This is a genomic window from Enterobacter sp. SLBN-59, from assembly GCF_024807915.1.
Taxonomy (GTDB): Bacteria; Pseudomonadota; Gammaproteobacteria; order Enterobacterales; family Enterobacteriaceae; genus Enterobacter; species Enterobacter asburiae_B.
In genome coordinates this window covers 1,094,016-1,150,387 of the sequence record NZ_JANUFI010000001.1, presented here as the reverse complement: position 1 = coordinate 1,150,387, position 56,372 = coordinate 1,094,016, and the positions used below count along the sequence as shown (strand labels likewise).

53 protein-coding genes, 2 tRNA genes and 1 other RNA gene (2 of these 56 cut by a window edge) are annotated in these 56,372 nt (G+C 57.5%); 24 read left to right on the top strand and 32 right to left on the bottom strand.

The features are described from left to right. The 4 genes in view from M2422_RS05385 to M2422_RS05370 are tightly spaced (at most 44 nt apart) and all read right to left on the bottom strand, a layout consistent with a single transcriptional unit that may run on beyond the window. Positions 1–1,040: the 5' portion of a GntP family permease gene (locus M2422_RS05385; RefSeq protein WP_023311304.1), read on the bottom strand. The gene continues 352 nt to the left of window position 1, outside the view; 1,040 of the gene's 1,392 nt are visible here — the first part of the coding sequence; it begins with the start codon at positions 1,038–1,040; its stop codon lies beyond the left edge, outside the window. Positions 1,041–1,084: 44 nt separating this feature from the next. Next, positions 1,085–2,266: an acetyl-CoA C-acetyltransferase gene (locus tag M2422_RS05380; RefSeq protein WP_064672328.1), complete on the bottom strand. Its 1,182-nt coding sequence runs from the start codon at positions 2,264–2,266 to the stop codon at positions 1,085–1,087. Between the two features lie 9 nt (positions 2,267–2,275). After that, positions 2,276–2,932 (bottom strand): CoA transferase subunit B, encoded by a 657-nt coding sequence (locus tag M2422_RS05375; protein WP_039262087.1) that lies wholly within the window; start codon positions 2,930–2,932, stop codon positions 2,276–2,278. Positions 2,933–2,934: 2 nt separating this feature from the next. Further along, positions 2,935–3,642: a CoA transferase subunit A gene (locus M2422_RS05370; protein ID WP_064672329.1), complete on the bottom strand. Its 708-nt coding sequence runs from the start codon at positions 3,640–3,642 to the stop codon at positions 2,935–2,937. A 140-nt stretch (positions 3,643–3,782) separates the two neighbouring features. Here M2422_RS05370 and M2422_RS05365 point away from each other — a divergent pair, with 140 nt between their 5' ends. Beyond that, a complete protein-coding gene (locus tag M2422_RS05365) occupies positions 3,783–4,706 on the top strand; it encodes a LysR family transcriptional regulator (RefSeq protein WP_033145286.1) in 924 nt (307 codons plus the stop codon). Here M2422_RS05365 and M2422_RS05360 read toward each other — a convergent pair. From M2422_RS05360 to M2422_RS05325, 8 genes are all read right to left on the bottom strand, one after another. Continuing rightward, positions 4,673–5,452, bottom strand: coding sequence for a heme ABC transporter ATP-binding protein (locus M2422_RS05360; protein WP_033145287.1), 780 nt, complete (start codon positions 5,450–5,452; stop codon positions 4,673–4,675). The two genes, M2422_RS05365 and M2422_RS05360, sit on opposite strands and share 34 nt — an antisense overlap. Next, positions 5,445–6,437: an iron ABC transporter permease gene (locus M2422_RS05355; RefSeq protein WP_064672330.1), complete on the bottom strand. Its 993-nt coding sequence runs from the start codon at positions 6,435–6,437 to the stop codon at positions 5,445–5,447. The genes M2422_RS05360 and M2422_RS05355 overlap by 8 nt, the downstream gene beginning before the upstream one ends. Further along, entirely contained in the window at positions 6,437–7,258 is an 822-nt protein-coding gene (locus M2422_RS05350; protein ID WP_033145289.1) for a hemin ABC transporter substrate-binding protein, read from the bottom strand. Before M2422_RS05350 ends, M2422_RS05355 begins: the two co-directional genes overlap by 1 nt. Continuing rightward, on the bottom strand, positions 7,255–8,283 hold the full coding sequence (gene chuS / locus M2422_RS05345) for a hematinate-forming heme oxygenase ChuS (RefSeq protein ID WP_064672331.1): 1,029 nt from the start codon (positions 8,281–8,283) through the stop codon (positions 7,255–7,257). Before chuS ends, M2422_RS05350 begins: the two co-directional genes overlap by 4 nt. A 35-nt stretch (positions 8,284–8,318) precedes the next feature. Beyond that, a complete protein-coding gene (locus M2422_RS05340; RefSeq protein WP_064672332.1) occupies positions 8,319–10,301 on the bottom strand; it encodes a TonB-dependent hemoglobin/transferrin/lactoferrin family receptor in 1,983 nt (660 codons plus the stop codon). 77 nt (positions 10,302–10,378) lie between these two features. Continuing rightward, complete coding sequence (gene hemP / locus M2422_RS05335) at positions 10,379–10,561, bottom strand: hemin uptake protein HemP (protein WP_032638304.1); 183 nt, start codon at positions 10,559–10,561, stop codon at positions 10,379–10,381. Between the two features lie 209 nt (positions 10,562–10,770). Continuing rightward, positions 10,771–11,817, bottom strand: coding sequence for a 3-deoxy-7-phosphoheptulonate synthase AroH (gene aroH / locus M2422_RS05330; RefSeq protein ID WP_033145292.1), 1,047 nt, complete (start codon positions 11,815–11,817; stop codon positions 10,771–10,773). A 152-nt stretch (positions 11,818–11,969) separates the two neighbouring features. Further along, positions 11,970–12,803 carry a pyruvate, water dikinase regulatory protein gene (locus M2422_RS05325; protein ID WP_023311315.1) on the bottom strand — a complete coding sequence of 278 codons (834 nt, stop codon included), beginning with the start codon at positions 12,801–12,803 and terminating at the stop codon, positions 11,970–11,972. A gap of 335 nt (positions 12,804–13,138) precedes the next feature. Between M2422_RS05325 and ppsA the strand changes: the two genes are divergently transcribed. From ppsA to M2422_RS05310, 3 genes are all read left to right on the top strand, one after another. After that, positions 13,139–15,517, top strand: a complete 2,379-nt coding sequence (gene ppsA, locus M2422_RS05320; RefSeq protein ID WP_023311316.1) for a phosphoenolpyruvate synthase — start codon at positions 13,139–13,141, stop codon at positions 15,515–15,517. A gap of 233 nt (positions 15,518–15,750) precedes the next feature. Further along, a complete protein-coding gene (locus tag M2422_RS05315; RefSeq protein ID WP_033145293.1) occupies positions 15,751–17,151 on the top strand; it encodes an MFS transporter in 1,401 nt (466 codons plus the stop codon). A gap of 3 nt (positions 17,152–17,154) precedes the next feature. Then, positions 17,155–19,530 (top strand): glycoside hydrolase family 3 N-terminal domain-containing protein, encoded by a 2,376-nt coding sequence (locus M2422_RS05310; RefSeq protein WP_064672333.1) that lies wholly within the window; start codon positions 17,155–17,157, stop codon positions 19,528–19,530. A gap of 5 nt (positions 19,531–19,535) precedes the next feature. Here the strand turns inward: M2422_RS05310 and rprA are convergent. Next, positions 19,536–19,643: antisense sRNA RprA (rprA, locus tag M2422_RS05305), an RNA gene on the bottom strand. Between the two features lie 209 nt (positions 19,644–19,852). Beyond that, entirely contained in the window at positions 19,853–20,968 is a 1,116-nt protein-coding gene (gene ydiK / locus M2422_RS05300; protein WP_064672334.1) for an AI-2E family transporter YdiK, read from the bottom strand. Between the two features lie 199 nt (positions 20,969–21,167). Here ydiK and M2422_RS05295 point away from each other — a divergent pair, with 199 nt between their 5' ends. From M2422_RS05295 to M2422_RS05285, 3 genes are all read left to right on the top strand, one after another. Then, complete coding sequence (locus M2422_RS05295; RefSeq protein ID WP_064672335.1) at positions 21,168–24,224, top strand: FAD-binding and (Fe-S)-binding domain-containing protein; 3,057 nt, start codon at positions 21,168–21,170, stop codon at positions 24,222–24,224. Then, positions 24,221–24,631, top strand: a complete 411-nt coding sequence (gene menI / locus M2422_RS05290; RefSeq protein ID WP_048979481.1) for a 1,4-dihydroxy-2-naphthoyl-CoA hydrolase — start codon at positions 24,221–24,223, stop codon at positions 24,629–24,631. Before M2422_RS05295 ends, menI begins: the two co-directional genes overlap by 4 nt. An 85-nt stretch (positions 24,632–24,716) precedes the next feature. Beyond that, positions 24,717–24,911 carry a YdiH family protein gene (locus tag M2422_RS05285; protein WP_003857766.1) on the top strand — a complete coding sequence of 65 codons (195 nt, stop codon included), beginning with the start codon at positions 24,717–24,719 and terminating at the stop codon, positions 24,909–24,911. A gap of 88 nt (positions 24,912–24,999) precedes the next feature. Here the strand turns inward: M2422_RS05285 and fdhF are convergent, their stop codons facing one another. The 4 genes from fdhF to ycgZ all read right to left on the bottom strand — a co-directional run bounded on the left by fdhF (position 25,000) and on the right by ycgZ (position 28,214). After that, positions 25,000–27,150 carry a formate dehydrogenase subunit alpha gene (gene fdhF / locus M2422_RS05280; protein ID WP_064672336.1) on the bottom strand — a complete coding sequence of 717 codons (2,151 nt, stop codon included), beginning with the start codon at positions 27,148–27,150 and terminating at the stop codon, positions 25,000–25,002. A 191-nt stretch (positions 27,151–27,341) separates the two neighbouring features. Then, a complete protein-coding gene (locus M2422_RS05275; RefSeq protein WP_048977426.1) occupies positions 27,342–27,620 on the bottom strand; it encodes a biofilm/acid-resistance regulator YmgB/AriR in 279 nt (92 codons plus the stop codon). A gap of 29 nt (positions 27,621–27,649) precedes the next feature. Then, positions 27,650–27,970 carry a hypothetical protein gene (locus M2422_RS05270; protein WP_029739770.1) on the bottom strand — a complete coding sequence of 107 codons (321 nt, stop codon included), beginning with the start codon at positions 27,968–27,970 and terminating at the stop codon, positions 27,650–27,652. A gap of 4 nt (positions 27,971–27,974) precedes the next feature. Beyond that, complete coding sequence (gene ycgZ / locus M2422_RS05265) at positions 27,975–28,214, bottom strand: regulatory protein YcgZ (protein ID WP_029739771.1); 240 nt, start codon at positions 28,212–28,214, stop codon at positions 27,975–27,977. A 336-nt stretch (positions 28,215–28,550) separates the two neighbouring features. On the opposite strand from ycgZ, the gene M2422_RS05260 reads away from it, so the two are divergent. From M2422_RS05260 to M2422_RS05220, 9 genes are all read left to right on the top strand, one after another. Then, the gene (locus M2422_RS05260; RefSeq protein ID WP_064672337.1) at positions 28,551–29,771 is read left to right on the top strand and encodes a diguanylate phosphodiesterase; all 1,221 of its coding nucleotides are present in this window, start codon (positions 28,551–28,553) and stop codon (positions 29,769–29,771) included. Between the two features lie 188 nt (positions 29,772–29,959). Then, positions 29,960–30,688 carry a MerR family transcriptional regulator gene (locus M2422_RS05255; protein ID WP_064672338.1) on the top strand — a complete coding sequence of 243 codons (729 nt, stop codon included), beginning with the start codon at positions 29,960–29,962 and terminating at the stop codon, positions 30,686–30,688. Between the two features lie 313 nt (positions 30,689–31,001). Further along, positions 31,002–31,370 carry a Fe-S cluster assembly scaffold SufA gene (sufA, locus tag M2422_RS05250; RefSeq protein WP_008500631.1) on the top strand — a complete coding sequence of 123 codons (369 nt, stop codon included), beginning with the start codon at positions 31,002–31,004 and terminating at the stop codon, positions 31,368–31,370. An 8-nt stretch (positions 31,371–31,378) separates the two neighbouring features. After that, complete coding sequence (sufB, locus tag M2422_RS05245; RefSeq protein ID WP_023335409.1) at positions 31,379–32,869, top strand: Fe-S cluster assembly protein SufB; 1,491 nt, start codon at positions 31,379–31,381, stop codon at positions 32,867–32,869. Between the two features lie 9 nt (positions 32,870–32,878). Further along, positions 32,879–33,625, top strand: coding sequence for a Fe-S cluster assembly ATPase SufC (sufC, locus tag M2422_RS05240; protein ID WP_033145303.1), 747 nt, complete (start codon positions 32,879–32,881; stop codon positions 33,623–33,625). Continuing rightward, entirely contained in the window at positions 33,600–34,871 is a 1,272-nt protein-coding gene (gene sufD / locus M2422_RS05235) for a Fe-S cluster assembly protein SufD (RefSeq protein ID WP_064672339.1), read from the top strand. Before sufC ends, sufD begins: the two co-directional genes overlap by 26 nt. Beyond that, entirely contained in the window at positions 34,868–36,088 is a 1,221-nt protein-coding gene (gene sufS, locus M2422_RS05230) for a cysteine desulfurase SufS (RefSeq protein ID WP_064672340.1), read from the top strand. The genes sufD and sufS overlap by 4 nt, the downstream gene beginning before the upstream one ends. A 14-nt stretch (positions 36,089–36,102) precedes the next feature. Continuing rightward, positions 36,103–36,519, top strand: coding sequence for a cysteine desulfuration protein SufE (gene sufE, locus M2422_RS05225; protein WP_028012869.1), 417 nt, complete (start codon positions 36,103–36,105; stop codon positions 36,517–36,519). Positions 36,520–36,616: 97 nt separating this feature from the next. Beyond that, complete coding sequence (locus tag M2422_RS05220) at positions 36,617–37,630, top strand: L,D-transpeptidase family protein (RefSeq protein ID WP_064672341.1); 1,014 nt, start codon at positions 36,617–36,619, stop codon at positions 37,628–37,630. Positions 37,631–37,690: 60 nt separating this feature from the next. Here the strand turns inward: M2422_RS05220 and lpp are convergent, their stop codons facing one another. The 4 genes from lpp to M2422_RS05200 form a co-directional block, all read right to left on the bottom strand. Then, a complete protein-coding gene (lpp, locus tag M2422_RS05215) occupies positions 37,691–37,927 on the bottom strand; it encodes a murein lipoprotein Lpp (protein WP_010430241.1) in 237 nt (78 codons plus the stop codon). 309 nt (positions 37,928–38,236) lie between these two features. After that, positions 38,237–39,658, bottom strand: a complete 1,422-nt coding sequence (gene pykF / locus M2422_RS05210) for a pyruvate kinase PykF (RefSeq protein WP_029739779.1) — start codon at positions 39,656–39,658, stop codon at positions 38,237–38,239. A gap of 377 nt (positions 39,659–40,035) precedes the next feature. Beyond that, positions 40,036–41,181 (bottom strand): PLP-dependent aspartate aminotransferase family protein, encoded by a 1,146-nt coding sequence (locus M2422_RS05205; protein WP_045887795.1) that lies wholly within the window; start codon positions 41,179–41,181, stop codon positions 40,036–40,038. Positions 41,182–41,192: 11 nt separating this feature from the next. Further along, positions 41,193–42,563, bottom strand: a complete 1,371-nt coding sequence (locus M2422_RS05200) for a cystathionine beta-synthase (RefSeq protein ID WP_032657782.1) — start codon at positions 42,561–42,563, stop codon at positions 41,193–41,195. A gap of 400 nt (positions 42,564–42,963) precedes the next feature. Between M2422_RS05200 and M2422_RS05195 the strand changes: the two genes are divergently transcribed. The 4 genes from M2422_RS05195 (at position 42,964) to fumD (ending at position 45,803) form a co-directional block, all read left to right on the top strand. After that, positions 42,964–43,986: a methionine ABC transporter ATP-binding protein gene (locus M2422_RS05195; protein WP_064672342.1), complete on the top strand. Its 1,023-nt coding sequence runs from the start codon at positions 42,964–42,966 to the stop codon at positions 43,984–43,986. Next, complete coding sequence (locus M2422_RS05190) at positions 43,979–44,647, top strand: methionine ABC transporter permease (RefSeq protein ID WP_008500617.1); 669 nt, start codon at positions 43,979–43,981, stop codon at positions 44,645–44,647. The genes M2422_RS05195 and M2422_RS05190 overlap by 8 nt, the downstream gene beginning before the upstream one ends. Before the next feature lie 23 nt (positions 44,648–44,670). Further along, the gene (locus M2422_RS05185; protein ID WP_008500616.1) at positions 44,671–45,483 is read left to right on the top strand and encodes a MetQ/NlpA family ABC transporter substrate-binding protein; all 813 of its coding nucleotides are present in this window, start codon (positions 44,671–44,673) and stop codon (positions 45,481–45,483) included. Between the two features lie 110 nt (positions 45,484–45,593). Continuing rightward, positions 45,594–45,803 carry a fumarate hydratase FumD gene (gene fumD, locus M2422_RS05180; protein WP_008500615.1) on the top strand — a complete coding sequence of 70 codons (210 nt, stop codon included), beginning with the start codon at positions 45,594–45,596 and terminating at the stop codon, positions 45,801–45,803. On the opposite strand, the gene M2422_RS05175 is transcribed toward fumD, so the two are convergent. The 4 genes from M2422_RS05175 to M2422_RS05160 are packed head-to-tail and all read right to left on the bottom strand — an operon-like array spanning position 45,784 to position 48,878. Next, complete coding sequence (locus M2422_RS05175) at positions 45,784–46,470, bottom strand: amino acid ABC transporter permease (RefSeq protein ID WP_032657777.1); 687 nt, start codon at positions 46,468–46,470, stop codon at positions 45,784–45,786. The two genes, fumD and M2422_RS05175, sit on opposite strands and share 20 nt — an antisense overlap. Continuing rightward, on the bottom strand, positions 46,454–47,230 hold the full coding sequence (locus M2422_RS05170) for an amino acid ABC transporter permease (RefSeq protein WP_033145311.1): 777 nt from the start codon (positions 47,228–47,230) through the stop codon (positions 46,454–46,456). The genes M2422_RS05175 and M2422_RS05170 overlap by 17 nt, the downstream gene beginning before the upstream one ends. Next, a complete protein-coding gene (locus M2422_RS05165) occupies positions 47,230–48,045 on the bottom strand; it encodes an amino acid ABC transporter ATP-binding protein (RefSeq protein ID WP_064672343.1) in 816 nt (271 codons plus the stop codon). The genes M2422_RS05170 and M2422_RS05165 overlap by 1 nt, the downstream gene beginning before the upstream one ends. Positions 48,046–48,047: 2 nt before the next feature. After that, the gene (locus tag M2422_RS05160; protein ID WP_120785284.1) at positions 48,048–48,878 is read right to left on the bottom strand and encodes an ABC transporter substrate-binding protein; all 831 of its coding nucleotides are present in this window, start codon (positions 48,876–48,878) and stop codon (positions 48,048–48,050) included. Positions 48,879–49,123: 245 nt separating this feature from the next. Between M2422_RS05160 and M2422_RS05155 the strand changes: the two genes are divergently transcribed. After that, complete coding sequence (locus M2422_RS05155; RefSeq protein ID WP_014831607.1) at positions 49,124–49,291, top strand: hypothetical protein; 168 nt, start codon at positions 49,124–49,126, stop codon at positions 49,289–49,291. Positions 49,292–49,383: 92 nt separating this feature from the next. Here the strand turns inward: M2422_RS05155 and M2422_RS05150 are convergent, their stop codons facing one another. Then, on the bottom strand, positions 49,384–49,524 hold the full coding sequence (locus tag M2422_RS05150) for a hypothetical protein (protein ID WP_003857665.1): 141 nt from the start codon (positions 49,522–49,524) through the stop codon (positions 49,384–49,386). Positions 49,525–49,649: 125 nt separating this feature from the next. Between M2422_RS05150 and M2422_RS05145 the strand changes: the two genes are divergently transcribed. Together M2422_RS05145 and M2422_RS05140 are read left to right on the top strand one after the other, a co-directional pair. Further along, positions 49,650–50,432 carry a hypothetical protein gene (locus tag M2422_RS05145; RefSeq protein ID WP_064672344.1) on the top strand — a complete coding sequence of 261 codons (783 nt, stop codon included), beginning with the start codon at positions 49,650–49,652 and terminating at the stop codon, positions 50,430–50,432. Positions 50,433–50,504: 72 nt separating this feature from the next. Continuing rightward, on the top strand, positions 50,505–51,140 hold the full coding sequence (locus tag M2422_RS05140) for a carbonic anhydrase (protein ID WP_023311344.1): 636 nt from the start codon (positions 50,505–50,507) through the stop codon (positions 51,138–51,140). A gap of 28 nt (positions 51,141–51,168) precedes the next feature. Here M2422_RS05140 and M2422_RS05135 read toward each other — a convergent pair whose 3' ends face one another. The 4 genes from M2422_RS05135 to mdtK form a co-directional block, all read right to left on the bottom strand. Beyond that, positions 51,169–52,764 carry an FAD-NAD(P)-binding protein gene (locus M2422_RS05135; RefSeq protein WP_064672345.1) on the bottom strand — a complete coding sequence of 532 codons (1,596 nt, stop codon included), beginning with the start codon at positions 52,762–52,764 and terminating at the stop codon, positions 51,169–51,171. A gap of 118 nt (positions 52,765–52,882) precedes the next feature. After that, positions 52,883–52,959 (bottom strand) — tRNA-Val (locus tag M2422_RS05130). Between the two features lie 4 nt (positions 52,960–52,963). Beyond that, a tRNA-Val gene (locus tag M2422_RS05125) sits at positions 52,964–53,040 on the bottom strand. Positions 53,041–53,193: 153 nt separating this feature from the next. After that, complete coding sequence (mdtK, locus tag M2422_RS05120; protein ID WP_033145315.1) at positions 53,194–54,567, bottom strand: MdtK family multidrug efflux MATE transporter; 1,374 nt, start codon at positions 54,565–54,567, stop codon at positions 53,194–53,196. A 225-nt stretch (positions 54,568–54,792) separates the two neighbouring features. On the opposite strand from mdtK, the gene M2422_RS05115 reads away from it, so the two are divergent. After that, positions 54,793–55,437 carry a riboflavin synthase subunit alpha gene (locus tag M2422_RS05115; RefSeq protein WP_259140159.1) on the top strand — a complete coding sequence of 215 codons (645 nt, stop codon included), beginning with the start codon at positions 54,793–54,795 and terminating at the stop codon, positions 55,435–55,437. A gap of 30 nt (positions 55,438–55,467) precedes the next feature. On the opposite strand, the gene cfa is transcribed toward M2422_RS05115, so the two are convergent. Then, a protein-coding gene (gene cfa / locus M2422_RS05110; protein WP_023335428.1) for a cyclopropane fatty acyl phospholipid synthase crosses the window boundary here: on the bottom strand, positions 55,468–56,372 show its 3' portion. The gene runs 244 nt beyond the window's last position; the window shows 905 of its 1,149 coding nt (coding positions 245–1,149); its start codon lies off the right edge, out of view — the gene reads right to left on this strand; it ends in the stop codon at positions 55,468–55,470.

Genomic DNA, 56,372 nt, shown 5'->3' with positions numbered 1-56,372 from the left:
GCTTTGGATAACACCAGGAACCCGGGCAGGGCGGCGATCACCGCGCCGAAACCGTATTCCGAGGCGGTATTCATCGCCGCCAGAATGGCACCGCTCACCGCGGTCCGGCTGCCTTCAGCCAGACGCCCCCGGATATTGCGAAAGCCAAAAATCAGCACCAGCACGATGCCGGAGATCAGCGCCGCCTCGACGGCCCAGATGGCGGTGATCTTGCCCACCTCGGTCACAATGGGTTTCGCCAGGCCTGGCAGAGTCAGCTCGTGGGTCGTGCCGTACCAGCCGGGGATCCAGCGGGTAAACAGCAGGTTCAGTATACCCACCACAAGCAGCGGGGAGATAGCAATCAGCGGGTGTGGAAGGTTAATGTTATCCGGCGTTTCGGGTTCATTTTTCAGATCCGTGCCGTAGCCTTCGTTGTTATTGAACGCCTTACGACGCTGGCGCTCCAGCCAGAGCAGGCCAAAGATGATAATAAACAGAGAGCCGATAAGCCCCAGCCACGGCGCGGCCCAGGCGTTTGTGCCAAAGAAGCTGGTGGGGATGATATTCTGGATCTGCGGCGTGCCGGGCAGGGCGTCCATGGTAAACGAAAACGCCCCCAGCGCCACGGTGGCCGGGATCAGCCGCTTAGGGATGCCGCTCTGGCGGAACAGCTCCGCGGCAAAAGGGTAAACCGCAAACGCCACCACGAACAGCGACACGCCGCCGTAGGTTAACAGCGCGCACACCAGGACGATCACCGGAATAGCGTGGCGACGACCGAGGATCTGAATCGCGGCGGCGACGATGGAGCGTGAGAAACCGGAAAGCTCAATCAGCTTGCCGAAAACGGCCCCCAGCAGGAACACCGGGAAGTAGAGCTTGACGAAGCCCACCATTTTTTCCATAAACAGGCCGGTAAACGTCGGGCCGACGGCACCCGGATCGGTCAGCAGCACGGCGCCGAGCGCCGCAATCGGCGCAAACAAAATAACGCTGTATCCGCGATAGGCCGCCAGCATCAGCAGCGCCAGCGCCGCCAGGGCAATTAACACACTCATTACGACTCCTCACTTTAATTATTATTCGGGTATCAACGAGATGCTTAACGCTCGACGGTCAGAGCAATGCCTTGCCCGCCGCCCACGCACAGGGTGACGAGCCCTTTTTTGACGTCACGGCGCTGCATTTCGTACAGCAGCGTCACGAGGATGCGGCAGCCGGAGGCGCCAATCGGATGACCCAGGGCGATAGCGCCGCCGTTAACGTTCACCCTGCGCTCATCCCAGCCGAGCTGCTTGCCCACCGCCAGCGCCTGGGCGGCAAAGGCTTCATTGGCTTCAATGAGGTCCACGTCATCGAGCGTCCAGCCCGCCCGCGCCAGCGCCGTCCGGCAGGCGCTGACCGGTCCGATGCCCATTACCGACGGGTCAACGCCCGTCACGGCGTAGCTCACGATGCGACCGAGGATCGGCAAACCGCTCTCCCGCGCCTTTTCGCCGCTCATCAGCAGCACCGCGGCGGCACCGTCGTTGAGTGTCGACGCATTTCCGGCCGTGACCGTGCCTTCCGCCTGCAGAAAGGCGGGGCGCAGCTGCGCCAGCTGCTCAGCGGTGGTGCCAGGCCGGGGCTGTTCGTCACGGCTGACGATAAGCGGCGGTTTTTTACCCTGTTTCACCGTCACCGGCGCTATCTCGGCGTCAAAGCGACCCGCTTCGATGGCGGAGGCCGCTTTGTGCTGCGACCGGGCGGCGAAGGCGTCCTGCTGCTCGCGGGAAATGGCATTCTCCCGGGCGACGTTTTCAGCGGTGATCCCCATGTGATAATCGTTGAACGCGTCCCACAGACCGTCGGTAATCATGCTGTCCTGCAGGCCCGTATGGCCAAAACGCAGCCCTGAACGCGCGCCGTCCAGCAGATAGGGGGCGTTGCTCATGCTCTCCTGACCGCCAGCGATGGCCACGTTCGCGTCGCCGCAGCGGATCGCCTGCGCGGCGAGCTGCACCGCTTTTAGGCCCGCGCCGCACACCAGGTTGACCGTTGTCGCCGGCGTGCTGACGGGTAATCCGGAGGCGATGGCCGTCTGACGCGCGGGGTTTTGCCCGCATCCCGCCGTCAGCACCTGTCCGAAAATCAGTTCATCTACCTGTTCTTCGCGAAGATCGCTGTTCTCCAGCAGGTGCCGCACCGCGACGGCCCCCAGCTCAACCGCTGAAAGGGACGATAGCGAGCCGCGAAAACTGCCAATGGGGGTTCGCGTTGCCCCGACAATTATGACTTCTTTCATCGTGAGTCCTCAGTTGAAGCGCATCTCGCGAACGTTGTCCGCCACAATCATTTTCCCGGCTGTCTTAGCCGCAATTTCGTCGATGCTGACGCCGGGGGCGTATTCCCGCAGGATGAACGCGCCGTCCTCGATCTCCAGCAACGCGAGGTCGGTGAGGACCCGACGGATACAGCCCGCGCCCGTGAGCGGCAGCGTGCAGCGCGGCAGCAGCTTAGACTCACCGCTTTTCGAGGCGTGGGTCATCACCACAATGATGTTCTGCGCCCCGGCGACGAGATCCATCGCGCCGCCCATGCCCTTCACCATCTTTCCGGGGATCATCCACGAGGCGATATTGCCCTCGACGTCCACTTCAAACGCGCCCAGTACGGTCAGATCCACATGACCGCCGCGGATCATGGCAAACGACTGGGCCGAGTCGAAAATGGCCGCGCCGGTGCGCGCGGTCACGGTCTGTTTACCGGCGTTGATCATGTCGGCGTCAAGGCTCTGCTCGTCAGGAAAAGCCCCCATCCCCAGCAGTCCGTTTTCTGACTGGAGCATCACATCCATCCCGTCCGGAATGTAGTTCGCCACCAGGGTAGGGATGCCGATCCCCAGGTTGACGTAATACCCGTCGCGCAGCTCGCGGGCGACGCGCATGGCCATCTGTTCACGGGTTAACATCGTCAGACTCCTTCCGCGCGCAGGGTGCGCTGTTCAATGCGTTTTTCAAACTGGCCGACAATCAGCCTGTCGACGTAAATTCCCGGGGTATGAATGGCCGACGGGGGCAGCTCGCCCGGGGGAACTATCTCTTCCACCTCGACGACCGTTATCCGGCCCGCCGTTGCCATCAGCGGATTAAAATTTTGCGCGGTATGCCGATAGACAACGTTGCCGTACCAGTCCGCTTTCCAGCCCTTAATGAGCGCGAAATCGCCGGTAATGGCCTCTTCAAGGATGTAGTGCTTCCCCGAAAACTGGCGCACGTCTTTGCCGGCAGCCACGGGCGTGCCGTAGCCGGTGGCCGTGTAAAATGCCGGAATGCCCGCGCCGCCCGCGCGCACCTTTTCCGCCAGCGTGCCCTGAGGCGTGAGTTCAATCTCCAGTTCGCCGCTCAGCACCTGCCGCTCGAACAGGGCGTTCTCGCCGACGTAAGAGGCCACCACTTTGCGAACCTGCCGCGTTTCGAGCAGTATCCCGAGACCGAAACCGTCCACGCCGCAGTTGTTTGATACCACCGTCAGATCTTTCACCTGACGGCGTCTGACCTCTGCAATCAGGTTCTCCGGAATCCCGCACAGGCCGAAGCCGCCCGCCAGCAAGGTCATTCCGTCCGTCAGCCCATCCAGCGCCTGCGCATAGCTGCCGACGCGCTTGTCCAGTCCCGCCATAGTTATCCCTCCCGTTATCCGTGCCGGTATCATTAGGGGCGGCGACTCATTTGTTAATTTTGAATTTGTGACCCACTCATTTGGTTTTTTTATTAATTTACTGTTAACTAAATTTTTTCAATTAGTTAACAGGATGAAAAATGAGAATGAGTGTCAAACAGTTACGCGCGTTTTTAGCGGTAGCTCACACTCTCAATTTCGCGCACGCCAGCGAACGGCTGAATCTTTCCCAGCCGGCCCTGAGCCTGACGATTAAAGCGCTGGAGGATGCGCTCGGCGGACCGCTGCTGCAGCGGAGCACGCGCAAGGTCGCGCTGACGCAGGAGGGAGAGACGTTTTTGCCGATGGCGCGCCAGCTGCTTGCCGACTGGGATAACGTCGAAGAGGCGATGCACCAGTGCTTTACCCTGCAGCGCGGTAAAATTTCGGTTGCGGCCATGCCGTCGTTTGCCGCGAATGTCCTGCCCGAGGTGCTAAAAGCGTTTCGCGATCGCCATGCCGGGATCAACGTCACCGTGCATGATGTCATTAACGAGCAGGTGATAGAGATGGTGCGGGAAGGGCGGGTCGAGATGGGCATCGCCTTTGAGCCCGCGCCAACGCACAACCTGCTGTTTACCCCGCTGGGCCTCGACAGGTTTGTGGCCATTGTGCCAAAAGATTCCTCGCTGGCAGGCAAGAAGCGCCTGTCATGGGAAGAGCTGCTGACGCTGGATTTCATCACCCTGCAGCGCCCTTCGGCGGTACGTCTGATGATGGAGGAGGAGCTGGCGCGAAGCGGCAGAAAGCTGGACGTGGCGCTGGAGAGTCATCAGCTGGTGACGGTCGGGCGAATGGTCGCGAGCGGGCTGGGCGGCAGCGCCGTTCCGGCGCTCTGCGAGGCGCAGATGACGGCGCTGGGCGCGGTCTGTATTCCGCTGGATAACCCGCCGATAGAAAAGTGCATTGGAGCGATCCATCCAGGGCACACGCAGCTCTCTAAAGCGGCGCATGCCCTGCTGGAAACGCTGAAAGATTTTTACCAGCCCAATCAGGGGGCGAGAAACACCTGCGGCGCGGCGTGAGCCGGATGCCTGCCGACGATAACCTGCGCGCCGTACCAGCGCGCCAGCGCGTCGGCCTGCAAAACGGTTTCCGGTGCTCCCTGGGACACGATTCTGCCGTCATGCAGCAGCAGGATGCGGTCCGCCCACAGCGCCGCCAGATTAAGGTCGTGCAGCACCGCGCAAACGTGCAGATGACCCCGACGGGTCAGGGATTTCAGCAGGCGCAGCAGATGCTGCTGGTGATAGAGATCCATCGCAGACGTGGGTTCATCAAGGAACAGCCAGCCGCGCGGCGCGCCGTCGCACCAAAGCTGAGCCAGCGCGCGGGCGAGCTGGATGCGCTGCTGCTCGCCGCCGGAGAGTGCGGCAAACTGCCTGCCCGCCAGCGGTAAACAGCCGGTGACGGCCATGACCTCCTCAATAACCGTCGCTTCAGGCGTGCGGGTCCAGGGCGCTCGCCCCATACCGACGACCGCCTCAACCGGCCAGTCAAATCCGAGCTGCGTGTTCTGGCGCATTACCGCCCGGTAGCGGGAAAGCCTGTTCGGCTGCCAGGCCGCAAGCGGTGTGCCCGCCAGGCTGCACCGTCCGCCCGCAGGTTTAAGGTAGCCGGTCAGCAGCCGCAACAGCGTTGATTTCCCGGCGCCGTTGGGGCCAATCAGCGCCACCAGCTCGCCCTGAGATAAGGTCAGCGACACGTCGTCAATCAGCGTGCGTTGTCCGGCGCGAAAAACAAGGTTTTCAGCACAATAGCGTTCAGCCATGCGCACCTCCGCGACGAAAGATAAGCCACAGAAACCACGGCGCGCCGAGAAGGCTGGTCAGTAAGCCGACCGGCATTTCCGCCGGTGCGACCAGGCTGCGCGCCAGCGTATCGGCAACCAGCAGAAGCAACGCGCCGGCCAGCACCGAGCCGGGGAGCACGGCCCGGTGGTCGGCTCCCAGCCACATGCGCACCAGGTGCGGCACCACCAGGCCGACAAAGCCGATCACGCCGCTGACCGCAACGGCGGCGGCCACCAGCAGGGCGCTGCACAACAGCAGGATCCGCTGCACGGCGGCAACCTCCACGCCGAGGTAATGTGCCTCTTCGTCGCCCAGCTGCAGCAGGTTGAGGGCGCCTGCCAGACGCCAGATCGCGAGCGCGGTGGGAACCATCAGCGACGCGACGGCCAGCAGCGTTGACCACTGCGCCTGGCCGAGGCTGCCCATTCCCCAGAGTGAAAGCTGGCGAAGCTGGGCATCATTGCTGAGCCATGACAGCACCCCGACGGCCGCGCCGCACAGGGCGTTGATGGCAATTCCCACCAGCAGCAGGCGCGACAGGGAAGCGTCACGCTGTCGGCTGAGCAGGAAAATCACGAAGGTGGCGGCCAGCGCGCCGAGAAACGCCGCCAGCATCGGGGCATACAGCATCACCAGTGCAGGCAGCGAGAGCGGAAGAACCACCCACAGCGCAACGGCGAGCGCCGCGCCGCTGCTGATGCCGAGCAGTCCCGGGTCCGCCAGCGGATTTCGAAACAGCCCCTGCATCACGCAGCCCGCCAGCGCCAGTGAACCGCCGATCGCCAGCGCCAGCAGCACGCGAGGCAGGCGGATCGTCAGCCAGATTTGACGCAGTGCCTCGTCGGTGCCGTTCCACAGCAGGCTGATCGGCAGATGTAATGCCCCAACCCCGGTCGCTGCGAGCGTCATGATGGTCAGGATCGCGGTCAGCATCCATAACGATAAGGCGATCCGCCGGGACATCAGGGCAGCAGCTCCGCTTTGGCACGCAGCTGCTGGATGGCTTCCGGCGTTCGCACGCTGAAGCCCAGCAGCGCCATATCGTCAATCGCCAGCACCTGCTTGTTCCGTCCCGCCGGGGTTTGCGCCAGGCCGGGCAGCGTCCACAGATTCGCTTCACCGCCCAGGGCGTTGAGACCGTCCTGAGAAATCACCACCAGATCGGGTTGGCTGGCTATCGTGCCTTCCTGAGACAGCGGCTGATAGCGGGTAAACCCCTGCATCGCGTTCTGCAGCCCCGCCGCACGAATGGCAGCATCCGCGCCGGTCTGTTGTCCGGCGGCCATGGCGGTCATCCCGCCGTGGTTGAGAATAAACAGTACCCGCTTATTGAGCGGCGACGCGGGAAGCGCCGACAGTGCCTGGCGCAGCGTGCTGCGCAGGACCTCCCCCTCGACCTCGCGGTGCGTCGCTTCAGCGACGATCCGCACCTTTTCGTCAATGACGTTCAGGTCGTTACTGGCAGGAACAGCGATCACCCTGACGTGGCTTTGCTCAACCTGCTTTAGCGCCAGAGACGGCTGCGCCTGAGCGCTGGCCAGCACCAGCGTGGGGCGCATGGATAAGATCCCTTCCGCATTGAGCTGGCGCAGATAGCCCACGTCAGGCAGCGAATTCGCCGCCTGCGGCCACTGGCTGGTGCTGTCGCGGGCCACCAGCGAGGGCGCCGCGCCGAGAGCGTAGACAATCTCGGTGACGTCGCCGCCGAGGGTAACGATTTTCTCCTGCGGCGCCGCAGACGCCAGCAGGGGCAGGGCGCTAAGCAGGGCAAGCCACCGTTTCATGCGGCCAGCCCTTTCGCCGTTAAGGAGTCAATCTGGCTGCGCCACTGGCTCTGCTCCGGTTCGCCTTCCGTACGCTGGCCGTACAGCTGGGCGATTTGCGTTCCGTCGGCGGCAAACAGCTCCAGGCTGGTGACATGCCCGTCAGCCGTCGGCTTGCGCGTGACCCACGTTTCCGCAATGGATCCTTCAAGCAGATGCAGGGTAAAGGTTGGGTTAAAGACGTTCAGCCAGCCTTTCATTGGCACCAGCTTTTCCACCGCGCCGGTGAAGATCTGCACGCAGCCGCGGTTGCCGACGAAGACCATGATTTCGTTACCGTCCCGACGCGCCGTCTCCAGGAGCTGCGCCAGCGCGGTGTTTTCTACCCGGCAGGCCAGATCGTCACCCACCAGGCGAAACGCCTGCTGGCGGCTGAGGTTATGGCGCTTGAGCAGGCTGAAGAACTGATGAACGTCGGTCATGGCGCGCCACTCGTTATCCACGAGAGCGGCATTTGCGTTTTCTGCATGAGCCGGAGCATCGGCTATCCTCAACGCCAGCGGCGGGTTGTCGGCAAAGATAAAGCGGGTCAGCACGTCGCCCCAGGCGGAAACGTCGGTGTTGTCCGTGGCGTAGACCTTCAGCAGGGCATCGCCCTGGTGATCGAAGAACTGAATGCTCTGCCGCTCGCCGCGTGCGGTGGCTTCACTGATGTGAAACGCGCTCGACCACTGGTTGAGGAACAGGCGCAGATCCAGCGCGCGCGGGTTCAGCACCAGCCCGGCGTGGCCGTTCAGGTGCTGGTTGGTAAATCTCCCGACCTGCTCGTGTACGGCGTATTCGTTGCGGCAGATACATTTGGTTTCGCCCACCGCCTCCAGCGCGCCCAGGATCTCGCGGATTTCACCGCGCAGTCGCCAGGCGTCGTGACCTACGCGGGCAAAGGTCAGCTCTGCTTCACTGATGTTCATTAACCCCGCGACGTCGCGCGCGTACATACCCGGATTGGCTTCTTTTAGCTCAAGCCAGCGCGTGTAGTGATTCATTGTCTCTTCCTTCTGAATAGTTGCCCCGAAGGGAATTACCACTGATAGCTTACGAAAATCTTGCCGTTACGACCGTCCTGCGGAATGCCCTGAGGTGACCAGTACGCTTTGTCAAAGGCGTTGCCCAGCACCAGCGTAGTGGTCACGCCTTTGAGCCGCTCCTGGCCTTTGTAGCTCACGTAGAAATCGTTGACCGCATAGCCCGGCTGCTTGCTGTAGCTGCCGCTGATATGCGTTGAGCGATCGACAAAAGTACCGATCCAGCCGACGGAGAACCCGCTTTGCGCCACCGGGATATCCAGCTTGCTGGTGACGGTGTCCGGGTTAATGCTGGAGATGTACTCGCCCGTATCGGTGTCTTTTCCGCGCGTGCGGTTATAGGCCAGATCGAGGCTGAAGAGATCGGCCGAGTATTTTGCCATCATATCCCAACCCCAGATTTTGGCATTCGGGACGTTGTACGACATGGTGGTCGCGGCGGCAAAATCGACGGTGGTGGAGATATAGTCTTTGGCTTTGGTGTCGAAATAGCTGGCTTTAAACTCCAGCGCATCGTTGGCAAGCATCAGATTGTCAAAGCGCAGGCCAAAACCAAACTCCTGCGTTTCGTTGGTTTCCGGGCGCAGGTTCGGGTTTGGCACCCAGTAGTTGGTATAGAAGCGGCCAATGGAGAAGTGTTTGGCGTCGTTATACATTTCGCCCATGGTCGGCGCGCGGAAGGCCTGCGCGTAAGAGCCAAACAGCATCAGCCAGTCGGTTGGGCTGATGGTTAACCCGGCGCGGGATGACCACTTGTCTGCATCCACATCTTTGTAGCCGTCGCTGCTGCCGCGGTAGCTGTCATAGCGCGTGCCGCCCAGCAGGGTAACAGGCAGATCGCGCAGGGTGATCTCATCCTGCAGCCAGCCGGAGCTGAAGTCGATTTTCGCGTCCGGGAAGCCGGTGGTTGCCCCGCCCGGATGCTGCTCCTGACGATAGTATTCCCCGCCGTAGGTCAGAAGGTGTGCTGCAAAGGTGTCGCTGAACAGGCGGGTGCGGTTTTCCACCTTGCCGCCTTTGGTGGTCTGCTTGCGGAACTCACCGCTACCGTCGACGTTCTGGGCATTAATGCGCGCTTCGGACCAGTAGACCTTCGCGTCGGCGTCCAGCCAGTCGTACCCTTCCGGTGAAATGTGGTAGCCAACCTGCGCATCGCGCTGGATGGTGGAGCGGTCGGTCATCGGGTTACTGCTGTCCGCCCCGGTGGTTTGCGGGTTTTTCGGCTCCTGAGCGGCGTTATTGTAGTAGCGCAGGGAGCCGCTCAGGGTCTGGGCGGGGTCGATTTTCCAGCTGCCTTTCGCCAGCATGTTGTTGATGGATTCGTCGTTAGGCGCGGTTGCACCGTCGCTCTGGCGGACATCACCGCGATCCCGGCTGGACCAGGAGACCAGACCGTCAAGCGTATCGGTGCGGCCGTAGGCGCTGGCCCCCATCCCGAGGCTATGATCGCCCGTTGCGCCCGTTCCAAACACGCGGTAGCCGCTGTTTTTACCCGGTTCGAGCAGATCGTTGGCATCGGCGGTGTCATAAGAGATCACGCCGCCCAGCGCGCCGCTGCCGTACAGCAGGGCCGACGGGCCGCGGACCACCTCGATACGTTTGATTAGCGCGGGATCGAGAAAGGTGCTGTTCAGGTGACCGGTGTCGGTGCCCTGACGCACGCCGTCAACCAGCACCAGCACGCCGCGACGGTCATAGCCGCGCAGGTTGACGTCCTGCCCGTTAGTGCGCCCAGTGCCGTCCAGCGTCAGACCGGGGACGTTACGCAGCAGGTCGGCCGCCGAGCTTGCGGTTTGTTTCTCCGGCGCGCTGGCGTCAATTACGCTTACCATCATGGGCGCTTCAAAGGTGCTGCGGGCGTTGCCCGTGGCGGTGACGGTAATGTCGTCTGTGGCGGCGAACGCGATGCCCGGCAGGGCGCTAACAATCGCCAGCGCCAGAAGTGACGGACGTAAAGATGCGGAAGGCAGGTGTGGCATAGCAACTCTCCATAAGAAGTGAAAAGCGCTGGCTGCCTGGGTATCACCTGGGTGGCTGGCGTATTTTTAGGTGTTGTTTATTTTGTGAGGATCAGTTTTCCGGCATGGGTCTGGCGCAGAAGATAGCGCTGTCCGTCATGCTCGATAATGACCCGTCCCTCATCGCCGAGGAGGGTTTTGCTGTCAATGCGACGCTCGGCGGGGGCTGGCGCTGTGTGTGTTTTTGCTGGCGTTGCCGCGCTGTTATCCGTACGTGACATAATGTTTATAAATAACAATCAATGTAACAATGATAATCATTATCAATAAACTGCAAATTGACGGCAAGCATTTTTGTGAAAAAAGGGTGAGGGGATCAAATTTGGGGGTGAGGTGCGGTCTGATGCCCTCACTCCGACCCTCTCCCACAGGGAGAGGGAGAAGGGCACAATCGTAGGTCGGGTAAGCGCAGCGCCACCCGACAATAACATCAGAAGCGAGAATCTACCGCAGCTGCCAGCTTTTCCAGCAGCAGTTCGCTGTCTTCCCAGCTCAGGCACGGGTCGGTGATCGACTGGCCGTAAACCATCTGCTGTCCGGCAACGATTTTCTGCGTGCCTTCTTTGATAAAGCTCTCAGCCATAATCCCTGCAACGGCGGTCGAGCCGCTGCGGATCTGCTGGCAGATCTCATCGCAGACGTCCAGCTGGCGGCGATGCTGCTTCTGGCAGTTGCCGTGGCTGAAATCCACCACCAGATGTTCCGGCAGGTCGAACTCGGCCAGCGTTTCGCAGGCCGCCGCAATATCCTGGGCATGGTAATTGGGTTTCTTCCCGCCGCGCATAATGATATGCCCGTAAGGGTTACCGCTGGTCTGGTAGATGGTCATATGACCACTCTTGTCCGGCGACAGGAACATGTGGCTGGCACGGGCAGCGCGGATGGCATCAACCGCGATACGGGTGTTGCCATCGGTCCCGTTTTTGAAGCCGACCGGGCAGGAGAGGGCAGAGGCCATCTCACGGTGGATCTGGCTTTCGGTGGTGCGCGCGCCGATCGCGCCCCAGCTGATCAGATCGGCGATAAACTGCCCGGTCACCATATCGAGAAACTCGGTCGCCGTCGGAACGCCCAGCTCGTTGACCTGTAAAAGCAGCTTCCGCGCCAGCTCGATACCGTGGTTAACGCGATAGCTGCCGTTGAGGTCAGGGTCGGAAATCAGGCCTTTCCAGCCCACCACGGTGCGCGGTTTTTCAAAGTAGGTCCGCATCACGATCTCAAGGCGATGCTGGTACTTATCCCGCAGTCCCTGGAGTCGTTTTGCATAATCCATCGCGGCATCCAGATCGTGGATGGAGCAAGGCCCAATCACCACCAGAAGACGTTTGTCTTCACCGTTCAGGATTTTTTCAATGCGGCGGCGGGAGGCCGTCACATGTTCCGCGACGGCGGCGGAAACGGGATGCCGCTGTGCCAGTTCAGCCGGCGTGACCAGGCTGTCAATGCGCGCAGTGCGGAGTTCATCGGTTTTATTCATGGAATGTCTCAGAAAATTTTTGCTTCATCGGCAGACTACCGGGAAGTGATGGGCATCACCTTAAACCAATCCCTGCTGATTTCAAGTTCGGGGCGACACCGCCCCGTGGTTGCAGGTGATGATACCTGAATCTGAGTTAATGTACTAGCATATTAGTACATGCGGCGATTAAGCCCCATGATGTCGAGAATTTTGGTGGCAATTTCTTCAACCGAATAGTTGGTGCTGTTCAGCCACGGGATCTGGTTTTTACGGTACAGCGCTTCCACTTCGGAGACTTCCATCCGGCACTGGCGCATGGAGGCGTATCGGCTGTTCTCGCGACGCTCCTCGCGGATGGCCGCAAGGCGTTCAGGGTTGATCGTCAGGCCGAACAGCTTGTGCTGCAGCGGCTTAAGGGCGGCGGGCAGCACCAGGTTATCCATGTCGTCGGCGATAAACGGGTAGTTTGCGGCGCGAATGCCAAACTGCATCGCCAGATAAAGGCTGGTCGGGGTTTTGCCGCAGCGCGACACGCCAAGCAGGATCACCTGCGCCTGGTCGAGATTTCGCAGCGAAATACCGTCGTCGTGGGCCAGGGTGTAGTCGATAGCGGCGATACGCGCGTCGTACTTGGTCAGGTTGCCGGGGTTCAGCCCGTGGGTTCGGTGGGCAATCGGGGTCGGGTCGAGCTTAAGCTCGCTCTGCAGCGGCGCCACCAGCGCCTGCACGATATCCTGGCAGAAGCCTTCACTTTGCAGAATGATGGAGCGAATCTCGGGGATCACGATAGAGTAGAACACCAGCGGGCGGACGCCTGTCTGCTGGTAGATGGCGTCAATCTGGTCCTTCACCGCTTTGGCGCGGCTCTCGTTTTCGACAAACGGCAGCGTGATGCTGTTAATCGAGACGGGAAACTGCGACATCACCGCGTGGCCCAGCACCTCGGCGGTGATCGCCGTACCATCAGAAATATAAAAAACGTGGCGATCGACAGCACTATCCATTTTACTCACCCTGAATATCAGACCTAATTGTCTGAAAGCATAAATTAAAAAAGTAAATTACACAGCAAAGAACTTATCCTAATTATGAATGAAACACTGTTTTTGATTTTCCTGAAAAGTGGATTTCATTTTTCAAATAGCGACTTTATTTTTGGGGTTTCTGGCTGAATATAGAGGAATCATCGGGTTAATCGTTGATGGGAAAGTATCCGAAAAGTTGAAATTTTAAATTGCTTACACGATTCACCGTTTTTTTAGCGGAAATAAATATGCCAGTATAAATACGTAGTCAGGTGTTACTTACTCCGATCAAATATCACAAAAGGATTGTTTCGATGTCCAACAATGGCTCGTCACCGCTGGTGCTTTGGTATAACCAACTCGGCATGAATGATGTAGACAGAGTTGGGGGCAAAAATGCCTCCCTGGGTGAAATGATTACAAATCTGTCGGGTATGGGTGTCTCCGTACCGAACGGGTTTGCCACCACCGCCGATGCCTTTAACCTGTTTTTAGACCAGAGCGGTGTTAACCAGCGCATTTACGACCTGCTGGATAAAACGGATATTGATGACGTAACCGAGCTTGCCAAAGCCGGGGCGCAGATCCGCCAGTGGATCATCGACACACCTTTCCAGCCGGAACTGGAAAAAGCCATTCACGACGCGTACAACCAGCTCTCAGCTGACGATGCGCAGGCCTCCTTTGCCGTACGTTCCTCTGCGACCGCAGAAGATATGCCGGACGCCTCGTTTGCCGGGCAGCAGGAAACCTTCCTGAACGTCCAGGGTTACGATGCGGTGCTGGTGGCGGTGAAGCACGTGTTTGCTTCCCTGTTCAACGATCGCGCCATCTCCTATCGCGTGCACCAGGGCTACGACCATCGCGGCGTGGCGCTCTCTGCTGGCGTGCAGCGCATGGTGCGCTCGGACGTGGGCTCATCCGGCGTGATGTTCTCCATTGATACCGAATCCGGCTTCGACCAGGTGGTGTTTATCACCTCCGCGTGGGGGCTGGGTGAGATGGTGGTGCAGGGCGCGGTAAACCCTGACGAATTTTACGTCCACAAGCCAACGCTGGCCGCTGGCCGTCCGGCGGTGGTGCGCCGCACCATGGGCTCGAAAAAAATCCGCATGATCTATGCCCCGACCCAGGAGCATGGCAAGCAGGTTAAAATTGAAGATGTACCGCAGGAGCAGCGCGACCGCTTCTCCCTGACCGACGCCGAAGTGCAGGAACTGGCGAAGCAGGCGGTGCAGATCGAAAAACACTACGGCCGTCCGATGGACATCGAATGGGCAAAAGACGGTAACACCGGCAAGCTGTTTATCGTGCAGGCGCGTCCGGAAACCGTCCGCTCGCGCGGTCAGGTGATGGAGCGTTATACGCTGCACGCGCAGGGTAAAATCGTGGCGGAAGGCCGCGCCATCGGTCACCGCATCGGTGCCGGTCCGGTCAAAGTGATCCACGACATCAGCGAGATGAACCGTATTGAGCCAGGCGACGTGCTGGTGACCGACATGACCGACCCAGACTGGGAACCGATCATGAAGAAAGCGGCGGCTATCGTCACCAACCGCGGCGGTCGTACCTGCCACGCGGCGATCATTGCCCGCGAGCTGGGCATTCCCGCGGTTGTCGGCTGCGGTGACGCCACCGAACGCATGAAGGACGGGCAGAACGTGACCGTCTCCTGTGCCGAAGGCGATACCGGCTACGTCTACGCCGATATCCTCGACTTCAGCGTGAAGAGCTCCAGCGTGGATACCATGCCGGACCTGCCGCTGAAGATCATGATGAACGTCGGCAACCCGGACCGCGCGTTTGACTTCGCCTGCCTGCCGAACGAAGGCGTTGGCCTGGCGCGTCTGGAATTTATCATCAACCGTATGATCGGCGTTCACCCGCGTGCGCTGCTGGAGTTTGACGACCAGGATCCGAAGCTGCAGAACGAAATCCGCGAGATGATGAAAGGCTACGACTCACCAAAAGAGTTCTACGTCGGTCGTCTGACCGAAGGGATCGCGACGCTGGGCGCCGCCTTCTATCCGAAACGCGTGATCGTGCGTCTGTCAGACTTTAAGTCTAACGAATACGCCAATCTGGTAGGCGGCGAGCGCTACGAGCCGGAAGAAGAGAACCCGATGCTGGGCTTCCGCGGAGCCGGACGCTACGTGTCCGACAGCTTCCGCGACTGCTTTGCGCTGGAGTGCGAGGCGGTGAAACGCGTGCGCAACGACATGGGGCTGACAAACGTCGAAATCATGATCCCGTTCGTGCGTACCGTTGATCAGGCGAAAGCCGTTGTGGACGAGCTTGCGCGTCAGGGTCTGAAGCGCGGCGAGAACGGGCTGAAGATCATCATGATGTGCGAAATCCCGTCCAACGCCCTGCTGGCCGAGCAGTTCCTGGAGCACTTCGACGGCTTCTCTATCGGCTCGAACGACATGACGCAGCTGACGCTGGGTCTGGACCGCGACTCCGGCGTGGTCTCCGAGCTGTTCGACGAGCGCAACGAGGCGGTGAAAGCGCTGCTCTCCATGTCCATCCGCGCGGCGAAGAAGCAGGGTAAATACGTCGGGATCTGCGGTCAGGGTCCATCCGACCATGAAGACTTTGCCGCATGGCTGATGGAAGAGGGGATCGATAGCCTGTCCCTGAACCCGGACACCGTGGTGCAAACCTGGCTGAGCCTGGCGGAACTGAACAAGTAACGCCACGCTGACCCGAAAAGGCGAGGATATTATTCCTCGCCTTTTTTATTTCATTTCTTATTTGCTCCCCATCACAAATAAAGTAAAAAACCAAATATCATAATTTGTCTGTCAATTTAGACAATTGTTAGCGCGCAAACCGTTGCTAATACTTGAGCCTTACTGCGCATTTCCCTTAAGAAGATGCGCAACTGGTTGAAATACGTTTTAACCTGATAAAAAGGCAAATAACAATGACTCTCTCCTCTGTATTGCGTACCAAAGATAAAATAGGTTATGGCTTAGGCGATATGGCCAGCGCGCTGGTCTGGCAAACGGCTACCTTATTTCTCGCTTATTTTTATACAGACGTATTTGGGCTGCCCGCCGCGATTATGGGCACCATGTTTTTAGTGGTGCGCGTGGTCGATGCGTTTGTCGATCCGTGCATTGGCGCACTGGTTGACCGCACCCGGACGCGTCACGGACGTTTCCGTCCCTGGCTGCTGTGGTTTGCTATCCCGTTTGGCGTGAGCTGCCTCATTACCTTCTATGTGCCGGACGTTGGGCCGACGGCAAAAATCGTTTACGCCTGCGTGACCTACGCGATTTTAAGCCTGATTTACTCCGCGATTAACGTGCCTTACTGCGCCATGCCCGGCGCGCTGACGCTGGACCCGCGCGAGCGTCATTCTCTGCAGTCGTGGCGCTTTGGCCTGTCGTTTATCGGCGGGCTGATCGTGACGGTTATTGCCCTGCCGCTGGTCTCACTGTTAGGCCAGGGCAACGTGCAGAAAGGCTATTTCTATGCCATGAGCCTGATGGGTCTGCTGGGAATTGTGCTGTTCTTCTGCTGTTTCCTGATGACCCGCGAGCGTTATTCTCCGCGCAATGATACCTCCGGCTCCATGCTCACCGATTTAAAACTGCTGGCCGGGAACAGCCAGTGGCGGATTGTTTTTCTGTTTAATATTTTGCTGTTAACGGCGGTGGTGACGCGCGGTTCCGCCACCATGTATTACGTGAACTATGTGCTGCTGCGTCCGGATCTGGTTTTTGCCTTTATTGTTTCCGGCATGGTGGCCTCCTTAAGCGGCGCATTATTATCTGAACGGCTGCTGGGGAAATTTGACCGCGTGCGCGCCTACCAGTGGACGATTATCTCCTTCGTTATCTTCGGCGCGCTGATTTTCTTCCTGCCTCCTTCACAGGTGTGGCTAATCTTTGGCCTTAACATCGTCTTTAGCTTTATTCAAAACCTCACCACGCCGCTGCAGTGGACCATGTTCTCCGATGTGGTCGACTACGAAGAGCACCGCAGCGGCCGTCGTCTGGACGGGCTGGTCTTCTCCACCGCGCTGTTTGCCATCAAGTTTGGCCTGGCGCTGGGTGGGGCGGTCGTCGGTTGGGTGCTTGGCATGGTGGATTACGCCCCGGGCCAGGCAACCCAGGCGCCAGGCGTTCTCTCGACCATTAACGCGCTGTTCACCCTTATCCCTTGCGCGCTGTTCCTCTGCATGGTCGCGCTGCTTGCTATCTACAAACTCAACAGCCGGCTGGTGGATTCCATCGCCCGGGAGCTGGCCAGCAAGCGTGAAGTCAGACCCGAAGCGGGGCAGCTTCGCCCGGCAACCCCTTCCGCACTACAGGAGTAAAATATGACGACTATCTATAAGGACGCGGGACGTCCCGTGCACGAGCGCGTCGCCGATTTACTGGCGCGCATGACCCCGGAAGAGAAGTTCGCCCAGATGCACGCGTACTGGCTGATCCTCGATGAAAACGGTAACCACCGCGAGCGCAGCGATCTGAGTGACGAATTCGCCGGCGTGAGCGAGCAGGCTGCGCTCAGCGAACGGCTGAAGCTGGGCGTCGGGCAGATCACGCGGCCGCTGGGCACCCACATCGTTGACGCGAAGACCGGCGTGCGCGCGGCGAACCGCCTGCAGCGCATGATGATGGAAGAGACGCGTCTTGGCATTCCGGCGCTGTTCCACGAGGAGTGTCTGGTGGGGCTGCTGTGCAAAGACGCCACCCTTTTCCCGTCGTCATTGAACTACGGTTCGACCTGGGATCCGGAGCTGGTGCAGCGGGCGGCAGAGCAGATTGGCAAAGAGGCGCGCTCCGTCGGCTGCCAGCAGGGGCTGGCACCGGTGCTGGACGTATCCCGCGACGTGCGCTGGGGGCGAACGGAAGAGACCTTCGGGGAGGATCCCTGGCTGGTGGGCGTAATGGCGACCGCCTACGTGAAGGGCTTACAGGGCGATAAGCGCGATCTGCTGGCGACGCTCAAGCATTACGTGGGGCATTCGTTCAGCGAAGGAGCGCGCAACCATGCGCCGGTCCACCTGGGGTTCAGCGAGCTGAACGACACCTTCCTGCTGCCGTTCGAAATGGCGGTCAAGCTGGCAAACGCCGGTTCGGTGATGCCCGCGTACCACGATATTGATAACCAGCCGGGGCACAGCGACAGCTTCCTGTTGACCACCGTCCTGCGAGAGCAGTGGGGGTTCGACGGGATTATTGTCGCGGACTACGGCGGCGTAAGCCTGCTGCACCAGCACCATGGGATTTCCCACGATGCGGCCGAATCTGCTGCGCTGGCGTTCAACGCCGGGCTGGACGTTGAGCTGCCGAAAGACGACTGCGCGCGGCATCTGGCGGAAGCGGTAGAGCGCGGGCTGATCTCTATGGCGAAGGTCGACGAGATCGTGGCGCGTACGCTGACGGAAAAATTCCGCCTTGGCCTGTTTGAAAAGCCGTACGCGGATGAAAACGGTATCGATCTGCAAAACGATATGACCCGCCAGGCCGCGCGGGAGGTGGCGACGAAATCGCTCACGCTGCTGGAAAACAACGGCATTTTACCGCTCGGGGGCAAACCCCGCGTGGCGGTAGTGGGGCCGACGGCAGACGATCCGCTGGCATTACTCAGCGGCTACAGCTTCCCGGTGCATTTGATCATCAGCGATATGGTGGAAGAGACCTCGCAGGTCACGACCCCGCGCGCGGCGCTGGAGCAGTATCTCGGTGCATCGAACGTCCGCTATGCCAAAGGGTGCCACATCATCGAAAAACGGATGGCGGGCGCGCCGGTCTTCCCTGGCGACAGCGGCGGCAAACCGATGCAGCAGTCGCCGGTATCGCAAAGTACCGCCCCGATCCCCGAGGCCGTGAACGCCGCGCAGGAGAGTGACGTGGTGGTGGCCTGCGTGGGCGATCTCGCCGGGCTGTTCCAGAGCGGTACCGTGGGGGAAGGTTCCGATACCGATTCCCTGAACCTGCCGGGCGTGCAGCAACAGCTGCTGGAAGCGCTGGTCGCCACCGGTAAACCGGTGATTGTGGTGATGACCGGGGGGCGTCCATACAACCTGCAGGGTCTGGAAGATAAGGTCGCGGCGCTGATGATGGCCTGGGCGCCGGGGCAGGAAGGGGGCTGGGCGATTGCGGACGTGTTAACCGGGCGTGCGGAGCCGCAGGGTCGTCTGGTGGTGAGCGTACCGAAAAGCGCCGGTGCGATGCCGTATTACTACAATCACAAGCTCAAAAGCGGCGGCACGCCGTTTGCGTTCCATTTCGGCTCACGTTACCCGTTTGGCTTCGGCCTCGGCTGGACGACGTTTAGCTGGGGCGCTGTCCGCGTCGCCGAAAGCAGCGTACCGGTCGACGGTGAGGTGAGGCTGAGCGTGGATATCACCAATACCGGAGAGCGCAGCGGCAGCGAGGTGGTGCAGGTTTACGTCAGGGATAAGGTCGCCACGCAGGTGCGGCCGCTTCAGGAGCTGAAGGCCTTCCAGCGCGTCACGCTCTCGCCGGGAGAAACCGCCACGCTCACCTTCACGCTGCCGGTTGAGATGTTCAACTTCACCCGTCGCGACGGAAAACGCATCGTCGAGCCGGGCGAGTTTGAGCTGCAGGTTGGCGCATCGTCGGCGGATATCCGCGAGACGGTGATGGTCAATGCGACAGGGGAAACGCGGGTGTTGCCGGCTGAGTGGCGGATGCTCAGTACCTGTGAGGTTCAACGCGCGTAGTCAGAATAAAAAAAAGCCCATCGTGGGAGATGGGCAAAGACTACACACAGCAATTCGTTGTTTCACTCAGGGGATTTCCATGCTTATAAATCAAGGTGTTGATTTATAACCGTGTGCTAATAGTAGGCATTGTGTTATTTAGCGTCGATCGGATTCGTCTCAATAGTTAAAGAGACGTAAAGAATTCTTGAGGTTATTAGCAGACTTACTGCTGAAAAGGCGGGTCTGACCAGTGAGCAACGAATAAATACTTTAGCAGTGTTTAAGTATCATGCGGGAAAGTGTAGGCCGGGTGAGCGTTAACGCCACCCGGCAGCATACCTTAATGCGTGTTCTTCTCTTCCAGCTCTTCCAGTTCGCTCAAAATCACGTCCGGGTCAGTTCCCGGCGGCGGAATTTCATGCACCCAGGCAGAGAACAGACGCCAGGTGACGGCGAGCAGCACCGGGCCGATGAACAGGCCAATCATGCCAAAGGCAATCAATCCGCCAATGACCCCGGAGAGGATCAGGATCAGCGGCAGGTCTGCGCCCATGCGGATGAGGATCGGACGAATCACGTTATCCATGGTGCCGACCACGCAGCTCCAGACCAGCAGCACCGTTCCCCACGTGGTATCGCCCGTCCAGTAGAGCCAGATAATGCTGGGAACCAGCACCAGCAGAGGTCCCAGTTGCGCAAGACAGGTCATCAGCATGACCACGGTGAACACGGTGGCGTACGGTACGCCGGAAATCGCCAGACCGATCCCGCCCAGCACCGCCTGCACCAGCGCGGTGACCACCACGCCCAGCGCAACCGCGCGCACGGCCTGCGCGGCCAGCAGCACCGCCGCGTCACCGCGTTTGCCCGCCAGGCGGGTGGCAAAGTGACGAACGCCTAAAGCCACCTGCTCGCCGCGCCAGTAGAGCAGGGCGCTGAAGAGCAGCATCAGGGTACAGTGCATCATAAAGCGGCCGATATGCGCCGCTTGCCCGACAAACCAGGTGGTGGTGGTGCCAATGTACGGGCGGACTTTTGCCATCAGCGCGCTGCCGCCCATCTCCAGCAGGCTATGCCAGCCGCTGTAGAGTTTGGCGCCCACCAGCGGAATGCTGTTCAGCCAGGCGAGATCCGGCAGCGTCAGGTCGCCGCTGCTAATGGCGCGAATAACCGGGCCACTGGAATCCACCAGGCTATTTACCAGCAGGGCAATCGGAATGATAAACAGCAGGAACAGCAGGAGCGTCATGACCAGCACGGCGAGCCCGCGGCGGCCAAACAGCAGCTTCTGCAAGCGCAGCAGCAAAGGCCACGTGGCCACGACAACGGTCGCAGCCCACGCAAAGCCGAGAATAAAGGGTTGAACAATCCACAGACACGCAATAATCATGAGGGCCAGAAACAGCACCGACAGCAAAATTTGCGCAACATCCCTGGGCTGGCGAACATTGACCATAAATGAAACTTTCCTTAAAAGAACGCCAGTACGACTGGCGGGAACGGAAAACCGCGTCTCTTTAATCATTAATGATCTCAGCGGTTTTTAACAGGCGAATTCTGCCTGTAATTCAGCAGAGATTATAAGAAAAAAATGTGATAAAACTTTTAAGATACACGCAAACGATTTCATACAACTCTAATTAGGGTCGACAGTCATGATCCCACAGATTTCTCAGGCACCTGGCGTCGTTCAGCTGGTGCTTAATTTTTTGCAGGCACTGGAGCAACAGGGTTTTACAGGTGATACCGCCACGAACTATGCCGACAGGCTGACGATGGCGACCGATAACAGTATCTACCAGCTTCTTCCCGATGCCGTGGTTTTCCCCCGTTCAACGGCCGACGTCGCGCTTATCGCCCGGCTGGCCACGCAGGAGCGGTTTGCCTCGCTGGTCTTCACGCCGCGTGGCGGCGGCACCGGAACCAACGGTCAGGCGCTGAACCAGGGCATCATTGTTGATATGTCGCGCTATATGAACCGCATCATTGAGATCAACCCGGAAGAGGGGTGGGTGCGGGTCGAAGCGGGCGTCATCAAAGATCAGCTTAATCAGTATCTCAAGCCTTACGGTTACTTTTTTGCCCCCGAGCTTTCCACCAGCAACCGCGCGACCCTTGGCGGGATGATTAACACGGATGCCTCCGGGCAGGGCTCGCTGGTCTACGGTAAAACCTCCGATCACGTGCTGGGCGTGCGTGCGGTGCTGCTGGGCGGCGATATTCTCGATACCCAGCCGATGCCGGTCGAACTGGCGGAAACGCTGGGCAAAGACAACACCGCCAGCGGGCGCATCTATCGTACCGTGCTGGAACGCTGCCGCGACAACCGCCAGCTTATTCTCGATAAATTCCCCAAGCTGAACCGCTTCCTGACCGGTTACGATCTGCGTCACGTCTTTAACGATGACCTGACCCAGTTTGATTTAACCCGCGTGCTGACCGGCTCCGAAGGAACGCTGGCGTTTATTACCGAAGCGCGGCTGGATATCACCCGGTTGCCGAAAGTGCGCCGTCTGGTGAACGTCAAATATGACTCCTTCGACTCCGCGCTGCGCAATGCGCCGTTTATGGTGCAAGCGCAGGCGCTGTCGGTGGAAACCGTCGACTCTAAGGTGCTCAATCTTGCCCGGGAAGATATTGTCTGGCACTCCGTAAGCGACCTCATTACCGACGTGCCGGACAAAGAGATGCTCGGTCTCAACATTGTGGAATTTGCCGGCGATGATGCGGAGCTGATTGAGAGCCAGGTGACCACGCTCTGCCAGCGTCTGGACGAGCTGATTGCGCAGGGTGAAGGCGGCGTGATCGGCTGGCAGCTCTGTAACGATCTGGCCGGGATTGAGCGTATCTATGCGATGCGTAAAAAAGCCGTGGGCCTGCTCGGCAATGCGAAAGGGGCGGCGAAGCCCATTCCCTTTGCCGAAGATACCTGCGTGCCGCCCGAGCATCTGGCGGATTACATCGTGGAGTTTCGCGCCCTGCTGGACAGCCACGGCCTGAGCTATGGCATGTTCGGCCACGTCGACGCCGGGGTACTGCACGTGCGTCCGGCGCTGGACATGTGCGACCCGCAGCAGGAGATCCTGATGAAGCAGATCTCCGACGACGTGGTGGCCTTAACCGCCAAATATGGCGGTCTGCTGTGGGGAGAGCACGGGAAAGGGTTCCGCGCGGAATACAGCCCGGCATTCTTCGGCGAACAGCTTTACGCGGAGTTGCGTAAGGTGAAAGCGGCTTTCGATCCGCATAACCGCCTCAACCCGGGTAAAATCTGCCCGCCTGAGGGTGTTGATGCCCCGATGCTGCAGGTGGATGCCGTCAAGCGCGGCACCTACGACAGGCAGATCCCTATTGCGGTGCGCTCGTCCTGGCGCGGCGCGATGGAGTGCAACGGCAACGGCCTGTGCTTTAACTTCGATGTGAAAAGCCCGATGTGCCCGTCGATGAAAATCACCAGCAACCGTATCCACTCGCCGAAAGGGCGGGCGACGCTGGTGCGCGAGTGGCTGCGTCTGCTGGCCGACCGCGGGGTGGATCCGCTCAAGCTGGAGCAGGAGCTGCCGGAAAAACGGGCCAGCCTGCGCTCGCTGATTGAGCGCACCCGCAACAGCTGGCATGCCAACAAGGGCGAGTATGATTTCTCCCACGAGGTGAAAGAGGCGATGTCCGGCTGTCTGGCCTGTAAAGCCTGCTCCACCCAGTGCCCGATTAAAATCGACGTGCCGGAATTCCGCTCGCGTTTCCTGCAGCTTTACCACACCCGATACCTCCGCCCGGTGCGCGACCATCTGGTGGCGACGGTGGAAAGCTACGCGCCGCTGATGGCGCGTGCGCCAAAGACCTTCAACTTCTTTATCAACCAGCCGCTGGTGCGCAAGCTCTCCGAAAAACACATCGGCATGGTCGATCTGCCGCTGCTGTCGGTCCCGTCTCTGCAGCGCCAGCTCGTCGGTCACCGTTCGGCGAACATGACTCTGGAACAGCTGGAGGCGCTCGCTCCGGAGCAAAAAGCCAGTATGGTGCTGGTGGTGCAGGATCCGTTCACTAGCTACTACGATGCGCAGGTCGTGGCCGATTTTGTCCGTCTGGCGGAGAAAGTGGGCTACCAGCCGGTTGTGCTGCCGTTCTCTCCCAACGGCAAGGCGCAGCACATTAAAGGTTTCCTGAACCGATTTGCGAAGACCGCGCAGAAAACGTCTGACTTCTTAAACCGCGTGGCGCAACTCGGGATACCGATGGTCGGCGTCGATCCGGCGCTGGTGCTTTGCTATCGCGATGAATACAAGCAGACGCTGGGCGATAAGCGCGGCGATTTCAACGTCATGCTGGTGCACGAGTGGCTTCCGGTGGCGCTGGCAGATAAAGCCGTTCAGGACGTCAGCGGTGAACCGTGGTATCTGTTCGGCCACTGCACGGAAGTGACCGCGCTGCCGGGTGCCCCCGCGCAGTGGGCGTCCGTTTTTGCCCGCTTCGGTGCGAAGCTGGAGAGCGTCAACGTAGGCTGCTGCGGGATGGCCGGAACCTACGGACACGAAGTGAAAAACCACGCCAACTCGCTCGGCATCTATGAGCTGTCCTGGCATCAGGCGATGCAGCGTTTGCCGCGAAACCGCTGTCTGGCGACGGGCTACTCCTGCCGCAGCCAGGTAAAACGGGTAGAAGGTAACGGTGTGCGTCACCCATTGCAGGCTTTACTGGAGATAATTGGATGATCTGGAAACGTGCCGTGACGCTGCAGGCGCTGAACGCCATGGGCGAGGGGAATATGGTGGGGCTGCTGGATATCCAGTTCATCCGCATTGGCGACGATGAAATTGAGGCCACCATGCCCGTCGATAGTCGCACCCACCAGCCGTTTGGTTTATTGCACGGCGGGGCCTCCGTCGTGCTGGCCGAAACGCTGGGCTCGGTGGCGGGGTATCTCTGTACCGACGGGGAGCAGAAGGTTGTTGGACTTGAGGTGAATGCTAACCACATTCGCTCGGTGCGCAGCGGGCGCGTGCGCGGTGTTTGCCGCGCGCTGCACGCCGGAAGCCGCCATCAGGTGTGGCAGATAGATATTCTCGATGAGCAGGATCGCCTGTGCTGCTCGTCGCGGCTGACCACGGCGGTTGTGTAAAGTTTTCAGATGTTTTGCCTTTGGTCAAAAACTAGCCAGTCTGTTGTGATATACTGGTCAGGTTTTGTACATAAGCGAGGACATCATGGATACTGAAATAACCCCAACACAGCTGGCAATTGAATATTTACGTCGCGATAAGAGCAACCTGTCTCCGGCGCAGTACCTGAAAAAGCTGAAACAGCTTGAGCTGGAATTTACAGATTTGCTGGCGCTCTCTTCGAATGAACTGAAAGAAGAGATCTATTTTGCCTGGCGGTTGGGCGTTCACGTCCATTGAGTACATGAGAATAAAAGGGCCGCGAGTGCGGCCTTTTTTGTGTCTGAAATTCAGTATCGGGCGGCGGTGACGCCACCCGATATTTTCCTCAGACATTGACGGCGTTGATCAGCCGCGACTTCATGGACTGATACGCCGACGCCGCAAAATCCTCCGCCCAGCGCTGGTCCTCAATCGCCTCCAGCTGCACCGCGCAATACTTCGTTTCCGGCGTTTTTGAGATGGGATCGAGATTATCCTGGGTTAGCTCGTTGCAGGCGCCAATCCACCACTGATAGGTCATGTAGACCGCCCCGGCGTTGATACGCTCGCTAATGCTGGCGCGGGTAATCACTTTGCCGCGACGCGAACGCACCCAGACCAGCTGGCCCTCCTTGATGCCCAGCTTTTCCGCATCGGCAGGGTTCATTTGCACCCGGCCCGGTTCATCGGCCAGGCTTTGCAGCGCGGCGCAGTTCCCGGTCATCGAGCGGCAGGAGTAGTGCCCCACTTCACGGACCGTACACAGCACCAGCGGGAAATCCGCGTCCGGAGTTTCCGCCGGCGCGCGCCACGGGGCGGCAAAGAGCTGCCCTTTACCGGTTGGGGTGTCGAACTGATTGTCTTTGTACAGGTACGGCGTTCCCGGATGATCCAGCGTCGGGCACGGCCACTGCACGTGGCCCATCTCGCCCATTTTTTCATACGTCACGCCGTAGAAGAGAGGGCACAGCTCGCGCATCTCGTCCCAGATCTGCTGGTTGGAGTCATAATGCATCGGGTAGCCCATCTCGGTGGCGAGCAGGCTGATAATCTCCCAGTCGCGCTTCACGTTGCCGCTGGCCTCAATGGCTTTGCCAAAACGCTGGAATCCGCGATCGGCACAGGTAAAGACGCCGCCGTGTTCACCCCAGGAGGTGGCAGGAAGCAGAACGTCCGCCACTTCTGCCGTTTTGGTCATAAAGATGTCCTGAACCACCACAAAGTCGAGCGCCTCAAAACCGCTGCGAACGAGACCGAGATCGGCTTCGGTCTGAAGCGGATCTTCCCCCATGATGTAGTAGGCCTTGACCTTGCCTTCCAGCGCCAGATGAGGCACCTCGGTAATGCGCGTCCCGACCCGATCGTCCATTTTATTGGCGTCAATTCCCCAGGCATCGGCAAACTTCTGCCTGACCGCCGGATCGGTCACGTCCTGATAGCCGGGGAACATATTTGGCAGAACGCCCATATCGCAGGCGCCCTGAACGTTGTTTTGCCCGCGCACGGGACCGACGCCGACGGCAGGGCGCCCGAGGTTGCCGGTCAGCAGCGCCAGGCTGGAAAGCCCTTTGACCACATCCACGGCCTGACCAAACTGGGTCACGCCCATCCCCCACATCACGGTGGCGGAAGGGGCCGCCGCGAAGGTGCGCATCGCCTGGCGAACGTCGCGGGCGGGAATGCCGGTAAGATGCTCAACCTTCTCCGGCGCATAGTCTTTCACCGTCTGGCGGTAAGCCTCAAGCCCCTCGGTAAAGCGCGCCACGTAGCTTTTGTCGTAGAGCTCCTCTTCCAGCAGCACGAAGCCAAAGGCGTTCACCAGCGCCATATTGCTGCCGTTTTTCAGCTGCAGATGCTGGTCGGCGATGCGCGCCGTTTCAATGCGCCGCGGATCGCAGACGATAATTTTTGCGCCATTTTCCCGCGCTTTCAGCACGCGTCGGGCGACGATAGGGTGGGAGTCCGCGCAGTTATAGCCAAACACCAGCAGGCATTTTGAGTTTTCAATATCGTTGATTGAGTTGCTCATCGCGCCGTTGCCGAGCGTTTCCTGTAAACCGGCCACGGAAGGGCCGTGACAAACGCGCGCGCAGCAGTCCACGTTGTTGGTGTTAAGCACCGCGCGGGCAAATTTTTGCATCACATAGTTTGTTTCATTGCCGGTTCCGCGAGAGGAACCGGTGGTCATGATCGACCGCGGCCCGTGCTGCGCTTTAATGCTGCTGAGTTTGTGCGCGGTGTAGCGGATAGCCTCTTCCCAGGTGACGGGAGTAAATGCCTCGCCTTTATGGTAGCGGATCATCGGCTGGGTCAGGCGCGGGGTGAGCAGACGGGTATCGTTGAGGAAGTCCCAGCCGTAAAAGCCTTTCAGACACAGGGTGCCCTGGTTTGTGACGCCTTCTGCGGCTTCGGCACGGATGATACGGTTATTTTCAACGACAAGGTTTAATTTACAGCCTGCACCGCAGTAGGGGCAGACGCTGGCGATCTTTTTCATCAATAACAGACCTGTTAAGAAATGAAGCAAAGTTGACTGGAAAACCCAGTCCCGTAAGCAGAGGTAAGCAGGAACCGTGCCAGGTTGGCTTTGCTGATTTAACAGGGTGTTAAGCGGGGAAGACGCGTGTCATCGTCAGACTGTTCGTCAGTTTTGACGATGACACGTTAGGAGGCGTTGAGCGCAGGAGCTTACAGATCGTCCATCGTGTAACCCACCACGATTTCCAGGGTCTTGCGAATCACATCCGCCTGAACCACATCGTGGGTCGCTTCCAGCGTCTGAATGAGCCAGAGGATTATCGCTTTGTTGGACAGATGGCCTTCGGAGGCCAGAACACAGCGTACTGCAGTAGAAAAAATAGCGGACTCTTCAGCAAAACGATCGCCTGCATGACGGAAATATTCCGCCAGCGCACTGTCTAAAAAAGCAGAGTGGTATTCGGGTTGAAGCTGAATATTTTGTCTCATTTGTTCTCACCGTAGCTGTTAAATTGCAGTCAATGTATTTTTTTGGGGTCGGACGGTTTTCCACTTCCAAATAAAGGCACTACATTGTCTCTGTTATCGTTGAGAGGTCCCTCTCTGTTCGTTCGTCCTTGCGCGGTTCTGCGACGTTTAAAGGCGATGCTGTTTGAGCCGATCTCGGCAATCACCACCGCAAGTGTCTCCCGCCGCCGGGGATCCTTTTCATGTTCTTTCATGACCCGCAGACGCTGCAGCAATCCTTCGGTTGTTACTGGCCCCCGCTCTTTCAGAAGAGAGAGAACGGCTTCACCGATAAGCGTGTCGATCAGTCGGTCTGCGTCACTGCTATTCATCACGTTACCGTTCGAAGAGCAGACCAAGCAGCATGTGGTAGTGCTCTTCCTCTTCCGGACCATCGGCCCTTTCGAGGCGGCTGAGCAGTTTGGTACAGAGCGATTTGCGATTCAGGTTTCGCCCGTCGCTGAGGATTTCGACAACCACCTGGCCCAGCGTCTCCTGCTGAGTAGGAAGCGCCGCCTTTTCGAAGTACTGTGCGATCGCTGCTGCGGAATCTGTGGCGTAACCTTTCTGCTGCATGTTTCGCTCCTGTAAAATTTTGTAATCACTAACGTTACAATTAAGGTATACACAATTCTTAAATCTGTACACTTAAAATGTACAGATTTTTAATATTTTTATGATATATTTTATAAATTGCTTTATTTTCAGGTGGTTAATTAGTTGGTATGAACCGGTAATGTTACAGGATATATTGTACAAAAAGGTCTGACACTGGTAAGTTGTACAGCGCAGAAAAATGTTTCATTAACTGCCGTAAATGATTGAGATGTAAATTATTTGTCAGGCAATGAATGTGCTATAAATGATACTTATCCACCTTTTTGTGGCCAAAACCCTAACCCCAGGAATCGCATGCTCACAACCATCATTTACCGCAGCCATATCTGCGAGGACGTTCCAGTGAAAGCGCTGGAAGCCATGGTCGCTGCAGCAAATAGTAAAAACCGGCAATCCAATGTCACGGGGATCCTGCTGTTTAACGGCACACATTTTTTTCAGCTGCTTGAAGGGCCAGTGGAACACGTCTCTGCTATCTATGAGCAGATCTGCAGCGACCCGCGCCACCATAACGTGGTGGAGCTGATGCGCGATCATGGACCTGTCCGGCGTTTTGGCAACGTGGGCATGGAGCTTTTTGATTTGCGCCACTTCGACAGGGAAGAAGTGCTGCAGCAGGTGCTCAACAGGGGGACGACACGCTATCAGCTGACGTATAATGACCGCCCGCTGCAGTTTTTCCGCACCTTTGTCGAGGCCACGGAAAAAGCGAACTATTTTGAATTGCCGCCTGCGGATTCCTGGGAGTTCGTTCGCGAAGAAACGCGCCTGTCCGCGCAGCCCGAAGTGGTCGCGAAAGGGGCGGATTGCAGCTTTGCGTTCCAGCCGATAGTCGATCCGTTTATGCAGCAGGTCGTCTCCTGGGAGGCGCTTCTCCGCACGCCTGACGGCGGCGCACCGGGAGATTACTTTGCTAATCTGCCGCGTGACGAGGTGTACGCCTCTGATTTACACAGCAAGCAGGTGGCGCTCTCCATGGCCAGCGCGCTGGGGCTACAGGATCAGACGTTATCCCTCAACCTGCGGCCCATGACGCTGGTCAACATTCCCAACGCCGTGGATTTCCTGCTCACCGCGATTGAAGCAAATGGGTTTGTACCCGAGCAAATTGTGGTGGAGTTCACCGAGAGCGAAGCCATTTCCCGTTTTGATGAATTCACGGATTCGGTCAGGCAGTTAAAAAGCGCGGGTATCAGCGTGACGATCGATCACTTTGGCGCCGGTTTTGCCGGGCTGCAGCTGCTGGCGCAGTTCCAGCCGGACAGAATTAAGATTAATCGCGATCTGGTCGCGAACGTGCATAAAAGCGGCCCCCGACAGGCCATTATTCAGGCGATTATTAAATGCTGCTCCTCGCTTGAGATCCAGTTCTGCGCGGTAGGAGTAGAGAAGGCTGAAGAGTGGATGTGGCTGGAATCCGCCGGGATTTCCCAGTTCCAGGGACATCTTTTTGCCAGCCCGCGACACGGCGGTATTCCCGCGATTGCGTGGCCGGAGAAAAAGTTCGACTTCTGATAAAGCTGTACACATTACGGCAGAGTTAACTGTACGAATGGTAATTTTTATACAACAATGTATTAACAGGTGAAGGGAGGAGTAGCCCATTCACCTGAGCAAAATGCGGTCTTAGTTATACAAATGGTGTGTACAATCTGATAAGGTTGGTGCAGTTAGGTATGGAAGTTCTGAGCGTGAGGGAGTTAATGGCCTATTACAGTATCGGCGAAGTGGCCGAACGATGCGGTATCAACCCCGTTACGCTGCGTGCCTGGCAGCGCCGTTATGGATTGTTGAAGCCGCAGCGCAGCGAAGGGGGTCATCGTCAGTTTGACGATGAAGATATCCTCCGCATAGAAGAGATCAAGCGCCTGATGAAAAGCGGCGTCTCGGTCGGAAAAGTCAAAGCCTTGCTGGAAAACAAAGAAGTATTGACTCAGGGCAACTGGGTCTCGTTCCAGGAAGAGATGATGACCGTTCTGCGTTACGCCAGCCCGGCAAAGCTGCGCGCCAAAATGGGCGAATTCCGCCGCGATCACGCGATAGATGCGCTGATTGACAATATTATTTCTCCCGTTCGTCAGCGCATGAATCAGGATCAAAACACCGTGCGCCACATGGCGAGCCTGTTTGACGGCGTCCTGATCGAATTCGCGATTGCAAGCCTGGCGGAATCCCGCAAAAAAGCTGGTAAAGACGCCCTCCTGGTTGGCTGGGAATGCGATGACCGCACCCACCTGTGGCTGGAAGCCGCGCGCTTATCGCAGAAGGGATGGCACATTGACGTCCTGGCGGAACCTATTGATTCGCCGCGTCCTGAACTGTTCCCTGGGCAAAAAATCTTCGTCTGGACGGGGAAATCCCCAACGCCTCGCCAGCAGGAACAGCTCGACCACTGGCGTGAACAGGGGTTTGCTGTCTCATTTCATCACTGATTAACAGAGGCCTTGAGGGCCTTTTTTTGTTTTTGTCATTTTCTGAGCAAAAGCTATCTCAAAAATAGGCATTTCCGATGCATATTTTACTTTTCTCTTCCCTGTCATAAATGCCGCGACGAAATGCATTATTAATCAATGCATTGAACAAATACATCCATCCTGACTGCATCCTCTCACAGGGTCTATGCTTAATAAAAGTAGGCAAAAAGGGCGGTTTAGCCGAATGCCCCTGCTGACAGAGGGTTGAAGTGATAATCGTTATCACTAACATGGTGTTATGCCCTGATGGCTTATCAGATGAGGTGGACCTATGGAACTGCATTCAGAAACCTTTAATCCTGCCGATTTTGCCTGGCGCGGTTTAACGCTCACGCCAGCGGCGGCGGCACATATTCACGAGCTGGTGGCGAAAAAACCCGAGATCCTTGGCGTGCGTTTAGGCGTCAAACAGACCGGCTGCGCGGGTTTCGGCTACGTGCTCGATACCGTCACCGAACCCGAGAAAGATGACCTGGTGTTCGAGACTGACGGCGCGAAGCTGTACGTCGCGCTGCAGGCCATGCCGTTTATTGACGGCACCGAAGTGGACTACGTCCGCGAAGGCTTAAACCAGTTATTCAAATTTCATAACCCGAAAGCCCAGAACGAATGCGGCTGCGGCGAAAGCTTTGGGGTATAGGCGGTACTATGTCTCGTAATACTGAAGCAACGAGTGAAGTAAATACCTGGGGCGGTGGGCACCTCAACTATAAAGAGGGGTTCTTCACCCAGCTGCAGACCGATGAGCTGGCGAAAGGCATCAACGAAGATGTCGTGCGGGCGATCTCGGCGAAACGCAACGAGCCCGAGTGGATGCTGGAGTTCCGCCTGAGCGCCTTCCGCGCCTGGCTGGAGATGGAAGAACCGCACTGGCTGAAAGCGCACTACGACAAGCTGAACTATCAGGATTACAGCTACTATTCTGCGCCCTCCTGCGGCAGCTGTGACGATACCTGCGCCTCGCAGCCCGGCGCGGTGCAGCAAACCGGTGCGGAGAACAGTTTCCTCAGCAAAGAGGTGGAAGAAGCCTTTAACCAGCTTGGCGTGCCCGTGCGTGAGGGGAAAGAGGTGGCGGTGGACGCCATTTTCGACTCCGTCTCGGTGGCGACCACCTACCGCGAGAAGCTGGCAGAGCAGGGGATCATTTTCTGCTCCTTCGGCGAAGCGATTCACGATCATCCGGAACTGGTGAAAAAATACATTGGGACCGTGGTGCCTTCTAACGACAACTTCTTTGCGGCGCTCAACGCGGCGGTAGCCTCTGACGGCACCTTTATCTATGTGCCGAAAGGCGTGCGCTGCCCGATGGAGCTGTCCACCTATTTCCGCATCAATGCCGAAAAAACCGGCCAGTTCGAACGCACGATTCTGGTTGCGGATGAAGGCAGCTACGTCAGCTATATCGAAGGGTGCTCCGCCCCGGTTCGCGACAGCTACCAGCTTCACGCGGCGGTGGTGGAGGTCATCATCCACAAAGATGCCGAGGTGAAATACTCCACGGTGCAAAACTGGTTCCCGGGCGACGGCAATACCGGCGGTATCCTGAACTTCGTCACCAAACGCGCGCTGTGCGAAGGCGAAAACAGCAAGATGTCGTGGACCCAGTCAGAAACCGGCTCTGCCATCACCTGGAAATACCCGAGCTGCATTCTGCGCGGGGATAACTCCATCGGCGAGTTTTACTCGGTGGCGCTGACCAGCGGTCACCAGCAGGCCGATACCGGCACCAAGATGATCCACATTGGTAAAAACACCAAATCAACCATCATCTCGAAAGGGATCTCTGCCGGGCATAGCCAGAACAGCTATCGCGGGCTGGTGAAAATCATGCCGACGGCCACCAATGCGAGAAACTTTACCCAGTGTGACTCGATGCTGATTGGCGCTGACTGCGGGGCGCATACCTTCCCGTACGTCGAGTGCCGTAACAACACGGCCCAGCTTGAGCACGAGGCGACGACGTCGCGGATTGGGGAAGATCAGCTCTTCTACTGCCTGCAGCGCGGGATCAGCGAAGAAGACGCCATCTCGATGATCGTTAACGGCTTCTGTAAGGACGTGTTCTCTGAGCTGCCGCTGGAATTTGCCGTTGAAGCCCAGAAACTCCTCGCCATTAGTCTTGAACACAGCGTCGGTTAAGGAAAGCACATGTTAAGCATTAAAGATTTACAGGTTAGCGTAGAAGACAAAGCCATCCTGCGTGGCCTCAATTTTGACGTCAGGCCGGGCGAAGTTCACGCCATCATGGGGCCGAACGGCTCCGGGAAAAGTACGCTTTCTGCGACGCTGGCGGGGCGCGAAGATTATGAGGTAACCCACGGCTCGGTGGAGTTTAACGGTAAAGATCTGCTGGAGATGTCGCCGGAAGACCGCGCGGGAGAGGGCATCTTCATGGCCTTCCAGTACCCGGTCGAAATTCCGGGCGTCAGCAACCAGTTCTTCCTGCAGACGGCGCTGAATGCGGTGCGCAAGTATCGCGGCCTGGAGGCGCTGGACCGCTTTGACTTCCAGGACCTGATGGAAGAGAAGATCAAGCTGCTGAAAATGCCGGAAGATCTGCTGACCCGTTCGGTGAACGTTGGCTTTTCCGGCGGCGAGAAAAAGCGTAACGACATTCTGCAGATGGCGGTGCTGGAGCCCGAGCTGTGCATTCTGGATGAGACCGACTCCGGTCTGGATATCGACGCCCTGAAGATTGTCGCTGACGGGGTGAACTCCCTGCGCGACGGCAAGCGTTCGTTCATTATCGTCACCCACTACCAGCGCATTCTGGACTACATCAAGCCGGATTACGTTCACGTGCTTTACCAGGGGCGTATTGTGAAATCCGGTGATTTCACGCTGGTTAAACAACTGGAGGAGCAGGGCTATGGCTGGCTTACCGAACAGCAGTAATGCGCTCCAGCAGTGGCACCGGCTGTTTGAAGCCCAGGGCGGCACGCGCTCTGAGCAGGCGCAGCAGCATCTGCAGCAGATGCTGCGTCTCGGCCTGCCGACGCGTAAGCATGAGAACTGGAAATACACTCCGCTTGATGGCCTGCTGAACGCCGAGTTCGTGACCCGTCTGGCGGATCTCACCCCTGCGCAGCGTGACGCGCTGGCCATAAACGTGGATGCCGTGCGCCTGGTGTTTGTCGACGGTGAGTTCCGTCCGGAGCTGAGCGACGCCCTTCAGGGGAGCGGATTTGAGATTGAGATAAACGACGATCGCCAGCCCATGAGCGCCCCGGTTCAGCCTGAGGTTTTCCTGCACCTAACCGAGAGCCTGGCCCGCAGCGTGACGCATATCCGCGTGAAGCGTAACCAGCGTCCGGCAAAACCGCTGCTGCTGATGCACATCACCCAGGGTCTGGACGGCGACGAAATCAACACCGCGCACTATCGCCACCATCTTGAGCTGGCGGAGGGGGCGGAGGCCACGGTAATCGAACATTACGTCAGCCTCAACGATATCCGGCACTTTACCGGATCGCGTCTGACGATGAACGTTGCCGCCAATGCCCAGCTTCACCACGTCAAGCTGGCGTTTGAGAATGCGCAGAGCCACCACTTTGCCCATAACGACATTGTGCTGGGTCAGGATGCCGCGGCGTACAGCCACAGCTTCCTGCTCGGCGGGTCGGTATTGCGCCACAACACCAGCACGCAGCTTAACGGTGAAAACACCACGCTGCGCATCAACAGCCTGGCGATGCCGGTTAAATCTGAAGTGTGCGACACGCGCACCTGGCTTGAGCACAACAAAGGCTACTGCAACAGCCGCCAGCTGCACAAAACTATCGTGAGTGATAAAGGGCGCGCGGTATTTAACGGACTGATTAACGTGGCGCAGCACGCCATTAAAACGGACGGGCAGATGACCAACAACAATCTGCTGTTAGGTCGCCTGGCGGAAGTGGACACCAAACCGCAGCTGGAGATCTACGCCGACGACGTGAAGTGCAGCCACGGTGCGACGGTCGGACGCATCGACGACGAGCAGATGTTCTACCTGCGTTCCCGCGGTATCGACCAGCAGGCGGCGCAGAAAATGATTATCTATGCGTTTGCCGCCGAACTGACGGAAGCGCTGAACGATGGTCAGTTGAAACAGCAGGTGCTGGCGCGTATCGGTCAGCGTCTGCCTGGAGGCGAAGCATGAGTTTTCCCGTCGAGAAAGTACGGGCAGATTTTCCGGTTCTGACCCGTGAAGTAAACGGTCTTCCTCTGGCCTATCTGGACAGCGCGGCCAGCGCGCAGAAGCCGAACCCGGTCGTGGATGCGGAAGCCGAGTTTTATCGCCACGGCTACGCCGCCGTGCATCGCGGTATTCATACCCTGAGCGCCGAGGCGACCCAGCGTATGGAAAACGTGCGCACGCAAATTGCCGCCTTCCTCAATGCGAAATCGCCTGAAGAGCTGGTCTTCGTGCGCGGAACTACCGAAGGGATCAACCTTGTCGCTAACAGCTGGGGCAACGCGCAGGTCCACGCGGGGGATAATATTATCATCACCCAGATGGAGCACCACGCCAATATCGTGCCGTGGCAGATGCTCTGTGAGCGCGTTGGCGCGCAGCTGCGGGTCATTCCGCTTAACCTTGACGGGACGCTGCAGCTCGAGCAGCTCGACGCACTGCTGGATGACCGCACGCGGCTGGTGGCGGTCACCCAGGTCTCCAACGTGCTGGGGACGGAAAACCCGGTGGCAGAGATTATCGAAAAAGCCCACCAGGCCGGCGCGAAGGTGCTGATTGACGGCGCTCAGGCGGTGATGCACCACGCGGTTGATGTTCAGGCGCTGGACTGCGATTTCTACGTCTTTTCAGGCCACAAGCTCTATGGGCCGACCGGGATTGGCGTGCTGTACGTGAAAGAAGACATCCTGCAGGCGATGCCGCCGTGGGAAGGGGGCGGATCGATGATCGCCACCGTTAGCCTGACGGAAGGCACCACCTATGCGCGCGCGCCGTGGCGTTTTGAGGCGGGTACGCCCAACACCGGCGGGATTATCGGGCTGGGGGCGGCGGTTTCCTACGTCTCCGCAATCGGCCTTCAGAGCATTCAGGAGTACGAACAGCTGCTGATGCACTATGCGCTTGCCGAGCTTGCCAGCGTGCCGGATCTGACCCTCTATGGGCCTGCCGACCGACAAGGGGTGATTGCGTTCAATCTCGGGAAACATCACGCCTATGACGTGGGCAGTTTCCTCGATAACTACGGCGTGGCGGTCCGTACCGGGCACCACTGCGCCATGCCGCTGATGGCGTTTTACCAGGTGCCGGCAATGTGCCGCGCGTCGCTGGTGATGTACAACACAACGGAAGAGGTCGACAGGCTGGTGGCGGGGCTTAAGCGTATTCACCAGCTGCTGGGCTAACGGAGAGGCAAAAGATGGCAGAACTGCCGGACAGAGACAAATTGCTGCGCAACTTTGGGCGTTGCGCAAACTGGGAAGAGAAGTACCTGTATATCATCGAGCTGGGGCAGCGTCTGCCGCCGCTCGGTGAAGAGGCGCATAACCCGGAAAATATTATTCAGGGCTGTCAGAGCCAGGTGTGGATTGTGATGGAACAGTCTGACGACGGCACGATAGCACTGCACGGCGACAGCGATGCGGCCATTGTAAAAGGGCTTATTGCGGTCGTCTTTATTCTTTATCACCGGATGTCGGCGCAGGATATTGTCGCGTTCGATGTCCGCCCGTGGTTTGAAAAAATGGCCCTCACACAACACCTCACCCCGTCTCGTTCCCAGGGACTCGAAGCGATGATTCGCGCGATCCGCGCCAAAGCTGCAATCCTTAGCTAGACTTACAGAACAGCATTCATTCTGTTTCGCGAGGTGGTTCCCGCCTCGCTGGTTTTTCAGCTTTCTGGCGTCCTGCCAGTGAATAAGGAATCTCAGCATGAAGCGCGCGTCTCTCATAACTCTATTACTCCTCAGTTCGCTCGGCGCACTTAATTCGGCCCGCGCGATGGACTATCCGTTGCCGCCCGCAGGCAGTCGCCTGATTGGGCAAAATCAAACCTACACGATACAGGAAGGGGATAATAAGCTGCAGACCATCGCCCGCCGGTTTAATACCGCGGCGCAGGTGATTCTGGAAACGAACAATACCATTGCGCCAGTCAACCCGGCGCCGGGAACCGTCATTACCATCCCGTCGCAGATGCTGCTGCCGGACACGCCGCGCGAGGGGATTGTGGTGAACCTCGCTGAGCTGCGGCTCTACTACTTCCCGCCGGGAGAAAACATCGTTCAGGTCTTCCCGCTCGGCATCGGACAGCTGGGGCTGGAAACACCGGTCACGACCACGCGCGTAAGCCAGAAAATCCCGAATCCCACCTGGACGCCCACGCCGGGCATCAGAGCACGCTCTCTTGAGCAGGGAATTAAATTACCGCCGGTGGTACCTGCCGGGCCAAATAACCCGCTGGGACGCTTCGCACTGCGTTTAGGCGTCGGCAACGGGGAATATCTCATCCACGGCACCAGCGCGCCGGACAGCGTTGGCCTGCGCGTCAGCTCCGGCTGTATGCGGATGAACGCCCCGGACATTAAAGCCCTGTTTGAACAGGTGCGGGTTGGCACGCGGGTACAGATTATCAATGAACCCGTGAAGTTCTCCGTGGAGCCGGATGGTAAACGCTATATTGAAGTCCACCGCCCGCTGGCGCAGGCTGAGGGAGAAAACCCGCAGGTCTCGCCCATTACCCACTCCGCCGACTTTGCGACCTTTGTTTCTCAGGCGGGAAGCGATAAGGCTCTGATCGAGAAAGCCCTGTCACGCCGCGCCGGGATCCCAGTTATCGTGTCGTCAGGAAGCGGCCCGTCGGCCAGCAATAGCGTGTTATCGGTGCAGAACAGTCGGGGGTCCGCTGCGGTAGCGGAAGATGAAGGGGAGAAGGTGACGCAGTAGCCGTTTGACGCAGGCAAAAAAAATGGCGCACAATGTGCGCCATTTTATTAACAGGTACTATTACTTACGGTATTTAGTAGCCTGGTTGTCCAGACGCTGGTTAGCGCGAGCTGCGTCGTCTTTAGCAGCCTGAACGTCGGAACGGATTGCGTTCACGTCGTTGCTCAGCTGGTCAACTTTAGCGTTCAGAGTCTGAACGTCAGAAGACAGCTGATCGATTTTAGCGTTGCTGGAGCAACCAGCCAGCAGAGTAGAACCCAGGATTACCGCGCCCAGTACCAGTTTAGTACGATTCATTATTAATACCCTCTAGATTGAGTTAATCTCCATGTAGCGTTACAAGTATTACACAAAGTTTTTTGGGTTGAGAATATTTTTTTGATGGGAATACACCTATTTTTGATCGTTCGCTCAAAGAAGCATCGAATCGGCCCTTTTTGAGCAAAAATCTATGTAAAAAAAGGCATTTATCATCGGATTCATCTTAGATAATTCGCAATTAAATAGAAAAACCCGATTTGCAATTTGAATGACTTTAGCTAATGCCAGGAATAAAAAAAGCGCCCGGAGGGCGCTTTTTATCAAAATTAATTCGTTCGGGAATTATTACAGCACGTGAACAGATGCGGTATTGGTAGTTCCGCTTGGTACCAGCGCGCCAGAAACCATGACCACAACGTCACCTTTCTGTGCCAGACCACGATCAACCAGCTCCAGAGCGACTTCTTTACCCAGACGGTAGAAATCATCCGTAGACGCGATCTCTTTCACCAGGTGAGGGATCACGCCTTTGCTCAGCACCAGCTGACGAGCCGTGGTTTCGTTGGTGGTCAGCGCCAGGATAGTCGCATCCGGGAAGTATTTACGCACCGCGCGAGCAGATTTACCGCCCTGGGTGGCAACCACGATCAGCGGTGCTTCCAGTTTCTCAGCCGTTTCTACTGCACCACGGCATACCGCTTCGGTGATGCGCAGCTTGCGGCTGTCGTTGTTGTAGTCCAGACGGCTTTTCATTACGCGGTCGGTACGTTCGCAGATGGTGGCCATGATGGACACCGCTTCCAGCGGATATTTACCTTTTGCGGATTCGCCTGACAGCATAACGGCATCAGTACCGTCGAGGATGGCGTTAGCCACGTCGCCTGCTTCTGCGCGGGTTGGGCGTGGGTTTTTGATCATGGAGTCCAGCATCTGCGTTGCGGTGATAACCACTTTACGCGCGCGAACACATTTCTCGATCATCATCTTCTGCGCGAAGATCACTTCTTCAACCGGGATTTCTACGCCCAGGTCGCCACGTGCAACCATGATGCCGTCAGACGCTTCGAGGATTTCGTCGAAGTTGTTCAGGCCTTCCTGGTTTTCAATTTTGGAGATGATCTGGATCTTCTCGCCGCCGTGCGCTTTCAGGTGCTCACGAATTTCAACCACGTCTGAACGCTTACGGATGAAGGAGGCCGCAACAAAGTCAACGCCTTGTTCGCAACCGAAGATCAGGTCCTGTTTGTCTTTTTCAGCCAGTGCTGGCAGTGCGATAGAGACGCCCGGCAGGTTAACGCCTTTGTTTTCGCCCAGGTCGCCGTTGTTCAGCACTTTACAGATAACCTTGTTGCCTTCGATGGCGGTCACTTCCATACCGATCAGACCATCGTCTACCAGCACGGTGTTACCGACGGACAGGTCGTTGGTGAAGCCTTCGTAGGTCACTGCAACGATTTCGCTGTTGCCAACAACGGATTTGTCGGTGGTGAAGGTGAAGGTCTGGCCCGCTTTCAGAGAGACGTCGTTACCGCCTTCCAGTTTGATGGTGCGGATTTCTGGACCTTTGGTATCCAGCAGGATCGCAGCTTTTTTACCGGTCTTGCTCATTACGTTGCGCAAGTTCTGGATACGCTGACCGTGTTCTGCGTAATCACCGTGGGAGAAGTTCAGACGCATCACGTTCATGCCGGCGTCCAGCATTTTGGTCAGCATCTCTTCAGATTCGGTTTTCGGGCCGATAGTACAAACAATTTTCGTCTTTTTCATGACAGTCTTAGTCTTTAAGTTGGGAAGGATATGGAAATCTCGCTCCGGGGGCGCACCGCCGCGGAGTCAAACCTGTGTTGCAAAAGAGTATATGACACGCACTAAGGATAGGAGACATCAAATGAGCGTGCAGAAGAAAGTGTGCCTGAGTGACAGCCCAACGAAGGAGAGGAGAAGTTGTACGTTGTTTTTTGTATTCCAAGCGCTGAAACCATTCACCAGGGATTAGGCGCGCATTATACGCTGATTTTAAGATAAAAGGAAAATGGAAACGGTGTTTCAGAAATAATCTGTGCAGTTTCACATAATATTGTTATCAAGGCGTTAAGCCATGATGACAACTTATGGCGGCAGGTGATTGACCTGCCGCGTTTTGCTTATTTTTGCAGCGCCTGGCTGAGGTCGGCAATCAGGTCTTTCGGATCTTCAATCCCGACTGACAGACGGATAAGCTGCGGCACAATGCCGTTTGCCAGGCGTTGCTCCAGCGGAATCGAGGCGTGCGTCATGCTGTAAGGCTGGCTCACCAGACTTTCCACACCGCCGAGGCTTTCCGCGAGGGTGAACAGCTTCAGGTTGCGAATCACCTCGGTGGCGCGTTGCGCATCGCCTTTTACCACCACGGAAATCATCCCGCCGGGCAGGGCCATCTGCGTGCGGGCAAGCTGATATTGCGGATGCGATTCCAGGCCGGGATAGAACACCTTTTCGACCAGAGGATGCTGCTCCAGCCATTGCGCAATCGCCAGCGCGTTGGTGCTGTGCTTTTCTACCCTCAAAGCAAGCGTGCGAATACCGCGCAGCGTCAGGAAGCTGCTGAACGGATCCAGTACGCCGCCTACCGCGTTTTGCAGATAGCCCAGCTTATCCGCCAGTTCCCTGTTGTCCCCGACAATCGCCAGCCCGGCCACCACGTCAGAGTGGCCGTTCAGGTATTTGGTGGCGGAGTGCACCACGATATCGAAACCCGACTCCAGCGGACGGTGGATCACCGGTGACGCGAAGGTGTTATCCGCCACGCTGATGACGTTATGACGGCGGGCGATCGCCGCAATGGCCGCCAGATCCGCCAGCTTCAGCAGCGGGTTGGTTGGCGTTTCGACCCACACCATGCGGGTATCCGGGCGAATGGCGGCCTCGAGACCAGCTAAGTCGTCCGGTTTAACCCAGCTGACCTGCAGGCCGGTGCTGCGCTTGCGCACGTTTTCAATCAGGCGATACGTCCCGCCGTAAACGTCATCAATGGCGACAATATGGCTGTCTTTATCCAGCAGTTCGAGCACCGTGGAGATGGCCGCCAGACCGGAGGCGAAGGCGTAGCCGCGTGTGCCGCCTTCCAGTTCGGCGATGGCGGTTTCCAGCGCATGGCGGGTAGGGTTGCCGCTGCGGGAATACTCATAGCCGGTATGCTCGCCGGGTGACGGTTGCGCAAACGTTGAGGTGGCGTATATCGGCGGCATGACGGCGCCGTGCTGGTCGTTGAACTCGCCGCTGTGTACGCTCAGGGTAGCCAGGTTTTTCATCATCGATTCCTTTATTGCTGAAGACGGTTGCGCCAGGCGGTCAGAACGTCGCTGCGCGTAATCAGACCGAGAAAACGGTCGTTGTCATTAATCACGGCCACCAGACCGCGGTCGAAGATGGCGTTCAGGGCGCTTTCCGGGGCGTGTTTATCAAGAAACTCCACCTGGCGCGTCATGGCTGCCGTCACCGGAAGCGCGAAGCGGTCGCCGTCGCCGCCGATGTGCCGCAGGAGATCCCACTCGTCGATAATGCCCACCACCTTGCCGTTCTCCAGCACCGGCAGCTGGGAGATGTCATACAGGCGCATGCGTGCCAGTACGGTGGAAAGCGTGTCGTCCGGGGCGGCGGTAACGGTGGCGCCTTCATCGTGGCGCAGGGCGATATAGTCGGAGAGATCGCCGGCCTGAGGGCGCGTGATGAGCCCTTGCTGACGCATCCAGTCATCGTTGAACATCTTCGAGAGATACTTATTGCCGCTGTCGCAGGCGAAGGTCACCACGCGCTTCGGCGCGGTCTGCGCCTGGCAATACTTCAGCGCGGCCGCCAGCAGCGTGCCGCTGGAGGAGCCCGCCAGAATGCCTTCCGTTTTCAGCAGATCGCGCGCGGTGGTGAAGGCCTCGCGGTCGGTGATGCGCCAGGCGCGATTCACCCCTTCAATGTGGGCCAGCGGCGGAATAAAGTCTTCGCCAATCCCCTCAACCAGCCAGGAGCCCGCGTCGTGATAGCGTCCGGTTTCCACCTGGTCGGCCAGAACCGATCCTGCCGGGTCTGCCAGGACAAACTCCGTGTGCGGAGAGTGCTCGGCGAACCACGCCTGCAGGCCGCCCAGCGTACCGCCTGAGCCGACGCCCACCACGATGGCGTCGATCCGCCCGTCAAGCTGCTCGTACAGTTCCGGTGCCGTGGTGGTGCGGTGCGCAAGCGGGTTGGCCTCATTATTGAACTGGTCGATGTAAAACGCGCCGGGCAGCTCGTTGGCCAGGCGCTGGGCGTAATCCTGGTAATAGGCGGGGTGGCCCTTGTTAACGTCGGAGCGGGTCAGCACCACCTGGGCACCCAGCGCGCGCAGGTGGAAAATCTTCTCGCGGCTCATTTTGTCCGGCACCACCAGGATCAGCGAGTAGCCTTTCTGGGCGGCAATCAGGGCCAGGCCGAGACCGGTATTCCCCGCCGTCGCCTCAATAATCGTGCCGCCCGGCTGCAGCTGGCCGGTACGCTCCGCTTCGTTAATCATCGACAGCGCAACGCGATCCTTAATAGAGCCGCCCGGATTCTGGTTTTCCAGCTTCAGGAACAGCGAGCAGGGGCCGGTATCAAGCTTGTGCAGCTGGATAAGCGGGGTACGGCCAATCAGTTCGGTGACGGAGTGGTAAATCGTCATGATGTTTTCCTTTCTGGATGTCATGACGGGATGATAGAGCGGCGAAATTTTCGCAATAAAGAACCATTCACTGCTCTTTAGAACAGAAAAGAATATAAATGCCATTTTTGGATGTCAGGACAGCAAGACGTAAAGTTGTCTGGATGTGAGGATGGCTATACCGGCATGAAATGCTGCAAAAATGAGCGTTTTTCGCGGGCATCTGCCAGCAGATATGCATCCGGCAGATAATCATTGCTGAAATTGGTCTAAATGCTTCCCACCCTGTAAATCCGCTGTTTATTTCCGAAAGTTATAACAAATTCTTTTTTGTTCATTTGAAAGCTGATAACGCCTGTTTACTATCGTTTGGACATCCATACTGCTAAACAGCCATGCGCGAAACGGATAAAGAATAAGAATGATCGTACTCAGGAATATTTCGAAGGTTTTTGACAACGGAAAGGTCGCGCTGACTGCCGTTGATGACGTCAATTTGACGATAGAACAGGGACAGATTTACGGAATTATCGGCTACAGCGGAGCCGGGAAAAGCACGCTGATTCGTCTGCTGAACGGCCTGGAAAAACCCAGCGCCGGAAGCGTCACCATTAACGGACAGGATATCTCTGCGGCAAAGGGTGAAGCGCTGCGCCAGGCGCGCCTGAAAATCAGCATGGTGTTCCAGCACTTCAACCTGCTGTGGTCGCGCACGGTGAGCGAGAATATCGCTTTCTCGATGCAAATCGCCGGTGTACCAAAAGCCAACATCAAGGCGCGCGTCGCCGAGCTGGTGGATCTGGTTGGCCTGAAGGGGCGCGAGAATGCCTACCCGTCCCAGCTGAGCGGCGGACAAAAGCAGCGCGTCGGCATTGCGCGCGCTTTGGCTAACAGCCCTGACGTGCTGCTCTGCGATGAAGCCACCTCCGCGCTCGACCCGCAGACCACCGATCAGATCCTCGATCTGCTGCTGGATATTAACCGCCGCTTCAGGCTGACCATCGTGCTGATCACCCACGAGATGCACGTGGTGCGCAAAATCTGCGACCGCGTGGCGGTGATGGAGAACGGTAAAGTGGTGGAAGAGGGTGACGTACTGAGCGTTTTTACCCATCCGCAGCAGCCGATTACGCAGCAGTTTGTCCGCCAGGTGAGCCAGTACGCCGAGGAGGAAACCTTCAATACCGAACTGGCAAACGATCTGGAAGGCACGGTCATCAGGCTGACCTTTACCGGGCACAGCACCCATAAGCCGATCGTGGGTGAACTGACCCTGCGCTACGGCCTGCCGTTTAATATCCTGCACGGGAAAATGACGCAAACCGCCCACGGTGTGTTTGGTCAGCTCTGGGTGCATGTCGTGGCATCCGATGAACAACTGAACAATATCCTCGCCGACCTGCAGCACAGCGATATTGAAGGCGAGGTGATTAAACATGGCTGAGAATCTCTTTCCGCATCTCAAGTGGGATCAGCTCTGGGCGGCGACGCTGGAGACGCTGTACATGACCGCGCTGTCCGGCGTGGCGACGTTTGTGCTGGGCATCGTGCTGGGGCTGGCGCTGTTTTTAACCGCGCGCGGCGGGCTGTTCCACAACCGCACGGTCTACAGCGTGATTTCGATTGTGGTGAACGTGTTCCGCTCTATTCCGTTCATCATTTTGATTGTCCTGCTGATCCCGTTCACCAAGACCGTCGTCGGCACCATTCTCGGCGCCAACGCGGCGCTGCCGGCGCTGATTGTGGGCGCCGCACCGTTCTACGCACGCCTGGTGGAGATCGCCCTGCGTGAAGTGGATAAAGGCGTCATCGAAGCAACGCGCTCGATGGGCGCACGACTGAGCACGTTAGTGTTTCGGGTTTTACTGCCGGAATCATCACCCGCACTGGTATCGGGTATTACGGTGACGCTCATTGCGCTGGTGAGCTACAGCGCAATGGCGGGGGTGATTGGCGCCGGCGGTTTGGGAAATCTGGCTTATCTGGAAGGATTCCAGCGCAACCATGGTGACGTCACGCTGGTGGCAACGGTGACCATTCTGATCATCGTTTTCATTATCCAGTTCTGCGGCGATGTCATTACTTCACTGTTAGATAAACGCTAATAAATACACACAGGAACCACATCATGAAAAAAACACTGACACTGATCGCCGCCGCAACCCTGAGCGCCCTGAGCTTCGCCTCCTGGGCCGACACCCTGACCGTGGGCGCATCCAACACGCCGCACGCCGAAATTCTGGAGCAGGCTAAGCCGATTCTGGCGAAGCAGGGTATCGACCTGGAGATTAAACCGTTCCAGGACTACATTCTGCCGAACACCGCGCTGGCGGGTCATGACATCGACGCGAACTATTTCCAGCACATTCCTTACCTGAACAGCGTGCTTAAGGATCATGCGGGCGATAAAGACTACGATTTCGTCAGTGCGGGCGCGATCCACATTGAGCCAATCGGCATCTACTCCAAAAAATACAAGTCGTTGAAAGACCTGCCGGAAGGTGGCAAGATCATCATGCGTGACGCGGTTTCTGAAGAGGGGCGTATTCTCTCCATCTTCGAGAAAGAGGGCGTGATCAAGCTGAAGCCGGGCATCGATAAAGTGACCGCGCGCATCAGCGACATCGTTGAGAACCCGAAAAAGCTGAAGTTCACCCCGAACGTGGAAGCCTCTCTGCTGCCGCAGATGTACAACAACAACGAAGGCGATGCGGTGGTGATTAACGCCAACTACGCGATTGACGCCGGTCTGGATCCGGTTCACGACCCGATTGCGGTAGAGAGCGGTGAAAACAACCCGTACGCCAACATCATTACCGTGCATCGCGGTGACGAGAAGAAGAAAGATATCGTTGCCCTGGTGAACGTCCTGCACTCGAAAGAGATTCAGGACTGGATCCGCACCAAGTACAAAGGCGCGGTCATCCCAGTAAACAACTAATTTACTGATTTTACAGATGAAGCCCGGCGAGAAACTCGCCGGGCTTCTTTTTTGTATCCGGCAGGAGAATCATTTAAGCTCAACGTTTAACAGGCAATGGAGTGATGACGATGGGTAACGTGACCAAAGATGAAGCGCTGTACCAGGAAATGTGCCGGGTGGTCGGGAAGGTGGTGCTTGAGATGCGTGATTTAGGGCAGGAGCCAAAGCATATTGTCATTGCCGGAGTCCTGCGTACCGCGCTGGCGAACCAGCGCGTTAAGCGCAGTGAACTGACAACCGAAGCGATGGAAACGGTGGTTAAAGCGCTGGCCGGGTAATGCGCCAGCGCTTCGCAAGCTGTTCGAGCGAGCAGCAGAGCAAGTAGTAGACCACGCCCGTAAAGATAAAAATGGCCGCCGGGTAGATTTGCACCCGGTTGTTGACCTGTCCCGCCACCGTGGTCAGTTCCGGTACGTTCACGATAAACGCCAGCGACGTATCCTTCAGCAGGCTGATAAAAATCCCCACCAGCGACGGCAGAATATTCCTCAGCGCCTGCGGCAGCAGCACGCGCAGGAGGGTTTGCTGCGTGCTGAATCCCTGAGACAGTGCGGCCTCGTATTGTCCTGACGGTAGCGCGTTAAGCCCGGCCAGCACCGAGTGCATCACTGTTGCCGCGGTAAACCAGGCCAGAGCCAGCGTGACGGTCAGCGCTCCCGGCAGATCGCCCCCGGTCATAAGCGGCAGGAGATACCACATCCAGAAAATCACGAAGATGAGCGGGATGCCGCGAATCAGCTCTGCCCACAGAAAGAGGGCCTTTCGCACGAGCCCGGTAAAGCGCCAGGCCAGACACGCGAGCACTATCCCACCGGGCAGGGCGATGACGGCGGCCCCGGCCGCCATCATCAACGACAGCAATACGCCCCCCGGTTCACCCGTCGCCGCGCGTCCCCACAGCAGATAGTCGAGGTTATCGGTGATGACGTTAAGTCCGGCAATCATGTTTTTCACTCCCTGTGGTGGCGACGCCTGGGCGTTTACGTTTCGCGTCAGGCCCGATGCGAACCAGCACCATCCCCATGACCAGGCCGGTCAGCAGATAGAGCGCGGTACCGAGGGTAAACGCCTCCAGCGCGTGCGCGTTATAGCTCTCGATCTGCCTGACCTGATAGGTCAGCTCGGCAAAGCCAATCCCGCTCGCGAGCGAGGAGAGCTTCATCAGATTTAGGTACTGGCCCACGACCGGCTGCCAGGCGTTGGCCAGGCCCTGCGGCAGAAGGATGTAACGAAACAGACGCCACGCGGAGAATCCCTGCGCGAGCGCCGCCTCCCGCTGTCCGGCAGGCACGGAACGTAACCCCGACTCCACCTCTTCGATTAAAAACGCCGAGGTAAAGACGCCCAACCCCCAGGCAGAACATAAAAATTCGGGCGTAAACCACCAGACGTCGCCGGGCAGAATTGACCAGCTGTGATCCGCGTTCACCGCGTCGCGGAACGCCTGCGGTAGCCCGTTCCAGGCGGCAAAATACCAGAACAGCAGCTGCACCAGCAGCGGCGTATTGCGAAACAGCGACACCCAGCTGCTGACGACCGCGTTCCCGGGGCGTCCGCCGGAAAGGCGCAGGAGCATAAAGAGCAGTGCGAGCAGGCTGGCCAGCAGCATCCCGGCAAGCGTGACCCACAGGGTGGTGAGGAATCCGGAGAGTATCCACTGCAGAGGCTGTCCGGTCAGTACCCCTTGCCAGTCGAGCGCGGGCATTACAGATGCTCCTGATGCAGCGGGTTGAGCACCTTTTGCAGGAACCGCTGCGCGCGCGGATGCGACGGCTGGCTGAAAAACTGTGCCGGCGGCGCGGTTTCCAGAATTTGCCCGCCGTCGATAAAGACAATCCGGTCGGCAATTTCCCGGGCAAACTGCATCTCGTGTGTCACCACGATCATCGTGATCCCGCTGTGGGCGAGGGCTTTCATCACGTACAGCACTTCACCAATCATCTCCGGATCCAGCGCGGAGGTGGGTTCATCGAACAGAATGATTTGCGGTGATGAGGCCAGGGCGCGGGCAATCGCGACGCGCTGCTGCTGTCCACCGGAAAGCTCTGCCGGGAAATGGTGGGCTTTTTCCAGCATCCCGACCTTCTCCAGCAGGGCCAGCGTGCGCTCCCGTGCAGGCTGCGGCTTCCAGCCGTGAACGTGCTCCAGCGCCAGGGTGATGTTCTGGCTGGCGGTGAGGTGGGCGTAAAGATTGAACTGCTGGAACACAAACCCCACCCGGCTGCGCAGCTGGCGCAGTCCGCTACCGGAGAGCTTTGCGGTAGGCTTGTTGTCGACCAGAATCTCCCCGCCGCTCAGGGTTTCAAGCTGGTTGATAAGACGAATCAGGGTGGATTTACCGGAACCCGAAGGGCCGAGGATGGCGACCACTTCACCGGGCGTGATGGTGAGGTTAATGTCGTTTAAAACCTGATGGTCACCGTAGCGTTTGTCCACATGACGAAACTCGACGCTGGCCTGTTCCAGATGTGAAAAATCCGCGGCACCGGCCGCGGAGTGTGAAAATAAACCTGAGAGCATAATTATCTGGCTTCTATTTTAAAGGCGCGAGGCTGTGGGGAAGGCGTGTTTGGGCCAAACCAGACATCGTAGATTTTTGCTGCCTGACCGTTCTTCTCGAGATTAATCAGCTCGTCGTTAACGGCCTTCAGCAGCGCCGTTTCACCTTTTTTCACCCCAACGCCAATCTCTTCTTTGCTGAGCAGGTCGGGCAAAATTTTAAAGTTCGCTTTATCCGGCGCCTGCGCCAGCAGACCGGCCAGAATGGTGCTGTCCTGGGTGATGGCCTGTACGTTACCGTTGCGCAGCGCCGTCAGCGCCAGCGGAATATCGTCATACGAGAGCACGCGTGACTGCGGGAAACGCTGGTGCAGCGCCTGCTCGCCCGTCGTTCCTTTGACCGCGCCAATACGCGCCCGGCTGTAGTCATCAAGTTTGTCCGGTGATTTAGCCGGCACCAGGAACTGCTGGCCGGTGACAAAGTAAGGCGTTGAGAAATCAATCACCTGTGCGCGTTCCGGAGTGATAGTAATATCCGCCACGATCAGATCGGCTTTTCCGGACTGCAGCAGCGGAATACGGTTAGCCGGATTGGTGGCAACCAGTTCAAGCTTCACGCCGAGCGATTTTGCCAGCGCTTTGGCGAAGTCCACGTCATAACCCACGATCTCGTGCGTTTTGGCATCAATAGAGCCAAACGGCGGGTTGGCGTCAAACGTGGCCACTTTCACCACCCCTGCGGCCTTAATATCCGCCAGCTGATCGGCCTGTGCCTGCGCTGAAAGCAGGCTCCCCGCCGCCAGTAATCCCAGAACCAGTGTCCGTTTGGTAAACCCTTTCATATTTGCTGCCATAGTCATTCGCCATCCCGTTGTTTTTGTTTTACCCCGCTACGCTCCCATAAGCGAAAGCTATCGCCAAATAAGAAATCGTTCTTTGCTATGAGCAAAAAAGCATTAGTGAACAACGTGTTAATGAAGAGTGAAAAGAGCGGGATGCTATTTGCAGATCCTGCACATCGACAGTGGATTTTGGTATTTCCCCCGCGCGGCATTTGAGTGCTTAACTGAGATCAGACACGGCGAGAGAGGGTAAGACGATGAAAAAATGGATCAGCACGTTACGGCGGTTTTTTGCGACCCGACCAGTGAATGCGGAGAACAGCGCGCAACGTGTTCTTGAGTCAATCCTGCCTGTCGCCAGCCTGTATGGCGTGGACGTTGCCAACATTGACCCGGAGTGGTTCCATGATAAAACGTCACGCTGAACTGCGCCGCACGCGCGAAACGTACTGGAACGAGGTGTGCGTGACGTTTAACGAGTGAAATAAAAAAGCACCGGTTTCCCGGTGCTTTTTTATTAGATTTTGCAGGCGTCGCCGCAGTCGTCGTCGGCGACAATCGCCTGCGCTTTTTTGTCTGCATCGTCCAGACGTTCGGCATTACGCTCTTCGGCTTCATCCAGACCGTTAAAGACTAAGTTATCGAGATCAATTTCCATGTGGCACCTGCTCTGTTCAGTTTTTGATACTGGCACAGTATAGGGCAAAAAAAGCCAGCAATGTACCTCGCAGCACATAAGGATAATCCCTGCCATACTCAGTGCTTTATCGCTGAGGAGAGCACATGATTACACTCTGTAAAACCTGCGGAACCGCCTACGATGCCCGCCCGGACAGATGCCCGATTTGCGAGGATGAGCGTCAGTACGTGCCCGCCACGGGCCAGGCGTGGACCGATTTCGACACCGTCACCACCACGCATACCAACAAATGGCAGCAGCTGGAGCCGCGGCTGTTTGGGATCAAAACGGTCCCCGCGTTTGCGATCAACCAGCGGGCGCTGCTCCTGCAAACGCCCCACGGCAATATCCTCTGGGACTGCATCGCCAACCTCGACCCCGCAACCAAAACGCTCATTACCGCCCTCGGCGGCATCAGCGCGATTGCTATTTCACATCCGCACTATTACACCACGATGCAGGAGTGGGCTGCGGCGTTTGATGCGCCGGTTTACCTGCACGCCAGCGACAGAGAGTGGGTCATGCGCGACAGCCCGGCCATTCATTTCTGGGAGGGGGATGCGCTGGAGATTTTCCCGTCGGTCACCTTGCTGCGTCTGGGCGGGCATTTTGCCGGTGGAACGGTGCTGCACTGGCAGGAGGGGGATGGGGTATTGCTGGTGGGCGATATTCTGCAGGTCACGCCGGGTAAAGACGCCGTCTCGTTTATGTGGAGCTACCCGAATTATCTTCCGCTGCCGGCCCGCACCGTGGCGTCGGTGGTGAGTCATCTCGAAAGGAAAACCTTCGAACGTCTTTACGGCGCGTTTGAAGGGCAGAACATCCCGGCCAGTGCGGACGAGATTGTGCAGCGGTCGGGCCAGAAATATATTGCTTGTCTGAAGTAAACCGCGATGGGTAAACTTTACGAGTGTGATCGCGATCATGCCTAAACTAAAACAGATAAAAGAGACATTGCTATGCAACATATCATTGAAGGTTTTCTCAGCTTTCAAAAAGAGATTTTCCCGCAACGTAAAGAACTCTTCCGCAGTTTAGCGTCCAGCCAGAATCCCAAAGCGCTGTTCATCTCATGCTCCGACAGCCGTCTGGTCCCGGAACTGGTCACCCAGCAAGAGCCAGGACAACTCTTTGTCATTCGTAATGCTGGCAACATCGTGCCGCCGTTCGGGCCGGAGCCTGGCGGCGTGTCTGCAACCATCGAATACGCCGTGGTGGCGCTGGGCGTCACGGATATCGTGATTTGCGGTCACTCCAACTGTGGCGCGATGAAGGCGATTGCCGATAACGCGAACCTGGAGCCGATGCCTGCTGTGTCACACTGGCTGCGCTATTCTGACGCGGCGAAAGCCGTGGTAGAGAAGAAAACCTGGGATAAGCCGATCGATAAAGTCAATGCGATGGTGCAGGAGAACGTGTTTGCGCAGCTGAGCAACATTAAGACCCACCCGTCCGTCGCGGTGGGCCTGCGTAATAATTCCATCCGACTGCACGGCTGGGTGTACGACATTGAAAGCGGCAAAATTCTTGCCCTGGATAAAGCGACGAAAACCTTCGTTTCGCTGTCTGAAAACCCAGAAGTCTTCTTCGAGTAATCCGCGACAGCAGGGCATGGAAGCCCTGTCAGTTCTCGATATACGGTAATCTGCGCCGCGATACCGACGCGGGTTTTTCCGCCGCCTTTGCCATTGCTTCCGCAATCTCTGCACACTCCGCCAGCCCCTGAACGAAGGGACGATCGTGCATCAGCCACGGTATCGCGCCGAAGGCAATGCGTCCGCGAACGGCGTCAGGCGCTTTTAAGGTGTAATCCTCACCGACGTCGGGAATCTCTTCGCCCGTGGCTTCCAGCTGTTTGCGCAGCGTCGGAAAGGGCAGATCTTTCGTTTTGAGCGGCTTCTGCCCGCGCGCATCAATAAACACGTCGAAACGGTAAACGGTCTCTTGTGTGGTGATTACCGTTCGATCGCTGCCAACGTCCAGCGCGTAATCGTCACCGAGCGTCGCCACGCTGATGATGCCGGCTTCGCGAAGCGCGAGCAGCCTGCGGATAGACTGCGGAGGGATGGCCGCATAGTTGTCGATAAATACGCGGGCGAGGCCTTGCTTAAAGCGCTCTCTGTCCCGTTCGTTGAGGTGGGGAACAATCTCCTGAACCACCTCATGCAGCCGAAGGACGGTATAGCGCCAGGCTACGGTGCGCCGCTCGCGTTTGTTCCGCTCCACCTCGTTGAGATTTTCTTCCGCCCAGGTAAAGGGGCCGTGCCGTTTACGATCCTCAAACCAGGCCTCACGAATGCTGTCCGCATTCTGCTTATGCAGGGATATTTTCTCACACCACGTCGGGTCAGCGAGTTGAAGCTCTTTCACCATCAGGGTAAATATACGGTCGAGCAGGCCATCCGAACCTTTGGCGATCTCGTTTTCAACCACGAATTCGGTTAAGACCGACAGCGGTTCATAAGGAATAGGGCAGTAAAAATCGGCTTCCGGCAGAATACCCGTTCGGGACATCAGGACAATCTTCAACGCGTCGCTGCCTTTATCCAGCACGAATTTATCATCACGAAATTCACCGTGCTGCATCACTACCGCCATGGCCGCGTCGAGACCGCTTAACGATGTCCCCATGATACCGACGCGGCAGGGAGGAATACTGGCATCCATCAGACCGGACCAGGGGCTTGGAAAGAACGCGCGCGTGGCTTCGTCCTCTTCTGGCCAGACGTGGCCGGTTGCGATAACCGCAAGGTCGAAGCGTTCAGGAAAGGCGCTGTCGTTGACGGAAAGCGTGACCCCTTCTTTCGTGGGCACGATATCGGTGACCCGGGCGGATTCATGGACATCAACCTGAAACCGCAGCTTTCTGGCCTCTTTCACGATTGAACGAAAGCTGTCGCGAAAATACTCGCCCAGCAGAAGCCGGGGCAGGAACTGTCGGTCATGCAGGCGGGCTTTATCAACCTTAAAGCGCGCCAGATGAGCTTCGCTCTGATCCTTCAGCCAGTCGAGGTAGGTCATAAAAATGGGCGGGATTTCAATGCTCGCAATGTTCGCCAGCATCAGACGAGAGTTATCGTCGTCGTTATAGGGCATACCCACGCCAGCTTCATCGGCCTGTTCGAAAACGGAAACGGAGAGCGGCGTGCTGTTCTTAAGCAGGTGATAAAAGGTGTAAATCCCTGTGGGGCCGGAGCCGATAATCGCGATTTTCTTCATCGACGGTCTTCCTGTTTTTTTTCCATAAGAAAAGCGTAGCAGGAGAACAATGAAGAAAATAAGGGATTAGGAAAATTCAGGATATCAGAAGAGGATTTGCACCATTTCAGGACTGAAATGGTGCGTCCGAGTGGACTCGAACCACCGACCCCCACCATGTCAAGGTGGTGCTCTAACCAACTGAGCTACGGACGCAGAATGGTGCGTTCAATTGGACTCGAACCAACGACCCCCACCATGTCAAGGTGGTGCTCTAACCAACTGAGCTATGAACGCAACGTGTTGTCGCTGACAACGGGGACGAATATTAGCGGCACAGCATCGAGGTGGCAAGAGGGAAAATGCATTTTTCTCTCTGATTTCACGCGATTGCTTCATTACCGCGCAAAGTGAAGAGAAAGTAGCCGCCGGGCGGCGGCTACCGCGTCGTTAACGTGCAGCGCGTTGCAAAATGACCGTTGATGGCTGGCGCTGCAGGAAGCGCATTCGCATCATCATCATAATCGCCGCCGACGTCAGGCCGATGATAAAGCCCATCCAGAACCCTGCCGGACCCATGCGATCCACCACAAGATCGGTAAGCGCCAGGATATAGCCACACGGCAGACCCAGCACCCAGTAGGCGATGAAGGTGATAAAGAAGATGGAGCGCGTGTCTTTATATCCGCGCAGCACGCCGCTGCCAATCACCTGGATGGAGTCAGAGATCTGGTAAATCGCGGCCAGCAGCATCAGGTGCGATGCCAGCGTGACCACTTCCGGGTTGTCGTTGTAGAGCAGGGCGATCTGCTCCCGCAGTGCAACGGTAAAGAGCGCCGTACAGACAGCCATGCAGACGCCGACGCCCAGCCCGGTCCGGGCGGCCGTTTGCGCATCCAGCGTTGAGCCCTGGCCCAGGCGGAAGCCGACGCGGATCGTCACCGCCGCCGCCAGCGACATCGGCAGGACGAACATCAGGGAGCTGAAGTTCAGCGCAATCTGGTGTCCGGCCACGTTCACAATGCCCAGCGGGGAGACCAGCAGGGCAACCACGGCAAACAGGGTCACTTCAAAGAACAGCGCGAGGGCGATCGGCAACCCTAACTGCACCAGACGCGTCATGATGTTCCAGTCCGGCGTGCTAAATCTTTTCTCGTTGCGAATATCGCGCATGGAACGGGCGCGTTTTACAAAGGCGATCATGGAGAAGAACATCACCCAGTAAACGGCCGCCGTCGCCACGCCGCAGCCGACGCCGCCCAGCTCCGGCATCCCGAAATGACCGTAAATAAACACGTAGTTCACCGGAATGTTGACCAGCAGGCCGATAAAGCCCATCACCATCCCGGGCTTGGTTTTCGCCAGGCCTTCACACTGGTTACGCGCCACCTGGAAAAAGAGGTAGCCGGGCGCACCCCAGAGCAGGGCGCGCAGATAGCCCACGGCTTTATCAGCCAGTGCCGGGTCAATGTTATGCATAGCGCGAATGATGTGGCCCGCGTTCCAGAGCACGACCATGATCAGCACAGAAACAAACCCTGCCAGCCAGAAACCCTGACGAACCTGATGGGCAATGCGCTCGCGACGACCCGAGCCATTGAGCTGAGCGATAACCGGCGTGAGCGCGAGCAGCAGACCGTGGCCGAATAGGATGGCCGGAAGCCAGATTGACGTGCCGATAGCAACGGCCGCCATATCGGTGGCGCTGTAGCCACCTGCCATTACCGTATCCACAAATCCCATTGCGGTCTGGGCCACTTGCGCGACGATCACTGGTATAGCCAGTGCCAATAGCTGGCGCGCTTCATTCATGTACTTCTGCACGTGAACACCTTTATTTTGTAGTTATTTGAGAGACTAAAAAAGCCGCCGAAACGGGCAGCAAGAAGAAAATGCAGGGGGGTGCCAGCTATTGTAGCGGGCTTTAGCTATTTATCTAGTGAAAAAATCGCCAGAAAATGCGCTCCGCTGGCAACCTCTTTTTCCAACTGTTATTGTGGTGGGATTAAACGGTGTCACCACCGTCCGGAAAAAACAGGAGTTGTAAGCATGTTTACTGGTATTGTGCAGGGCACCGCCAAAGTGGTGTCCATTGATGAAAAACCTAATTTCCGTACTCATGTTGTTGAGCTGCCGGAATATATGCTTGAGGGTATTGAAACCGGCGCGTCGATTGCCCATAACGGCTGCTGCCTGACCGTTACCAAAATTAACGGCAACCAGATTAGCTTTGATTTAATGAAAGAGACGCTGCGCATCACCAACCTTGGCGAGCTGGCGGTGGGAGATACCGTCAACGTTGAGCGGGCGGCGAAGTTCAGCGATGAGATTGGCGGCCACCTGATGTCCGGTCACATCATGACCACCGCTGAAGTGGCAAAAATCGTGACCTCGGAAAATAACCGTCAAATCTGGTTTAAAATGCAGGATCCTTCATTAATGAAATACATTCTCTATAAAGGATTTATTGGCATTGACGGGATTAGCCTGACGGTGGGTGAAGTAACGCCAACGCGTTTTTGCGTGCATTTAATTCCTGAAACGCTGCAGCGCACCACGCTGGGCGCCAAAAAACTGGGGCATCGCGTGAATATTGAAATCGATCCGCAAACCCAGGCGGTGGTGGATACGGTTGAGCGCGTGCTGGCAGCAAAAGAAGCGGCAATAATAAAGACCGCCGCAGAAGAAGAATAAAAAATAACCCCGGCTATCCGGGGTTATTTTTTAGCGTGCGACACGTAATCCGTGTTCAATCCCACGGCTGAATACCACCTGCCAGAGCTGAATATCCCGTGCGCGAAACGCCCCCGCGCAGGCATTCAGATAATAGCTAAACATCCGCCTGAATCGTTCAGAATAGTTGTCCGCAATCTCAGGCCAGGTTTCCTGAAAACGCGCATGCCAGGCCATCAACGTGGTGTCGTAATCCGCGCCAAAGTTGTGCCAGTCTTCCATTACAAAATGGGGTTCACTGGCGTTGGCAATCTGGCGGACGGACGGTAAACAGCCATTCGGAAAGATGTATTTGTTGATCCACGGGTCGACGTTATTGTCGGTTCGCTTAGAGCCGATGGTGTGCAGCAGGAAGATGCCGTCCGGTTTCAGATTCCGATCCACCACCTCAAAATAGGTAGCGTAGTTTTTCGGCCCGACGTGCTCGAACATGCCGACGGAAACGATCCGGTCAAACTGTTCGTTCAGGTCACGGTAATCCTGCAGCCGGATATCCACATCGAGGCCCTGGCAGCGTTCCCGCGCCATTTTTTGCTGTTCCGCTGAAATCGTGACGCCGACGACGCTGACGCCATAGTGCTTCGCCATAAAATACGCCAGCCCACCCCAGCCGCAGCCGATATCCAGCACGCGCATACCGGGTTGGAGCTGTAGCTTCTCGCTAATCAGACGCAGCTTGGCCTGCTGGGCCTCTTCAAGCGTCGACGCCTCTTTCCAGTAGGCGCAGGAGTACTGCATGAAAGGGTCCAGCATACGGCTGAACAGGTCGTTGCCAAGATCGTAGTGCTCTTTGCCTACGATCCACGCGCGTTTTTTACTTTGCAGATTGAACAGTCGGGCAGAGGCGACGCGCAGGGTGTCTTTCAGATTGCGAGGGAGTTGATTTTCAAGACCGG

Coding starts and splice junctions, on each gene's coding strand:
- M2422_RS05380 (WP_064672328.1), bottom strand. CDS start 2,266: ATGAAAGAAGTCATAATTGTCGGGGCAACGCGAACCCCCATTGGCAGT.
- M2422_RS05375 (WP_039262087.1), bottom strand. CDS start 2,932: ATGTTAACCCGTGAACAGATGGCCATGCGCGTCGCCCGCGAGCTGCGC.
- M2422_RS05370 (WP_064672329.1), bottom strand. CDS start 3,642: ATGGCGGGACTGGACAAGCGCGTCGGCAGCTATGCGCAGGCGCTGGAT.
- M2422_RS05365 (WP_033145286.1), top strand. CDS start 3,783: ATGAGAATGAGTGTCAAACAGTTACGCGCGTTTTTAGCGGTAGCTCAC.
- M2422_RS05360 (WP_033145287.1), bottom strand. CDS start 5,452: ATGGCTGAACGCTATTGTGCTGAAAACCTTGTTTTTCGCGCCGGACAA.
- M2422_RS05355 (WP_064672330.1), bottom strand. CDS start 6,437: ATGTCCCGGCGGATCGCCTTATCGTTATGGATGCTGACCGCGATCCTG.
- M2422_RS05350 (WP_033145289.1), bottom strand. CDS start 7,258: ATGAAACGGTGGCTTGCCCTGCTTAGCGCCCTGCCCCTGCTGGCGTCT.
- chuS (WP_064672331.1), bottom strand. CDS start 8,283: ATGAATCACTACACGCGCTGGCTTGAGCTAAAAGAAGCCAATCCGGGT.
- M2422_RS05340 (WP_064672332.1), bottom strand. CDS start 10,301: ATGCCACACCTGCCTTCCGCATCTTTACGTCCGTCACTTCTGGCGCTG.
- hemP (WP_032638304.1), bottom strand. CDS start 10,561: ATGTCACGTACGGATAACAGCGCGGCAACGCCAGCAAAAACACACACA.
- aroH (WP_033145292.1), bottom strand. CDS start 11,817: ATGAATAAAACCGATGAACTCCGCACTGCGCGCATTGACAGCCTGGTC.
- M2422_RS05325 (WP_023311315.1), bottom strand. CDS start 12,803: ATGGATAGTGCTGTCGATCGCCACGTTTTTTATATTTCTGATGGTACG.
- ppsA (WP_023311316.1), top strand. CDS start 13,139: ATGTCCAACAATGGCTCGTCACCGCTGGTGCTTTGGTATAACCAACTC.
- M2422_RS05315 (WP_033145293.1), top strand. CDS start 15,751: ATGACTCTCTCCTCTGTATTGCGTACCAAAGATAAAATAGGTTATGGC.
- M2422_RS05310 (WP_064672333.1), top strand. CDS start 17,155: ATGACGACTATCTATAAGGACGCGGGACGTCCCGTGCACGAGCGCGTC.
- ydiK (WP_064672334.1), bottom strand. CDS start 20,968: ATGGTCAATGTTCGCCAGCCCAGGGATGTTGCGCAAATTTTGCTGTCG.
- M2422_RS05295 (WP_064672335.1), top strand. CDS start 21,168: ATGATCCCACAGATTTCTCAGGCACCTGGCGTCGTTCAGCTGGTGCTT.
- menI (WP_048979481.1), top strand. CDS start 24,221: ATGATCTGGAAACGTGCCGTGACGCTGCAGGCGCTGAACGCCATGGGC.
- M2422_RS05285 (WP_003857766.1), top strand. CDS start 24,717: ATGGATACTGAAATAACCCCAACACAGCTGGCAATTGAATATTTACGT.
- fdhF (WP_064672336.1), bottom strand. CDS start 27,150: ATGAAAAAGATCGCCAGCGTCTGCCCCTACTGCGGTGCAGGCTGTAAA.
- M2422_RS05275 (WP_048977426.1), bottom strand. CDS start 27,620: ATGAGACAAAATATTCAGCTTCAACCCGAATACCACTCTGCTTTTTTA.
- M2422_RS05270 (WP_029739770.1), bottom strand. CDS start 27,970: ATGAATAGCAGTGACGCAGACCGACTGATCGACACGCTTATCGGTGAA.
- ycgZ (WP_029739771.1), bottom strand. CDS start 28,214: ATGCAGCAGAAAGGTTACGCCACAGATTCCGCAGCAGCGATCGCACAG.
- M2422_RS05260 (WP_064672337.1), top strand. CDS start 28,551: ATGCTCACAACCATCATTTACCGCAGCCATATCTGCGAGGACGTTCCA.
- M2422_RS05255 (WP_064672338.1), top strand. CDS start 29,960: ATGGCCTATTACAGTATCGGCGAAGTGGCCGAACGATGCGGTATCAAC.
- sufA (WP_008500631.1), top strand. CDS start 31,002: ATGGAACTGCATTCAGAAACCTTTAATCCTGCCGATTTTGCCTGGCGC.
- sufB (WP_023335409.1), top strand. CDS start 31,379: ATGTCTCGTAATACTGAAGCAACGAGTGAAGTAAATACCTGGGGCGGT.
- sufC (WP_033145303.1), top strand. CDS start 32,879: ATGTTAAGCATTAAAGATTTACAGGTTAGCGTAGAAGACAAAGCCATC.
- sufD (WP_064672339.1), top strand. CDS start 33,600: ATGGCTGGCTTACCGAACAGCAGTAATGCGCTCCAGCAGTGGCACCGG.
- sufS (WP_064672340.1), top strand. CDS start 34,868: ATGAGTTTTCCCGTCGAGAAAGTACGGGCAGATTTTCCGGTTCTGACC.
- sufE (WP_028012869.1), top strand. CDS start 36,103: ATGGCAGAACTGCCGGACAGAGACAAATTGCTGCGCAACTTTGGGCGT.
- M2422_RS05220 (WP_064672341.1), top strand. CDS start 36,617: ATGAAGCGCGCGTCTCTCATAACTCTATTACTCCTCAGTTCGCTCGGC.
- lpp (WP_010430241.1), bottom strand. CDS start 37,927: ATGAATCGTACTAAACTGGTACTGGGCGCGGTAATCCTGGGTTCTACT.
- pykF (WP_029739779.1), bottom strand. CDS start 39,658: ATGAAAAAGACGAAAATTGTTTGTACTATCGGCCCGAAAACCGAATCT.
- M2422_RS05205 (WP_045887795.1), bottom strand. CDS start 41,181: ATGAAAAACCTGGCTACCCTGAGCGTACACAGCGGCGAGTTCAACGAC.
- M2422_RS05200 (WP_032657782.1), bottom strand. CDS start 42,563: ATGACGATTTACCACTCCGTCACCGAACTGATTGGCCGTACCCCGCTT.
- M2422_RS05195 (WP_064672342.1), top strand. CDS start 42,964: ATGATCGTACTCAGGAATATTTCGAAGGTTTTTGACAACGGAAAGGTC.
- M2422_RS05190 (WP_008500617.1), top strand. CDS start 43,979: ATGGCTGAGAATCTCTTTCCGCATCTCAAGTGGGATCAGCTCTGGGCG.
- M2422_RS05185 (WP_008500616.1), top strand. CDS start 44,671: ATGAAAAAAACACTGACACTGATCGCCGCCGCAACCCTGAGCGCCCTG.
- fumD (WP_008500615.1), top strand. CDS start 45,594: ATGGGTAACGTGACCAAAGATGAAGCGCTGTACCAGGAAATGTGCCGG.
- M2422_RS05175 (WP_032657777.1), bottom strand. CDS start 46,470: ATGATTGCCGGACTTAACGTCATCACCGATAACCTCGACTATCTGCTG.
- M2422_RS05170 (WP_033145311.1), bottom strand. CDS start 47,230: ATGCCCGCGCTCGACTGGCAAGGGGTACTGACCGGACAGCCTCTGCAG.
- M2422_RS05165 (WP_064672343.1), bottom strand. CDS start 48,045: ATGCTCTCAGGTTTATTTTCACACTCCGCGGCCGGTGCCGCGGATTTT.
- M2422_RS05160 (WP_120785284.1), bottom strand. CDS start 48,878: ATGGCAGCAAATATGAAAGGGTTTACCAAACGGACACTGGTTCTGGGA.
- M2422_RS05155 (WP_014831607.1), top strand. CDS start 49,124: ATGAAAAAATGGATCAGCACGTTACGGCGGTTTTTTGCGACCCGACCA.
- M2422_RS05150 (WP_003857665.1), bottom strand. CDS start 49,524: ATGGAAATTGATCTCGATAACTTAGTCTTTAACGGTCTGGATGAAGCC.
- M2422_RS05145 (WP_064672344.1), top strand. CDS start 49,650: ATGATTACACTCTGTAAAACCTGCGGAACCGCCTACGATGCCCGCCCG.
- M2422_RS05140 (WP_023311344.1), top strand. CDS start 50,505: ATGCAACATATCATTGAAGGTTTTCTCAGCTTTCAAAAAGAGATTTTC.
- M2422_RS05135 (WP_064672345.1), bottom strand. CDS start 52,764: ATGAAGAAAATCGCGATTATCGGCTCCGGCCCCACAGGGATTTACACC.
- M2422_RS05115 (WP_259140159.1), top strand. CDS start 54,793: ATGTTTACTGGTATTGTGCAGGGCACCGCCAAAGTGGTGTCCATTGAT.